Origin of the sequence: Mesorhizobium sp. M0491 (genome assembly GCF_040321265.1) — a bacterium.
Classification (GTDB): Bacteria; Pseudomonadota; Alphaproteobacteria; order Rhizobiales; family Rhizobiaceae; genus Mesorhizobium.
Genome location: NZ_JAMYRE010000007.1, coordinates 224,020 through 270,017 on the forward strand (window position 1 = coordinate 224,020; position 45,998 = coordinate 270,017).

The window sequence follows — 45,998 nt, forward strand, 5'->3', positions numbered from 1 at the left end:
CAGCCACGGCCTGGACCCCTGGGGATCTCACCGTGTTCCCTTTTCACCCCTCGCCTTTCGACTCGGGGACCATCACCGCTTCAGCGTAGATTTCCTCCAATCGCTTCGCAATGGATTTCTCGGACGGAGTGGTGGGCCGGCTAGGGGAAACATGCATTTCACGCTCTCGATATGTAATAACATTACGCATTTAGAGGATGCCGCCTGGCGCTGTCAAGCGAAGCCTGCCGAATTTGGCTCGTCGGCGGCAAGGGGCGCTCGACCGCTGTGCCATATCGGTGTGCGACTGTGACGGGATCGGTTCGATTGCGCGGGATGCGCAATTTCGATCAAACTGGCCGCGCCAGGAAACGGCAGGATGATCTGGCCAATGCGAGGAGCAAAATGAACCCGACCGAGAAAGCGCTGTGGTTCGTCGAAAGTCATCTGCCGGAGGCGATCTCGCTTGACGATATCGCGCAAAGCAGCGGCGTGTCGCGTTTTCATGTGACGCGGGCTTTCGGCGCTGCCACGGGCCGCTCGGTGATGGGCTACATGCGCTCACGCCGGCTCACCGAGGCGGCGCGCAAGCTGGCCGGCGGGGCGCCCGACATTCTCTCCGTCGCGCTCGACGCCGGCTACAACTCGCATGAGGCGTTCACCCGTGCCTTCCGCGATCAGTTCGGCACCACGCCGGAACTGGTGCGCGCGCAAGGCACACTCGACAAGCTCGACCTCGTGGAGCCGATCCTGATGGACCAGTCCTTCCTCACCAATCTCGAACCACCGCGTTTCGAGACCAGCCGGCCGTTCCTGATCGCCGGCCTCGGCGAACGCTACAGCTGCGAAACCAGCGCCGCCATTCCGATGCAATGGCAGCGCTTCGGCCCCTATATCGGCAACATTCCGGGCGAGACCGGCGATGTCGCCTATGGCGTCTGCGTCAACGGCGACGATGCCGGCAATTTCGACTACATCGCCGGCGTCGAAGTGTCTGATTTTTCCGACCTGCCGAGGGAATTCAGCCGGGTGCGGGTGCCGGCGCAGAAATATGCGGTCTTTGCCCACCGCGAACACATCTCGACCATCCGCCGCACGGTCAATACGATCTGGAACAAATGGCTGCCGGCTTCCGGCCACGAGATATCGGATGCGCCGGAATTCGAACGCTACGGCCCTGAGTTCGACCCGCGCAGCGGCAATGGCGGGCTGGAGATCTGGATACCGGTGAAGGCGTAGTCGGTCAGGCCATCGGCAGCGCCGGCCAGCGATCGACTATCCCGCCGCCGGAAAACACAGCGATCGACCCGAACTGCTGCAGCACGGCTTCGCTCTGCGTCGGCCTTAGAAACGCGTAGTCGCCGGGTTTTGCGGTCGCGTCGGCGGGCAAGCCCATGAATTGCTGGTTGGAGGACAGGCCGAGCAGCCCGTTCGCCTTCATGCCTTCGGGGAAGACGGGCTCGGCCATCCACTTGCCGCCATAGAGATAGCAGCCCTTGCGCGGGAAGCGGCCGAGCGCCTGCAGCAGGCGGGTGACGGCCGGCGGGCCAGGCAGCATCGGCTCGACCATTTTCAGGATCGGCGTGGCGATGAAGGCCGCCGGCTGGAAGCCGTCGAGTCCTGGCGTATCGAAGTCGCTGGGCAGCACGAAGGCGGAGCCCATCGAGACCTCGTTGGCCATGCCGCCATGATGAAGCAGCGCGGTCTTGCTGCCGCCGATGTTCAGGATACGGCGCTGGTCGGCGCCGAGACAGGCGACGAACGCCGAGGCCTGCGCCGACGCCTTGGCCAATGCCTTTGCCGGTCCGCCGAAAAGGCCGGGAATGAGCGGCGCATGCGCCTCGTAGGCCATGACGCCTTCGCAATGCAGCCGGGCCGGCAACGCGCTCAACGCCTTCGACAAGGCCTCAGGATTGGCGAACCCGCCGCGATGCAGCCCGACATCGATCTCGAAAGCGATGCGCAGGCCGATGCCGAGTTCGCCAGCGAGGGCGCCATATTCCGCCAGTCTCTCCTCGCTGTCGATCAGCCAGCAGACACGCGACCAGTCGACCGCGCCCCTCGAAAGCACAGCCCTTGCCGCATCGACAGGCATCGGCTTGCCATACAGCAGATCGGCATCCGGAAACGCCTTCAGCACCGCCTCGCTGATCGGCGGATGGAAGGTCATGACATGATTGGTGCCGAGCGCCTTGCCGATATGCGCAAGCAGCGGCAGGCAGGCGAGCGATTTGTCGACCAACCGCACAGCAAGGCCGGGGTCGAGCCTGTCTTTCACCAGGGCAATGTTGCTGTCCAGCCGGTCGCGATCGAGCAGCAGGCAGGGCTGGAAGATGCCGGCTTCCTTCAGCGCATCCGACAGGGTGGAAAAATAGGTGCTCATCATTCGATGCCGAACAGGCCGGCCATGTAGGGTGAGACAAAGCGGTTTTGCGGATCGATGTCGCGGCGCACCGCCATGGCGTCGTCCCAGCGCGGGTAGAGCTTTTTCAGCTCCGCGGCCTTGAGGCTGTGCATCTTGCCCCAATGCGGCCTGCCGCCATATCTGCGGAAGATAGGTTCGGCCGCCCGCATGAATGGCAGCGGATCGTTCGCCGCGTCATGGTGGATGGCGATCGAGCAGGTCGGCCTCCTGTAGAATGGCGACAGCCAGAATTCGTCGGGCGCAACGGTGCGCACCTCCATCGGGAAATAGACCTCGGGAAAACGCTTCTCGGTCAGCTCGATGATCTCGGCCAGCGCCTTCGGCCCTTCCTCGAACGGCAAATGATATTCCATCTCGTTGAACTTGGTCTGCCGGTCGCTGGCATAGACGTTGAGCCAGTCCTGCACGTAGTCCTCGGCCGGCAATTTGGCGATGGCGCCCAGGATCAGACGGCCACGCAGCGATGGCAGCCAGGCAAGTGAAGTGCGCAGCCTGCGCAGTGTCCTCAAACCCGACTCGTCCTCTTCCGGCGGCCGTGCGGTGGGTGCGGCGCCGCTGAGATCGCTGGCGATGAACTGCGCGTAGCCGGAAAACGGAATGTAGTAGAATTCGGCCGAGCGATGCGCGGCCATCATCGTCTCGAACTCCCGCAGCATCTCAGTGATCGGCAGCACCCATTTGCGGCGCCGCAGCCGGTAGGTCGCGATGTTGTTCAGCGTCACTTCGGTGAGCACGCCGAAAGCGCCGAGTGCGACGCCGATGGCATGGATCATGTCCTGATCCCCTGCCCGCTTGAAGTCGCGAACCTTGCCAAGCCCGTCGACGATCCGCACTGTCTCCAGCTGCGTGTGATAGGCGCCGAGCGTCGGTCCCGAGCCGTGCGTGGCGGTGCCCAGCGCGCCGCCGATCGCCTGGCGGTCGATATCGCCCATGTTGGGCAGGCCCTGGCCGATGCCTTGCAGGATGCCCATCAGCGCGCCGAGCCGGGTTCCTGCCCGCACCCGCGCCTGATGTTTTTGCGCATCGTGCGAGACCAGCCCTTCCAGCCTCTCCAGGGACAGGATCGTGCCCCGCGATTTCACCAGCGGCGTGAAGGAATGACCGGCGCCGGCGACGCGCACCGGGCCAGGCGCGGTCCGGACGAGATCACCGAGCTCACCGGCATCGCCGGGGCTGGCGATCAGCTTGGGCTCGGCACTTACAAAGCCCGACCAGTTGCTCCAAATGTTTGACATCCCACCTCCCCGCTCAGGCAACCGCACGACGGCGACGTGACACAAGGACGAACAGACCGAGCAGCGCCACGCTGGCCACCGCGCTGGCGGCGGCGAATTCCGGCACCGGCCGGAAATCCTTGCCATCGATGAGCAGCGACGCCGCGATCGGTCCGATCGCCAGGCCGAAAAGCTGGGCCGCCGGCACCAGCAGCACAGCGGTCCGCGTCTCGTCGGCGGTGATCGCCAGACGTATCTGGTAGGGCACGATGAACAGCAGGATAAAGCCCATAGCCAAGGCAGCGACCCAGAACGTCGTCAGGCCAGGGCTACTGGCAAGAACCAGGGAGCTGACAAGCGCGACGACGCCGATCGCCGCGATGGCAAGGCGATAGTCGATGCGTGCTTCGAACGCCGTCGCCGTCATCGCCCCCAGGACCTGTACGGCGAGGCTGGCCGAGACGATCAGGCCGACGGTGCGGGCATCGATGCCATACTGTGCGCCAAGCGGTTCCAGAAAGGCCCAGACCGCGCCGAAGAACATGAAATAGCAGAAGACCGACAGCAGCGCGGTGAGTGAAGGAACCGTCAGCACATTGGCCAAATTCTCCTCCTTGGGCAGGTCGGCATAGTCACCGGGAACAGTGAAGGCGACCGCCAGAGACGCGATGCAGACGACGGCAAGAACGATGAAGCCCCCTGCCGACCCTGCGGCCGGGATTACATAGAGCGCCAGCAACAGGGCGAGCGCGCATTGCGCCAGCGTCTGCATGGTGACGAAATAGCCGCCGATGCGCTCGGCGCGCCGCGAGCGGGCGATCAGTTCGGTGGCGATGGCGACCAGACCGCCCTCGGCGAGCCCGGCCAGGGCGCGGGCCGCAATCAGCGTGCCGGCGCTCGCGGCATAGGCCGTCCACACATTGGCCAGCGCCAGCAGCAGCAGAAGGACGGCACTTTTCCAGCGCATGTGGTGCGCCGAAAGCAGCATCGCCACGACAGCCGAACCGATGGCAATGGCGATCATCTCGGCGGTGGCGACCAGCGCCAGTTCGTCGCCGCTGACATGACCCTCAGTGTAAAGGGCGCCGAGCAACACGGGCTGCAGCCCGAGGATGAGCAGGCCCACCGAACCGATCCACAGGGCCGAGGCAAGCTGCCAGCCGGTCGGATTGCCGACCAGCCAGTCGCCACTGCCTGCATGGCCGGTGTCTGTCGAAGCCAAAGGCGCCTCCCAACGTCCTTGCCGTGCGGCAAAAAAGCTGACAACCTGTCAGTATTTCAGAAACTGATACTTGATCATATTTCTTGTCAACCGGAATTTGAAAACTGTGCGAAAGATCGGTGCATGACCGAATTGAAAAGAATGGCGACCGAGCCGAGGCGCAGGCCCAAGCAGGAACGCAGCCGCGAGCGCATCGACGCGATCCTGTCGACGACCATGCGGCTGATCGGGGAAAAGGGTATCGACGCCGTCACCATGAAGGAGGTCGGCATGCTGGCGGGCGGGCCGATCGCCACCGTCTACCACTATTTTCCCAACAAATCGGCGATCCTGGCGATGCTCTATGAACGGTTTTCAGAGGTCAGCCGGGCACGGCTGACGACGATCATCGCCGAAATCCACGAGGCGAAGGATGTGATCGTGGCCGCTGACCGGCTGCTCGATGATTATCTCAACCGTGTCGCCGGCGATCCGGCCATCCAGGATCTGCAGAACGCCATCCAGGCCGACAAGGCGCTCAAGAACCTCGACATCGCGGAAACCCGGTACCAAGCCAAAATGTTCTGCGACCACGTCATCGCCTTGCTCAAGCCCGAGAGGCGCGAGCAGTTCGAACGCATGGTTCTGCTGATCTTCCAGCTCGCCGGCGGCGTGGTGCGCCTGGCGCTCGCCGAGGGCGAACCGGAAAGCCGCCAGACCATCGAGGATTACCGGTCTATCATTCACACCCAGCTGCGGCTGTTTTTGTAGCCGTGGCGATCGTCAGCAAGCTGCCGCGAATGAGAGGTGTCGGGCATCGCAAGCATCAGAACGCCCGCTATGCGACCTGGCGGACAAGGGCTTCGAAGCCGTCGGCAAGATTGGCATTGCCGGCAGCGAGAAACGCAGAAAGATTGCGGGCGCCACCGGGCGTCTTGTTGGCATCAAGCAGCACCGCCCTGCCCTCATGCATGACGAAATCGAACTTTCCGTAGTCAAAGCCAAGCCGGCGCCTCAACGTGCGAAGCTCGTCGGGAACCGGAACCGGCTCACGTCGGATCGTGTCGTCGCCCTTGACGAGGCTCTGCGGCGAGACATGGCGGGTGCAGCGCTCGCGCTCGCCGCAGAATATCCAGAAGCGGGCTCCAAAGCCGTCCGCCTCCGGCTCGGGAATGAATTTTTCGACGACGAGATCGCTGCGGTCGAAGACCTCCGGCGCAACATCCGAAAGGGATGCATAGACGCGATAACCCTCGATGAGCTCGACGCCGGGAAACGGCTTCGGCTTCCCGGCTCGCAGCGATCGCCGGTTGAGCGCTTGCTCCCGCATCCCGAGATTGTTGAGATTGCTCTTGACGATGACCGGTCCTTGCCAGTCGTCCTCCTTGCCGATCACCGCGCCACTGACGCGTCGCTTGGAGATGTCGGCGGCTCCGATGTTCAGGCAGAAGGGAAAAGCGCGTGCGTATTCGACATATTCGGGGGGCGTCACAGTCGCATCGACGTGCAGCACCGCGATGTCGGCCTCCGGCTTTGCCGACGTTCCGGGGATTATGCGGACGGAATGACCGCGTCGCTTCAGTTCCTCCAGCAAACCGAAAAGCATATAGGAGCTCCGGCGGCGAAACAGCAGGCCACGCCGGCGTTCGAACCTGTCGAACTCATGCGTAATAACCGCGATGCGTGTCATGCGCCCCCCGAGCTTGGCTTCATCAGCGTCCTCCATTATGCCTGCAAATACAATGCCGGCTTGGGGGTGTGGATGACCGACCATTGGAATGCCATTCGAGGGCACTGGCAGTTGCTCGGGCCACCGTTGCGGCCGCCAGCGGAAGCGGTTGAGGCCTATGAGCGTGAGCTCGACCTTTCGAAGGCGCACGTCATTCTGCTCGGCGTGACGCCGGAACTCGCCGGGCTCGGGACGACGATGATGGCCGTCGACGAATCCTCCGACATGATCGCCGGTATCTGGCCAGGCGACACCGCGTTGCGAAAGGCAATCAACGGCGACTGGCTCGACTTGCCGGTGTCGGACGCAAGCATCGATGCGGTGATCGGCGATGGCTGCCTGTCGGCGCTCGGCCTTTCAACCGCGCGCCGGGCGCTGTTTGAGGCGATCGCCGGCGTACTGCGCACCGACGGCCGAGCGGGACTGCGTCTCTTTGCCGGTCCCGAAACACCGGACGATCCGGCGGCGGTGCGGGCGCTTGCACTGTCGGGCGGTGTCTCGACCTTCCACGAACTCAAATGGCGCGTCGCAATGACCGCGACGGGCGATGCGCCCGACCATGCCATTCCGGTCAGGATGATCGCGGAAAGGTTCGATGCACTGTTTCCTGACCGCAAAGAGCTTTCGGCTCGCACGGGCTGGGACCTGCCCACCATCGGCACCATCGATGTCTATCGGAACTCGCCGGCCATCTACACCTTCGCGCCGGCGACTGCATTGGCGAGCGAGGCGGAAGCGTTCTTTGGTGATGTTCGCATCGCTTTGACCGGGAGCTATGGGCTCGCCGAGCGATGCCCGCTGTTGGTGCTGCGGGCGCCAAGACACTGAAGATAGCAGGACGGCGCTCGACCGGGGCAGGCGCAACCCAGGCTTTGTAAAATCGTGCGGCAGCATGAGAAAAATTTCGCTCGCATCGCGGCCTTCGCGCACCTTGACTCTCAAAAGCCGTCAGCCTATTTCAGCGCCACGTTAGCACTCGCCTTTGGTGAGTGCTAACCACATATGTCCGGCGCCGCCGGACGGAGGAACTGTTTCTCACCGTTCTCATCGAGGAAGAAAAAATGGCAAAGTCGAAGTTCCGCCCGCTTCATGACCGCGTGGTCGTTCGCCGGGTCGAATCCGAATCCAAGACCGCTGGCGGGATCATCATCCCCGACACGGCAAAGGAAAAGCCGCAGGAAGGCGAGATCATCGCTGTCGGCTCCGGCGCTCGTGACGAAGCTGGCAAGCTGGTCCCGCTGGACGTCAAGGCCGGCGACCGCATCCTGTTCGGCAAGTGGTCGGGCACCGAAGTCAAGCTCAATGGCGAAGACCTTCTGATCATGAAGGAATCCGACATCATGGGCATCATCGGCTGATATCAGGCCTTTCCCCGTCAACTGAATTCCCGGGCTCGATCAAAGCCCCTGCCAGGAGCTAAAAATGGCTGCCAAAGACGTAAAATTCTCCCGTGATGCCCGCGAGCGCATGCTGCGCGGCGTCAACATCCTCGCCGACGCGGTGAAAGTCACGCTCGGCCCCAAGGGCCGCAACGTCGTCATCGACAAGTCGTTCGGCGCCCCGCGCATCACCAAGGACGGCGTCACCGTCGCCAAGGAAATCGAGCTTGAAGACAAGTTCGAGAACATGGGCGCGCAGATGGTCCGCGAAGTTGCTTCGAAGACCAACGACATCGCCGGCGACGGCACCACGACCGCGACCGTTCTGGCGCAGTCGATCGTCCAGGAAGGCCACAAGGCGGTAGCCGCCGGCATGAACCCGATGGACCTGAAGCGCGGCATCGATCTGGCCGTCGTCGAAGTCGTCGCGGCGCTCGGCAAGGCTGCCAAGAAGATCAAGACCTCCGAGGAAGTTGCCCAGGTCGGCACGATCTCGGCCAATGGCGACGAGTCGGTCGGCAAGATGATCGCGGAAGCGATGCAGAAGGTCGGCAACGAAGGCGTCATCACGGTTGAGGAAGCCAAGACCGCCGAGACCGAACTCGAAGTCGTCGAAGGCATGCAGTTCGACCGCGGCTATCTCTCGCCCTACTTCGTCACCAACGCCGACAAGATGGTTGCCGAGCTCGAGGACGTCTACATCCTCCTGCACGAGAAGAAGCTGTCCAACCTCCAGGCCATGCTGCCGGTTCTCGAAGCCGTCGTGCAGACCTCGAAGCCGCTGCTCATCATCTCGGAAGACGTCGAAGGCGAGGCTCTGGCCACGCTGGTCGTCAACAAGCTGCGTGGCGGCCTGAAGATCGCCGCCGTCAAGGCGCCGGGCTTCGGTGATCGCCGCAAGGCCATGCTGGAAGACATCGCCATCCTCACCGGTGGCCAGGTCATCTCGGAAGACCTCGGCATCAAGCTCGAGAACGTCGGCCTCAACATGCTCGGCCGCGCCAAGAAGGTGTCGATCTCCAAGGAGAACACCACCATCGTCGACGGCGCCGGCAAGAAGGCCGAGATCCAGGGCCGCGTCGCCCAGATCAAGCAGCAGATCGAAGAGACCACTTCGGACTACGACAAGGAGAAGCTGCAGGAACGTCTGGCGAAGCTCGCCGGCGGCGTTGCGGTGATCCGCGTCGGCGGTGCGACGGAAGTCGAAGTCAAGGAAAAGAAGGACCGCGTCGATGACGCCCTCAACGCGACCCGCGCGGCCGTCGAAGAAGGCATCGTTGCTGGTGGTGGCGTAGCCCTGCTGCGCGCTTCGGCCAACATCAAGGCCACCGGCGTCAACGCCGACCAGGCCGCCGGCATCAACATCGTTCGTCGTGCGCTGCAGGCTCCGGCCCGCCAGATCGCGGCCAACGCCGGTGCGGAAGCATCGATCGTTGCCGGCAAGATCCTTGAGAACAAGGGCTTGACCTTCGGCTACAACGCCCAGACCGGCGAATATGGCGACATGATCGCCATGGGTATCGTCGATCCGGTCAAGGTCGTCCGCACCGCTCTCCAGGACGCGGCCTCGGTCGCCGGCCTGCTGGTCACCACCGAAGCCATGATCGCGGAGGCTCCGAAGAAGGAGTCGGCTGGCGGCGGCGGCATGCCTGGCGGCATGGGCGGCGGCATGGGCGGTATGGGCGGTATGGATTTCTAATCCAGCCCTATCAGCCTTCAGATACGGAAAGGGCGGCAGAGATGCCGCCCTTTTTGTTTTGCGCAGCGGTCGTTGTGGCCTCTCAGACGGCGGCATCCGCGCGTTGCTTTACCTCGCCGGCAAGCACCGCGGCTTCGATCAGCGCCGCCACCTCATCGGCCACGGCCTGTACCGGGGCGCGGTCGCGGGTGGCGCGGGCGATCACCATCAGTCCTTCCAGCGACGATTCGACCAGCAGTGCCAATGCATGCGCGCGGCGCTCGGGCACCCCTGCCCTGACGAAGGCGTCCCGCAGCAGGCCTATCCACTGTTCGAAGGCCGAGCGGCACAACTCCGCCAGTTCCGGCACGTCGGTGGGCGAGTCCAGCACAACAGGCGCGACCGGACAGCCGAGCGAAAACTGGTTGTCTTCCAGCATGCGCCCCACCGACTGGTAGATATGATGGACGGCCACCGCCGGATCCTTTTCGGCAGCCAGCGCTTCGCCCAGCCTCTCCGTCACGTCGGCAACGCTAGCGCGCGTCACCTCGATGACCAGTTGGTCCTTGCCGCCGGGAAAATGAAAATAGAGCGAGCCCCGCGGTGCGCCGCTGGCGCTCAATATGTCGTTGAGCGAGGTGCCGTGATAGCCGCGCTGCCTGAGCAGCAGCCCAGTCGTCTCGAGTATGCGGGTGCGGGTGTCGTTGGCCATGTCAACCTCTGTCAGCAGGAATCATTATAGGCCTTGCGCAGAATATGACAATCGGTCTACATAATATGTAGATCAGTCTATATATTCCTGAGGAACGCCATACGAAGGGAGAACGACAATGACAATTCGTGAAGCCTCGGCCAAATGGCAGGGGACGCTGAAGGAAGGTTCGGGACGGTTGCGGCTCGGCAGCGGCGTCTTCGAAGGCGCCTATTCCTTCCCGTCGCGTTTCGAGAACGGTCCGGGCACCAATCCGGAGGAACTGATCGCCGCAGCGCATGCAGGCTGCTTCTCGATGGCGCTGAGCGCCATACTGGGCAACGCCAATCATGTTCCGACAAGCATCAGCACCGTCGCCAAGGTGCATCTCGGCGCAACCGCTGCCGGTCCGACGATCACCCGCATCGAACTCGAAACCGAGGCAGAGGTCGCGGGACTTGCCGAAGATGAATTCGAGCGCCTTGCACAGTCCGCCAAGGCGGGCTGCCTCGTCTCGCGGGCCCTTGCCGGCGTGTCCCAGATCACCCTCAAGGCAACACTCGTCGAAGCCACCAAATCCCAATGAAGCCAGGAGAAAGAAGATGACACAGGAGCTTGTCATGGACGCAGCCGCGTACGACCTGTCCCAGCAGACGGCCGAGATCATGCGGCGCTACAACGACGTATTCCAACGCCATGATCCTTCGGCACTCGCCGAGCTGGTGGCTGAGGATTGCGTGATCGAGAACACCGTGCCAGCGCCGGACGGCGCCCGTTATGCCGGTCAAGCGGCGTGCGTCGGGCTTTGGGCGGCGATAGCAACCCAGGCCGGCACGCGCTTCGATATCGAGGAAACCTTCGTTGCCGGCGACCGGGCAACGATCCGCTGGCGCTATTTCATGACCGACGGCAATTCGCTGCGCGGCGTCAACCTCATGCGCGTGGCCGACGGGCGGATCGTCGAAGCGATGGGCTATGTGAAGGGGTAGCGTGCCCGAGTAGCGCAACAAAGAGGAGCGGATCAGCGAGACTGAACCGCTCCCCGTGGCGCTACCGATCGGCCAGCGCCAGCTTCGCGCCGAGCATGACGAAGGCGCCGGCGAAGGTCCGGCGCATCCAGGTCAACACCATTGGCCGCGAGACGACGTGGCTGCGGATCGAGGCGGCGAAGATGCCGTAGCCGACGAAAACCACGAAGGTCAAAAGCATGAAGACGGAACTCAGTTCCAGCATCTTCGACAGCGCATTGGGCTCGGTGGTGCTGACGAATTGCGGCAGGAAAGCGAAGAAGAAGATCGACAGTTTCGGATTGAGCACGTTGGCGAGGATCCCGGTGGCAATCACCTTGCCGGCCGAGCGCGGCGTCACATCCTGCTCGACGCTGAGGCCGCCATTTTCCTTCAGCGTGTTCCAGGCCATGTAGAGGAGGTAGGCGACGCCGAGATATTTCAGCGTCTCGAAGGCAAGCGCGCTGGTGTGCAGCAGCGCCGCAAGGCCGGTGATGGCGGCGGCCATGTGTGGGATGATGCCGAGCGTGCAGCCGAAGGCGGCGATGACGCTGGCCCGCGCGCCGCGCGAAAGGCCGGCGCTCAGCGTGTAGAGAACGCCGGTGCCGGGCGAAGCCACGACGATCAGCGACGTCAACAGAAATTCGATGCTCACGATGGTTCCTCCGGCACCCGACCCGGCCAGGAACGTATCGGGCTGCGGGTCGGCGCACAAGCGGAGGTGATCGGAGCTTGGCTACACCGGCAATCCGAGCGCTCGGCGTGCCATCAGACACTCCTCGTCGCCGGGCATGCAGGCGCGACAGACGTCTGGCCGGACGTCGTAGATGCCGCAAGCGGTCGACTTGCCGATCTCGCCGGACAGCGCCGAGCAGCGCACGCCCTCGCAGCGCATGCCTGACAGGTCAGATGCGACATATTTTTCCGGGATACGGTCGAGCTGCGCGTCATCCTCGGTGGAAAAGCGCGGCCACTCGGCCGAATAGGAGCAGCAGGCACCGCAGCTTTGGCAATCGAAGGTGCCCTGTTGCGACGACAAAACGCTCGCCACCAGGGCGGACAGCCCTGGCGCGGCGGGGTTGCGATCGGCGTCTTGCGGCAAGGCGCTATTTCTTCTTAGCCGTCTTGCCCTTCGGCGAATCCGCCGGCGACTTGAACAGATCGGTCGCGGCCTCGATGGCGTCGCCGGCCTTCGGCGCGGCAACCGGCTTAGCCGGTTTTGCCGCGGCACCCGAGGCTGCCGGCTGATCCTTGGAGGAGAATTTTATGGCCATGTCAGTCCTCGTCGGCGAAGCGCGATGATGGGGCGCGCGGATTGCGCAGGCGGCCGATCAGCGCCGAAACGGCCGTGATGTTCATTTCCTCGGGCGACCAGTTTTTCACCGCCTCGATGTGATGGGCCGCCAGCTCGCGATGCGTGCTGCCGCTGTAGGCCGCGTCCTGATAAGTCACCCGCTCATGGGTTTTGGCGTCTTCACGGACATATTCGATCAGGTAATTCGGGCATTCGGCGCGGCCGCGCACGCCGACGCGCACCTGGGCATCGCCGTGGGCACGCTTGCAGCGTTCGAGCTTTTCCAGCACACGCCGTACGAATTCGACCGGCTTGTCGAGGCCTTCGACCATATCGGCAATGGTTGCATCGGCGGCGATCGGTGTTGGCGGTACGCGTTTGGTGGCCATCAGCGTCTTCCGGCCCGCTTCGGCAAAGCGGCTAGCGCGGCGGCGGCGGCCATCTCGTCGGCCTCCTTCTCCAGGCGCAATTCGCGCAGCCGCGCGGTCTTGGCTTCGCGTGCCTCGCTGACGGCGTCGCGCTCGGAATTGATGCGGTTGAGCGACATCGACTGGGTTTGCGTCTTGCTGAACAGGGACACGGCCTGATCGACGGTTGTCTTTGAACTGGTGGTCAAATCTTTCTCCTGTCAGGAGCCTGTGCCGATGGAGCGAGACCGGGTCTTCGGTCAGGATCACGCACAAAGCAATACGCGCGGCGAATTCAAATTGCTGGAGCGTCCCTTAGCACGTCCAGGCCGGCGCGCAGCGCACTTTCGGCGGTAAGGCGCGCAAAATGAAAAAGGCCAGGCACCGCCTGACCTTCCATGAGAGCGTCGCGCAACCAGACGACATCCAAAAGGATGCACCGGGGGTGCACGGGAACGCCCTGCTTATGCACATGATATGCCGTGGAAACTCAGGTCTCCGCGGCCATGCGCCCGAATTCGCCACTCACCGGTGCCAGTACATCCGTGGTCACCGGGAGAGCTGAATTCGTTTTTCAGGCCGCCTTCAACTGGTCGGCGGACATCTTGCCCGACTTGTTGTCGCGGACCATCTCGTAGCCGAGCTTCTGGCCCTCGACGATGTCGCGCATGCCGGCGCGCTCTACGGCCGAGATGTGGACAAAAACGTCGGCCGAGCCGTCGTCAGGCTGAATAAAACCAAAACCTTTGGTGGCGTTGAACCATTTAACTGTGCCGGTGCTCATGACGAACCCTTTCCATGGCAAATATTCGTTCGACGCCATGCGGATGCACAACGTCGTTTGTCCCGATTTTTGATGTGGGAAGTTCGTCAAAGGCGCGCTCGAAAGCGCGGATAACAAAAGTCAGTCAAACAAATATCGACGATTTGCTTATAGGCTTCTTTTGGGGCGCTGTCAAATTTGCATAAAGCCACAGCTGCGGAATTCTCCCAAACCACCTGGCCAAAACACCTGACATGACGGCAAATCGGACCCCAAACAGCGCGCTTGCGCCAACTTGAAAAAAGTTTTCCGGCATCCAGGAACCATCTGCGCAGACGCGCATTTATTCGGTGTCATCAGCAGTTCATGAGAGCAATCGAATAACAGTTGATGGCAAAGACGCCCCCCGCACGATAAAAGGTGCGAGGGGCGTTTTCGTTTGGATCCTATTCGTCCGGGCCGGGTTCCGGCCACGTCTCCCTGGCCGCCTCGGCATACCAGTGGCGCATCGCCGGCGTTGCCAGCACGGCATCGACATAGGCGCGCGTATCCTGCGCCAGCGTGCCGCCATAGGTATCGAAACGGGTGACGACAGGCGCATACATGGCATCAGCCACGGTGAAGTGGCCGAACAGGAACGGGCCGCCCTTGCCGTATTTTTCCCGGCACTCGCGCCACAGCGCCTCGATGCGGGCGCGTTGCGCCTCGCCCTCGGCGTCAAGCGGCTTGTGGCCCTTCGGCCGACGCAAATTCATCGGCCAGCCATAGCGAACCTCGCGAAAGCCGGAATGCATCTCGGTCGCGGCCGAACGCGCCAGCGCACGGGCGTCGATATCGGCGGGCCAGAGCTTTTTCTCGGGAAACAGGTCGGCGAGATATTCAAGGATGGCAAGGGTTTCCCAGACGATCTTGCCGTTGTGATTCAGCACCGGCACCTGACCGGTCGGCGACACTTTTGCCAGATTGGCAAAAGTTTCAGGCGTGCGCAGCCGTACGAAACCTTCCTCGAACGGGATCTCCAGATGCCTCATCGCCACCCATGGCCGCAGCGACCATGAGGAGAAACACTTGTTGCCAATATAGAGCGTAAATTCTGCCATTTTTCTCCCCGCACGCACGGCCTCCAAAATCCCATTGCCAACGCGTGTTCACAGCCTAGCCCACCGACCTTGCCCCAGGCGGCGGCCGCGCGACCTGATCTGCCGTCCGGGCGACGCCTGGAACCTAACCGACATCGGCTCGTTAGCTACCGCAATGAATTCCTTCGAATTCAAAATCCCGGGAGATGCGCAAAAATGGTGAACAAGGATCAGGTCGCGGGCGTGGCCAAGCAGGTCAAGGGCTCGGTCAAGGAAGCCGCCGGCAAGGCAACCGGCAACCGGCAGACCCAGGCCGAAGGCACGGCCGACAGGATCGCCGGCAAGGTGCAGAAGGCCTATGGCGACGTCAAGGACAAGGTCAGGAAGGCGCTCTGATCCGCATCGAGGAACGCGTTGTTATCGAGGGAAAGGCGGTCGCGAAGGCCGCCTTTTTCAGGTGCTCCAGCCCTTGCTGAAAGCATTGGTGAACACGACCTCGCCATTATCGCCGATCGCCTCGCCCAGCACCACGTCCATGCCGTTGCTGGTCACCCTGGCCAGGGCGAAACCGCCCATATAGGCAGCCTTCGGCTTGAACAGGTCGATCCCGTCCCTGCGATAGATCAGCGGCGTTTCGTGCTGGTGGCCATGGAAAATGCCGACGACATTGTAGCCCTTGAGCGCCGCCAGCAGCGCCTGCCGGTCGGCCTCGCTCCACCAATGCGGCGCACCGGTGCCGTCATCATCAAAGTGGCTCCTGGCGGCATCCCAGCGTTCCACCGAGAAAGTGTCCCAGCCATAATGCTGGAACAGGACGACCGGGCGGCCGTCCGCCGCATAGGTCGCCAGGTCCTGCTTCAGCCATGGCAGGCTGCTCTCGGCACCGTGGCCGGTATCGCCGGCGAAACGATGCGTCTGGATCAGATGCAGGCCGCCCCAGTCCCAGGAGTAGCAGTCGGTGTCGACATCATAGTCGGTGGCCGGCACTGGCGGCTTGAAGAACACGCCGGCGCGATGGTTGACCTCGACATAGTCGCGCAGTTCGCGCCGGTACCAGTCGACATGGTGCGGCGGCCCGTTCTGGTCGAGATCATGGTTGCCGAGCCCGACATAAACCGGCATGTGCACGCGATCCGGACCGACGCCTTGGCTGTAGCGCTGGCTGAACTGGAGTAGTTGGGTGCCCTCGCTCGGCTGGGTGATCTGGCCGCCGCCATCGTCGGTGATGTCGCCGCCGACGACAAGGCCGAGCGGCGCGCCTATCTTGCCGGCCGAACGCAGGCCGGTGGCGACGCCATTGATCTCGGCCGGCCAGTCCTTGTCGCCAAGCGCATTCAGCACCGCCACGTTGCGCAGCAGCGCGGCGTCGGTCTTGCCTTCTTGCAGGCAGTTGGGGCTCAAGCCGCTCGCCATGCGGCAGGCATGGACATCGGCGATGAACAGGAAGGTGGCGTCGATCGACTGGACGCGTTGCCCGGTCTGGCCTAAGGCCGGCCGCGGCAAGGCGCCGGCCGCGGCAAATCCTGCAGCCTGTACCAGGAAGTTGCGTCGGGAAAGCGGTCCAGTCGAACGGCGATTCATCATCTGCTGATTCAGCATGGACAGCAGCCGGTCGTCCAGCGCCTCTGCGCCATCATCGACATGACGCCACGGGTCTGGCATGTCTCGCTTGCGCAAGCGCATGCCGCCGGTTGCGTCGATGCCAAGTCCGCCAGGAAGGGTTTCGTTCTGGCGAGACCCGGCATCCAGAGCGAATTTCGGCCCGTGGCCGGCGGGATGATGTCGGTTGCCAACACCTACGAATCGCAATCGCCCCAGACCCAATATCTGTTCGCCGGCCTGATCGAGGTGTTTCGCGACAGCGACACCGGCCGCCAGGCGATGATCCCGTTTTCCGATCTGCGCAAGCTGTTCCCGCTGAAGGCGGGGGCAAAGGCCACGATAGAGTTCGTCGAGCTGTCGCTGAACCAGCCGCCGAAGGGCACCAAGACGCTGAGCCTGATCGTCAAGGGCAAGGAAACATTCCGTCTGGGCGATTGCAAATACAATGTCCTGGCGGTCAAGGAGACCTTCAAGAACGGTGCCGGCGAGACGCTGGATTCATTCACCGCGCTCTATGCTCCCGATCTGCAAGCCGCGCTCGCGCGGCGCTACGATGAAGGCACCAGTTCGGAATCCGTCAACGGCTACGAGACGATCAAGCCGCTGGCCGAGTAGGTAAGAGCCCAGGCTTCTTCGCTTCCCCCTCGTGTCAGCCAGAGCGAAGCCGCAAGGTCGAGAGAAGTGGCTGCGTCGCGATCCTGCACACCCCCCTCTGTCCTCCCGGACATCTCCCCCGCAAGGGGGGAGATTGGCTGTCACACCGGCTTTCGCCAATCTCCACCGGTGAAGGTACGAGCGAGCGCCGATGCTGCAGATCTCCCTCCTTGCGGGGGAGATGGCCGGCAGGCCAGAGGGGGGTGCTGTCCCGCCGACATCAAATAATTCTCGGCCGTGGCAGTATCCTGTTGCGTCGCCTGGCAACCAAGCCGCCCTGCGACGGCGCGCTGCGCTCCAACCCTGCCAGGCAATCCCGCAGCACACCGGCATCCTGCGCCGTCTTGGCCATCGACATCGCCCCGGAATAGGCGGCGACCGTCAGCGCGGCGAAGCGTTCGGGGTCCGTGCCCTCGTCCTTGCCCGCCTGCTGGTCGGCACGCACCTTGTCGGCAATCGCCTGCCGCCACCCGCCAAAGATACCGGCAAGGGCAAGGCGGAAATCGGGATCGGCAAGCGACAGTTCGTGCGCCAGATTGTTGAGCGGGCAGCCGCGCACGAACCCCTGCTGCTCCAGTTCCGCCGCCACGGCCTCGAACACCGAGCGCACGCCCTCGCGCACTGACGCCGCCGCCAGCACCGGCGCGATCCATGTCTCTTCGACCGCTGCCGCCACACGCTCGTCGATCACAGCCAGCGCCAGCGCCTTCTTGGTCGGGAAATGGTGATGCAGCGCTCCGCCGCTGACATCAGCCGCCGCCATCAGATCGCCGATGCTGGAGGCGTGATAGCCGCGCGCCTGGAACGCGTCCTCGGCGACATCGAGCACTTTCTTGCGCATGCCTTCAGGGTCGTTGATGCGTTTTCCCGGGCGCGGTTTTGGCTGGACGGTCATCTCTGCTGACATTGCCGAACTTTAGCATGTTGACAAAACAGGACAACCGGTCTGTTTTACAAAACAGGACGATCACCCTGTTTTGGAGAATGTCGGATGAACCTGCCCCAGAACGTCGCGCCGAAACCCACGGCGCTCGCCTCGCCTGTCGTCGAGTTGCGGCAATACACGCTGAAGCCCGGCCGGCGCGACACGCTCATCGGCATCTTCGACGGCAGGCTGATCGAGGGCCAGGAGGACGCCGGCATGAACGTCATCGGCCAGTTCCGGGACCTCGATCGGCCTGACATGTTCGTCTGGATGCGCGGCTTCGACGGCATGGATGCGCGGAAAAATGCTCTCGCCGCTTTTTATGGCGGGCCGGTCTGGGCGGCGCACAGTGATGCGGCCAATGCGACGATGATCGATTCCGACGATGTGCTGCTGCTCAAGCCGGCGTGGCCGGGCGCAGGCTTCGACCTCGCGGGCGCGCAGCGGCCAAGCCTGGCCGATGACGAAAAACCCATTCAAAACAAACCGCTGACCGGCATCGTTGTCATCGCGATTCATCATTTGCAGCCCGGCACAGAGGCTGATTTCGCCACTCGCTTCGAGACTGAGACGGCGTGCCTGATGACGGCCGACGCACGCCTGCTCGCCGCTTTCGTTACGGAGCATGCCGAAAACAGTTTTCCGCGCCTGCCGGTGCGGGCTGATGAAAACGTCTTCATGTCCGTCACCGGCTTCGACAACGCAGAGGCGCATGCCCGCCACAAAGCCGCTCTCGCCGCCTCGCCGACATGGCAGGCCTTTTGGCAGGCCGCGCAAGCTGGTCTGACCAAACCAACGGAGACATTGCGGCTGTCGCCCACATCGCAATCGTTGGTCGGGCGTTAGACTTCAAATGCCTTGACTATGGCCTTCGCGACCAGGGCCGGATCTTCCCAATGCGGGTTGTGGCCACAGGCCTCGGCGCGGACGAGGAGAGCTTCAGGAAGAGCGGACCGCAACGCCTGCTGGTGCGCCGCGCCGAACAGCGGGTCGCAGGCGCCGGCGATGATCAGCGTCCGGGCCTGCACGGCCCGCGCAGCATCGGTCAGGTCGGCGCGGCGGATTTCCTCGAGAATCGCGCGCCAGCGCGGGATCGGCATCGCCGAGGCCTCTTGCGCCAAGCCGGTGAGAAAGGCTGCGGGCACGTCGGGACGACAGGCATGCCACCAGGCATAGAACGGATCGGTCGGCGATATCGGATCTCGCAGGGCCTCGACGCTCACCACCAGCGGATGACCCGGCGCGAAATCGGGCTTCAACGTGCCGGCCAGGACCACCAGCCCGCCGATCAACTCCTTGTGCCCCGCAGCCAAAGCGACAGCCACCATGGCGCCCAGCGAATGGCCGACGACGACCGGTCGGTCGAGTTGTAAACTCTGGATCAGCCCGGCGATATCCTCGGCAAGATCGGCGATGCCGCAGTTCTTGCCAGCCTGCGAGGCGCCGTGGCCGCGCAGATCCGGCATGATCAGACGGCGGCCGGCCAGATATGGCGCCAGAAGCGAAAAACTGCGGCTGGTGTCGGTGAAGCCGTGCACCAACAGAAGTGCCGGCTCGGCGCCCGATATCTCGACATAGGCGATGTCGAGATCGCCGACAGTGACGAATTGCTTGCGGCTGGCCCAGGCGCCCTGCTCCGCCATCACATCCTGCTTCGGCAAGCCATCGAGCGCGGCCGCTCTCACAGGCCGAGCTTTTCCTTGACCGCGGCGAGGCCCGGCTTGCCGTCAAAAGTGGTGACGCCGGCGAGCCAGGCGTCGAGGCGGCTTTTGTTCGCCATGATTGCCTTCAGCGCACCGTCCTCCGGCTTCATGCCGTCATTGATCAGATAGCCCATGCCGACATTCTCGAAATCGATGTCGAAGACGAGATTCCTGAGGAATTGCGCGACGTTCGGGCACTGCTCAAGATAGCCCTTGCGCACCTGCGTCGTTACCGTCGCGGCACCGAAATTCGGGCCGAAGAACTTGTCGCCGCCGGTCAGATATTTGAAGTCGTACATCGTGTTCATCGGATGCGGCGCCCAGCCCTGAAAGACGATGAACTGCTTTTCCTTGATCTCGTAGCCGACCTCCGACAGCATGCCGGCCTCGCTGGACTCGACCACCTGCCAGCCGTCCAGGCCAAAGGCGGGATCGGCGATGGCGTCCATCATCAACTGGTTGGAGCCGGGCTCGATGCCGTACATTTTCTTGCCGAACTTGTCGGCGAATTTGTGCAGGTCGGAAATGTCCTTGACGCCGGCATCCCAAGCGTAAGTCGGGACGGCGAAGGTGTATTTGGCACCTACGAGATTGACGCGCACATTCTCGACAGAGCCGTCCTTCTTGTAGGGCTCGTAATAGGTGACCATGGCCGGATCCCAGTAGCCCAGGAACAGGTCGAGGTCCCTGTTTTTCATGCCCTCGTAGATGACGTTGATGCCGAGCACCTGGCTTTGCGGCTGATAGCCGAGCGCCTCCAACAGGACGTTGGCGACCCCGGTGGTGAAGGCAAGGTCGTTCCAGCCGGGTTCGGCCATGCGGACCGTCTTGCACTGCTCGGCCTCGGCCGCTTGGGCCGCATGAGAGGCCAACATGAGAGCGGCAAGGCAGACGCCATTTGCAAGGATGCGGAACATTTCGGTTCTCCTCATTGTCATCAAATTGACCAATCGGTCTTTTTATTGTCCCATGGGTCAATTGTTGATCTGATCGGACGAAAATGTCAACGTGGATTCGAAATGGACCGATCCCGTGAAACTCAAGCGTCTCAGTGATATCCGCCGCAAGGAGCTGCGGCAGGCGGCCTTCGCGGTGTTGGAGCGCGAAGGCATTGCCGGCGCGACCCTGGAAAAAGTGGCCGCCCAGGCAGGTGCCTCCAAGGGCATCGTGCTGCACTATTTCCGCAACAAGCAGGAATTGTTCGAGCACGCGATGCGCGAGGCCAATGCCGTCCTGTGCCAGGCGGTGATCGCGCGGCTTCGCCGGGCGCGTACGCCGATGGAGCGCCTGGATGCGGTAATCGAGGGCAATTTCGAGACGCATCTGTTCCAGCCTCCCCTGTGCCATGCCTGGCTGTCGCTCTGTGCCGAGGTGCCGCGCGACGAGAAGATGGCCCGTATCCAGAGAGTGATCCATGCGCGCATGCGCTCGAACCTGTTGTCGGGCCTGCGCGGCCTCGCCTCGCCTGGAGATGCCGACGACATCGCGCTTGGCGTCACCGCGCTGATCGACGGGCTTTGGCTGCGGCTCGGCCTGCAGCCGGGCAGCGTCTCACGCGAACAGGCGGTCCGCCAGGTCAAGAATTATGTCGCGGGCCGGCTGGCCCTGCGGGAGCTTGCGACCGCCGGCGCGTAACCGGCCTCGGCTGGCCTGCCGGCCGGCGGGCGTCGAAGTTCATACCCGGGGATAGGCCGACGGCTTGACCACGGCCGCCACAATACGGTGCTCTCGACGAGGCAGAAATCTCGGAGCGTCGAATGAGACTTCACAACAAGCGCGCGCTGGTCACCGGTGGCTCGGACGGCATCGGCCTGGCGATCGCCGAGGCCTTTTCGCGCGAGGGCGCGGACGTCCTGATCGTCGGCCGCGACACCAAGAAGCTCGACGCTGCCCGCGAGCAACTCGGCGGCACTATCGAGACGCTGTCGGCCGATCTTGCCACATCGGCCGGCATCGCGGCCGTCGTCGAGCAGGTGAAAAAATCCGGCAGGCCGCTTGATATCCTCGTCAACAATGCCGGAGTGGCTTTCCTGGTGCCGTTCGAAACCGTCAGCGAGGCGCAGTTCCAGCAATCCTTCGCGCTCAATGTGACGGCGGTGTTCTTCCTCACGCAGGGCCTGCTGCCGCATCTGGCTGCCGGCGCATCGGTGATCAACATCTCGTCCTACTTCGCCAACAAGATGATCCCGAAGCGGCCGTCGAGCCTCTATTCCCTATCGAAGGGCGCGTTGAACTCGCTGACCAAATCGCTGGCCTTCGAACTCGGCCCGCGCGGCATCCGCGTCAACGCCATCGCGCCCGGCACGGTCGACACAGCCATGCGGCGCAAGACCGTCGACAATTTGCCGGCCGAGGCAAAGGCCGAGCTGAAAGCCTATGTCGAGCGCAGCTATCCGCTCGGCAGAATCGGCCGCCCTGACGATCTGGCCGGTATCGCGGTTTATCTGGCCAGCGAAGAGGCCGCCTGGACCAGCGGCGGCATCTTTTCGATCGATGGTGGCTATACCGCGGGCTGATCCGTCCGGCCACCAGACCAGGCGCCGGCATTTTCTGCGGCGCCGCTTTCCACGAATCCGAGTGCGCCTACCGCCTCCAGGATCTGATCGCGAACCCAGCGATGGGGTGGCTCGTCGTCGTGGCGCGCGTGCCAGTACATCCTGATTTCCGGAACAGCAATGGGAAGTGGCGGTTCAAAGATGACGAGCGGCAGGGTCTTGGCCGCCCAAACCGCGAACTGCCTGGGAACTGCCGCGAGGTGGTTTCCGTTTGCCACTGCCAATGCGACAGCCTGAAAGTGCGGCAGGGCCAGGCTTACACGGCGCGTTCGTCCGATCTTGCGGAGCGCCTCGTCGGTGGAGCCCGACATCGAGCCATCGATAGAACGAAGAACATGGGGCAGTTCGCAGAAGAGCTCGATCGGTAGAAGCTCGCCTTCCATGATCCCCGCCTGCCTGATCGCAGCGTTGTCGCTCGCGGCGATGATGGCGAATGGTGAATGGAACAGAGGCGTGCTTGAGACCCAGTCGGAGACCTCCAGCGGACGCTCGAGCGCTACGTCGATTTCATCGTCCTGGAGCAGCCGCGAGACGTCGCCGCGCGCGCTGTCGAGAAACCTTAGCGACGCGCGCGGCGCGGCACCCGCGATGCGCGCCGCTAAAGTTGGCATCAGCATCATGGAAAAGAAATCCGCACCCATGAACGTGAAGGTTCGCTCCAGTTCCACCGGATCGAACGCCTTGGCCGAGTGGAAGACGCGTTCGATTTCACGAAGCGCCACGCGTAACGGCTCGGCCATGCTCTCGGCGCGTGGCGTCGGCATCATGTCATTGCCCCGTCGCACGAACAGCTGGTCGTTGAGGAGATGCCGCAAGCGATTGAGCGCAGCGCTGACGGCAGGCTGGCTGAGGCCGATCTGCTCGCCGGCACGCGTAACGCTTCTCTCCCGCAGAAGGGCGTCGAACACCCTGATGAGATTGAGGTCGAGCGCGTTCAAATTCATCGCATCAATTCGCCCCATACGATCATTCGATTTCCGTTGTCGGCATATCCCTGGCTAGATCGTCATCGGCCCAGCAGGCACAGGCAACAGGAGGATCAGACGGCCATGACAATGACCCCCGGCACGATCACAGGCAAGGAACTCTTCTGGTTCAACAACACGCTTGTCGCGATCCACGTCTCGTCGGCGGCAGGAGAGGACGGCACCTGCGTCGTCGAGCATCGCATGCCCTATGGCGACTCCCCGCCCCTGCATGTGCATCGCAGGGAGGACGAAGTGTTTCACATCCTGGACGGGAGACTGCGCTTTCAGATCGACGGCCACGAACGCATTGCTGAAGCCGGCGAAACCGTCATTGCGCCGAAAGGCCTGCCGCACACCTACCGGGTCGAATCGCGCGAAGGCGCGCGTACGCTCACCATCACGCGCGGTTCGGATTTCGAGACGATGCTGCGTCAGGCGAGCCGTCCCGCCGAACAGCCGGAGGTGCCGCCGCAGATGCAACCAACACCGGAAATCATCGCGGCACTGGTGCAGCTCTGCGCAGAAAACGGCATCGACATTGTCGGTCCGCCGCTAGGGTGAGAGGCCGAAACCGCGCATTCTTTCCCTTCTCCCCTTGTGGGAGAAGGTGGCCGCGAAGAGGTCGGATGAGGGGTGTTCCAGCTTGGCGCCGACGGCACTCCGTCACCCACCCCTCAACCGTCTCGGCGCTGCGCGCCGATCCACCTTCTCCCACAAGGGGAGAAGGCGAGAAGCGCCGCACCTTCAACCGATTCGCATCCTCGCCGCCCGCAATCTCCGCTTGAAGCCGTTTGTGCAACGCGATACGCCGTTGCCGACTTCGACAAGGAGAGACCCGTGACCGCTGCAAAGACCAGAACCGAAACCGACACGTTCGGCCCGATCGAAGTCGCCGCCGACCGCTATTGGGGCGCGCAGGCGCAGCGTTCCCTTGGCAATTTCAAGATCGGCTGGGAAAAGCAGCCGGCATCGATCGTGCGCGCGCTGGGCATCGTCAAGCGGGCCGCGGCCGAAGCCAATATGGACCTTCAGCGGCTCGACCCGGCGATCGGCAAGACGATTGTCGAGGCGGCACAAGAGGTCATCGACGGCAAGCTCGACGACCATTTCCCGCTCGTGGTCTGGCAGACCGGCTCGGGCACGCAGTCCAACATGAACGCCAATGAGGTGATCTCCAACCGGGCGATCGAGATGCTGGGCGGCGTCATGGGCTCCAAGAAGCCGGTGCATCCCAACGACCACGTCAATATGAGCCAGTCGTCGAACGACACCTATCCGACGGCCATGCACATCGCCTGCGCCGAACGCATCGTGCACGATCTGTTGCCGGCGCTGAAGCACCTGCACAAGGCGCTCGCCGCCAAGAGCAGAGAGTTCAATCACATCATCAAGATCGGCCGCACGCACACGCAGGATGCCACCCCCCTCACGCTTGGCCAGGAATTTTCGGGCTATGCCGCGCAGGTTGCCTCGTCGATCAAGCGCATCGAGCTGACATTGCCAGGCCTGCAGGAACTGGCGCAAGGCGGCACCGCCGTCGGCACCGGCCTCAACGCGCCGGTCGGCTTCGCCGAAAGGGTGGCGGATCGCATCGCCACCATCACCGGCATCGCCTTCGTTACCGCACCGAACAAGTTCGAGGCGCTGGCGGCCCATGATTCCATGGTGTTTTCGCACGGCGCCATCAATGCGGCTGCCGCAGCACTCTTCAAGATCGCCAACGACATCCGCTTCCTCGGCTCCGGCCCGCGTTCGGGCCTCGGCGAACTGTCGCTGCCCGAAAACGAGCCGGGCTCGTCGATCATGCCGGGCAAGGTCAACCCGACCCAGTGCGAGGCGCTGACGCAGGTCTGCGTGCAGGTGTTCGGCAACAATGCGGCGCTCACCTTCGCCGGCAGCCAAGGCCATTTCGAGCTCAACGTCTACAACCCGCTGATGGCCTACAACTTCCTGCAGTCGGTGCAGTTGCTCTCCGACGCCTCGGTCTCCTTCACCGACAATTGCGTCGTCGGCATCGAGGCGCGCGAAGACAACATCAAGGCGGCACTCGACCGCTCGCTGATGCTAGTGACGGCACTGGCGCCGACCATCGGCTACGACAATGCCGCCAAGATCGCCAAGACCGCGCACAAGAAGGGCACCACGCTGCGCGAGGAAGCGCTCGCCACCGGACTGGTCAGCGAGGCCGATTACGACCGGCTGGTGCGGCCGGAGGACATGACGCATCCGGGGTAAGCAATTCCAGGAAAAATGTCTTGCGGTTTTCCGTCCGGAATTGCATCAGCCAGAAGCCCAGTGTTCGTGATGGGAGAATTTACTCCCGTCACGACCTGACCCGAAGCGAATTTTGCGCGGGCCGCCCGATCACGGAAACGTAAGTACTGTGAACAATGTGTCGCCAGTCTGGTGGCTTTGGTGAACAGTCGGCTTGCTCTATCTCCCCGGTATCAACCCATCCCGGAGAGCCACCATGTCCATCAACACTTCAGTCGCCGGTTCCGGCGCATCCAATGCCTCGACCACCATCCTCATCGGCCGCGTCCTGCTTGCGGTCATCTTCCTGCTTTCAGGTTTCGGCAAGCTGACCGCCATCACCGGCACGGCCGGCTATTTCGGCAGCCTCGGCCTGCCCTTGCCGACCGTAACGGCCATTGTCGTAGGCCTGATCGAGCTTCTCGGCGGCCTCGCCATCCTCGTCGGCTTCAAGACCCGGATTGTCGGCTGGGTGCTGGCGGTCTTCACGGTCGCTACCGGCTTGGTCGCCCACACCGGTTGGGCCGACCAGATGCAGATGATCCAGTTTCTCAAGAACCTCGCCATCGCTGGCGGCTTCCTCGTGCTGGCTTCCTCGGGCGCCGGTGCCTATTCGATCGACGCCAAGCGCGGCTGAGCCAAAATCTGGCGATAGCCGAACGAAAGAGCGGCGCGGAATTTTCCGCGCCGCTTTTCGTTGTTGGTACATGCCCGCCGATCTGTCGGCCGGAGTTTTCTGCTAGAGCAGTTCACCGTTTCACGGAAACGGCCAACCGCTCTAACTCCTTGATTTGACGCCATTCCGGACGGAAAACCGTTTCACACTTTTCCTGGAATTGCTCTAGGATCGGGGCATCGGACGAGGCCGGCCGGCGGCCGATAACGGAGGTGAACATGCCCCGCAACGCGCTGCTCCTGCTCTCCCGGCTGCTGCTCGCCGCCCTGTTCGCGCCCTCCGGTTTCCAAGCTTTGAGCGATATTGCCGGCACGACAGGCTATTTCGCCGGCCTCGGCCTGTCGCTGCCGACGCTTGCCGCCTGGGGCACGGGACTGTTCGAACTGATCGCCGGGCTGCTCATCCTGGTCGGTTTCCAGACCCGGATCGCGGCGCTGCTGCTCGCCGCCTTCTGCATTGCCGCCGGTTTCATCGGCCATTACGGCCAGGGCGGCGGCGACGCGATGCTCGCCTTCCTGCACCAGCAGATGCTGATGAAGGACATTGCGATATCAGGCGGGTTCGTTGCGTTGGCGATGGCCGGTGCGGGAGCCTGGTCGGTCGACGGACGTGGTTTGGCCTGACGGACTGGGTTGGAAACGTCAACGGGACAGCACCCCCCTCTGTCCTGCCGGACATCTCCCCCGCAACGAGGGAGATCGGATGTCATCCAGGCTTTCGCCAATCTTCAATGTTGCAAGAAAAAAGCACCGACGACGAAGCAGCCAATCTCCCCCCTTGCGGGGGAGATGTCCGGCAGGACAGAGAGGGGTGTGAAGAAACTCGACCGAGCAGGTTCTAATCCGCTCTGCTCCGACTCTACTTCACCGACCCACTGGGCCCACCTTCGACGGCCAGCACCAGCCGGCGGTTGGTGATCCTGGCCAGTTGCGCCAGGCGCCCGGCCGGCCGCTCGCCATAGAGATCGGCCAGCGATGCCGGCAGGACCAGCGCCAGCACGCCGTTGGCGCGTTGTTCCCATTTCAGCCTGGGCATGATGCCGGGCATCGACGCCGTCAGCAGGTAGACGACGCGCATCATCGCGGCGAGCACGCGGGCGCGCTCCAGATAACGCGGCGGCGCCAGCGCCTTGATCTCGGGGGCGATGGCTTCGTTGAAGATGCCGTCGTGACGATAGGCGTTGGCCATGGCCAGGAAAGCACGGCCGGGATGGTCGACGCCGAAGAAGGAGGCGTGCGCAATGATGTTGAGCGATTGCTTGCCGCGATATTCGGGATGCGCGCGCCAACCGATATCGGCCAGCAATGCGGCCGCGTGGCGGTAGCGCGCCTCGTCTTCGGTCTCCTCGATGCCGAAAGCGGCAAAGGTTTTGGCGGTCCAGTCGACGAGTTCATGCGCATGGGCGACGGAGCGTGAGCGCAGGCGGGCGAGTTCCTCCGAGGCCGAAATCAGCGGATCGGCCTTCTGCTCCGCCTTATCGAGCAGCGAATAGAGAAAGCCTTCGCGTACACCCAGAGCCGAAACGATGATCTTCGACGGCTGCATCGCCGCCATGATCTCCTGCAGCACGACGGCGCCATAAGGCAGCAGCGAACGGCGGTTCTTGGAAACGCCTTCGATGCCCTTGACCTTCTCGATCTCGGCCTTGGCCACCTGCTTGAGGAAATTCGCCGCGCTTTCGGCCGAGATCTCGTAATGGTGCATGACACCAAGCGGATAGTTGGTCATTTCCATGTGCAGCCGGGCAAGATTTCGCCAGGTGCCGCCGACGGCGTAGAAGGGCCTGCCCTGCCCGCCTTTCAACAGCTTGGCCTTCGCCAGTTCGTCACGCGTGATCTTGGCCGCCTGAGCCAGCGAGTTCTTCGCCATGTCCTGCAGGCGCAGACCGCCCAGCGGCAGCGTGATGCCGTCGCCGATCGCTTCGCCGGCGACGTCGACCAGTTCGAGGCTGCCGCCGCCCAGATCGCCGGCGATGCCGTCGGCCGGATGGAAGCCGGAAATGACGCCGAGCGCCGAATAATACGCTTCCTGACGGCCGCTGATGACACGGATCTCGGTCTTCAGCACCTCCTCGGCGCGGTGAATGAAATCAGGGCCGTTGACCGCCTCGCGGGCCGCGGCGGTGGCCAGCACATACATATGCTCGGCGCCGGCCTGGTCGGAAAGCGCGCGAAAGCGGCGGAACTCTTCCATCGAGCGCGTCACCGCCTCGGGGTCGAGCTTGCCGGTCGAAACGATGCCGCGGCCGAGACCGGCCAGCATCTTTTCGTTGAACAGCATGGTCGGCGAGCGCGCCAGTCCCTCATAGACGACGAGACGGATCGAGTTCGATCCGATGTCGATGATGGACAGCGGTCGGCGGTCCTGCAGCCGGCCCTGGGAATCAGACAGCATCAGCCGGACGCTGCGGCGTTCTTCTTGCGGCGCTTGAACTGCGCGATGCGCTTGGGCGCATGCGACTTCAGCGCGTCACCCCGTCCCGACAGGCTCGGATTGGTCATGAAATATTCCTGCGCGTTGAACGGTTCCTCGCCCTCCTCCAGCACGACGCGCCGGGAGGTTCCATCAGCCAATACGTCGAAACTTTGTTGATTGTCCATGATGTTGCCCAGCATGATCTGGCCAAGGATCTGTTCATGCACAGTTGGATTGGTGATCGGCACCATGGTTTCGACGCGGCGGTCGAGATTGCGCGGCATCAGGTCGGCCGAAGAGATGTAGACGATCGCCTCGTCCGACGGCAGGCCGTACCCATTGCCGAAACAGTAAATGCGGCTGTGTTCGAGAAAACGGCCGACGATCGATTTTACGCGGATGTTTTCCGACAGGCCCGGAACCTGAGGCCGCAGGCAGCAGATGCCGCGCACGACAAGATCGATCTCGACGCCGGCGCGGCTGGCATCGTAGAGCGCGTCGATGATGATCGGATCGACGAGTGCGTTCATCTTCATCCAGATGCGCGCCGGTTTCCCCTGCACCGCGTAGGCAATCTCGTCGGCAATGTGCTTCAGGATGCGGCTTCTCAGCGTGAACGGCGAGATCGCCAGCCGCATTTCGTCCGTCGGCTCGGCATAGCCGGTGATGAAATTGAACAGCTGGGCGACATCGCGGGCAATCGTCGGATCGGTGGTGAAGAAGGACAGGTCGGTGTAGATGCGCGCCGTTACCGGATGGTAGTTGCCGGTGCCGAGGTGCACGTAGTTGCGCAGCTTGCCGTCCTCGCGCCGCACCACCAGCGACATTTTCGAATGGGTTTTCAGCTCGAGAAAGCCGAACACGACCTGCACGCCGGCACGCTCCAGGTCGCGCGCCCAGCGAATGTTGGCTTCTTCGTCGAAGCGCGCCTTGAGCTCGACCAGCGCGGTGACCGACTTGCCGGCCTCGGCCGCGTCGACCAGCGCACGCACGATCGGGCTGTCATTGGAGGTGCGGTAAAGCGTCTGCTTGATCGCCACCACTTCCGGATCGGCCATCGCCTGGCGCAGGAACTGCACCACGACGTCAAACGATTCGTAGGGGTGATGGACGACGATGTCCTTCTCGCGGATGGCGGCGAAACAATCGCCGCCATGCTCGCGGATACGCTCGGGAAAACGCGGATTGTAGGGCATGAATTTCAGGTCGTCGCGAGGGACGGCGACGATCTCGGAAATCTGGCTGAGCGCCAGCGGCCCGGTGAGCACGCTGATGCGGCTCGACGACACGCCAAGCTCGCCGGCGACGAAGTCGCGCAATTCGCCAGGCATCAGCCTGTCGAATTCGATGCGGATCACCGAACCGCGCCGCCGCCGCTTCAGCGCCGTTTCGAACAGGCGAACCAGATCCTCGGACTCCTCCTCGACCTCGATATCGCTGTCGCGAATGATGCGGAACGTGCCGGAGCCCTTGACCTCGTAGCCGGGGAAGAGCTTGCCGATATAGAGGCCGACCGCCTCTTCCAGCGGGATGAAGCGGACATGATGCTTGCGGTCCGGCAGACGGATGAAGCGCTTCAGCGCCACCGGCAGGCGCAGCAGCGCGCTCATCTCCTCGCCATTCTTGCGATGGCGCAATTGCAGCGCCATCGAGAAGCCGAGATTGGGAATGAACGGGAACGGGTGCGCCGGATCGATCGACAGCGGGGTGAGCACCGGGAAAACCTGTTCCTGGAAATGGTCTTCCAGCCAGATTTTCTCGTCCTTGGTCAGCGCATCGCGGGTGATGCTCTCGATGCCTTCCTTGTTGAGCAGCACGGTCAGCGCCGAAAGGCTCTTCTGCTGGTCTTCCTGCAGCCGCTCGACCTCGCGGAGCAGTTGTTCGAGCTGCTGTTCGGGGGTGCGCCCGTCAGGGCTCTTCAGCGTGATGCCCTCGCGCACCTGGCCGGCAAGACCGGCGACGCGGACCATGAAGAACTCGTCGAGATTGGCGGCCGAGATCGACAGGAAGCGAACGCGCTCCAGCAGCGGATGATTGAGGTTCAGCGATTCCTCGAGAACGCGCCGGTTGAACTGCAGCCAGGAAAACTCGCGGTTGACAAACCGGTCCGGGTTGCCGCCCTCCGGGCGAGCCACCTCGACGTTCACGAATTCACTCTGCACCGGCTTCAGTTCGTTCATGATTCCCGCTCTTCCCGTACCGTCAGCCGGTTAGCCGTCTTTATAGCGACCCATGGTCCCCCCGGAAACCGAACTCGGTTTTCGGTTCATGGGTTAACCGGCTTAACTTATCCTCTGACAGGCTTTTGCGACAGTTTCATTTCATCGAACTTGCAAAGAGGCCTGATATGATCCAGATGCAGACGAGACTGCGTTAAGGAGACGACGATGGCAGGCGGTTCCATTCCCCATTTTCAGAACGATGCGGGCTTTCAGGCAATCGACATCGGCGTGAAGGAATTCATGTGCACGGGCGCCAATCCGCCTTTCGACCACCCGCATGTGTTTCTGGACATGGGCGACGACAACGAAAAAGTCTGCCCCTATTGCTCGACGCTCTACCGTTATTCGCCGAAGCTGAAGGCGACCGAGACGTTGCCGGCCGGCTGCATCTATATCGACCAGGCCGCCTGAGTCCTTCGCGACAAGCGCGATGACCGACACGCGATCCCGGCAAATTGTCATCGCCGGGGCGGGCGTCGCCGGATTGACCGCAGCCCTTGCGTTCGCCGAACGCGGCTACCCTGTTCGGGTGTTCGAACAGGCGCAGCGCCTGGAAGCTACCGGCGCCGGCATTCAGCTCTCTCCAAACGCGACCCGCATCCTTCGCCAGCTTGGCGTGCTCGACCGGCTGCTGCCGGCGGCGGTGCGGCCGGAAGCCGTGGTGTTGAAGGAGGCCACGACTTTGCGCGAACTGGCGCGCGTGCCGCTGGGGCAAGCCGCCGAAACGCGCTGGCAGGCACCCTATCTCGTCGCGCACAGGGCCGATCTGCAGAGCGCACTGACCGCGCGCGTTGCCGAGATGCCGGATATCCATCTCACCACCGGCGCCCGCATCGGCGACGTTGACACCGGCCCGGATGGCATCACCGCGACGGCCGAGATCGGCGGCAAGACCATCGAGGCGGAGGGTTTCCTGCTGGTTGGGGCCGATGGCGTCTGGTCGTCGGTGCGCGCACTTGTCGATTCGGCCAAGGGGTCGGCTTCGCCAAGGAACCATTTCTCCGGCGAACTGGCCTGGCGCGCCACCGTCGCGGCCGGCAGTGCCGCCGGTCGGAGCTTTGCCGCCATCGGCGCCAGGGACTGCGTCACCACCTTCCTGCATCCTGGCTTCCATATGGTCGCCTATCCCGTCAGCAAGGGTGCGGCCTTCAATCTCGCGGCCTTCACCAGGGGCGACCGCATTGCCGAGGGCTGGTCCGGCAACGCCGACGCCGGGATCCTGACCCGAGCCCTGCGCGGCACCGCGGCAGAACTTGCCCGTCTGGTCGAGCAGGCCGGCCCGTGGACCGCATGGCCGATCCACACTGTTGACCCGCAACAGCCCTGGACAACACCGAACGGCATCGCACTGATCGGCGACGCCGCGCATGCGATGACGCCGTTCGCGGCGCAGGGTGCGGCCATGGCGATCGAGGATGCGGCGACGCTTGCCGACATCATCGCCGACTTCCCTGCCGACCCCCTGGCCGCACTTGCCGTCTGGGAGCAGTCACGGCGGCCGCGTGTCGCGCAGGTCGCCCGACGCGGCGCTGTCAACCGGCTGGCCTGGCATGCCTCGGGTCCAGTGGCGATTGCGCGCAATGTGTTTCTGAAGGTGCGCTCGTCGGAAAAACTCGCGGCGGATCTGGACTGGCTCTACGGCTGGCGGGCTCATTAGAATGCTTACATCGGTCGACCTTGACGTAATGGCAATTTGTAGTTACATTTTTGTAGTCAACGAGGCGCAAATTGCGATTTGAATGGGACGCCGAAAAGGCGAAATCCAATTTCCGCAAGCATGGCGTAAGCTTCGACACCGCCGTTCGTGTTTTCGCCGATCCTTTCGCGCTATTGGAGCATGATCGAATTGAAGGGGGCGAATATCGTTGGCAGACAACCGGCTTGGTTGACACCGCATTGATATTGCTGGTTGCACACGCAGATCGAGAGGAAGACGGGATCGAGGTGATCCGCATCATTTCAGCGCGGCGAGCTACGTCCAAAGAGAAAAGGCATTATGCGCAAAATCGTTCGATATGAATTCGACCCGGCCAATCCGCCTCCTCTGACAGAAGCACAGAAAGCGGAGATCGCGGCTTTGAAGGCGCGACCAGAGGATGATGTCGACACGAGCGACATTCCCGAATTGACCGAGGAATTCTGGCAGAACGCCGTCCGAAATCCTTATTTCAAGCCGGTCAAGCAACAACTGACCCTGCGTCTCGATTCTGACCTCGTCGCTTGGTTCAAAAGGCGCGCACCGGATGGTCGCGGCTACCAGAGTGCAATCAACAGAGCGCTTCGAGAATATGTGTCCAAACAGGATCGCAAGGCCGGCTGATCACCGGAATGGCCTTCAATTATACAGCCGCATCGACAGGCCAAGCGATACAGGCAGCGGGTTCCACCAGCCGGTGCGCAGGCCGGCGGTGCGCAAGGCCGCCGCCGTCCAGGTGTTGCAGCCGACCAGTGCGTTGAAATGGCCATTGGCTTCGTAGAAGGCGTCGAACCTGGAATAGGCAGCGTCCGGAACGAGGATCGGGCCTTTCGGTCCCCGCTGGAAACTCGCATCGATGAAATCGAGCAACGCCGCGAACCGGTCCTCACCGATGTCGAATCCCACGACATCGGGGCGCGGTTCGACGATGTCACCGGCGACGTCGACATGCATGACCGACGCGTCGAGGGTCAGTGCCTTCATCACCGGCACCGCCTTCAGCTCGGACCATGTCGGCGTCTCCAGGTAGAAGGCGCGGCCGCCCCAGCCGAAGACGATGTAGCGGACCTCCGGCCTGTCGGCCGGTATGCCGGCGTCGACCAGGAAGTGGAAACGTCGGCGCACGGCGTCGTCGACCGGGATGGCGATATCGGTGTGGATCGGATTGTTCAGCACCAGGATGTGGCGCGTCGCGGCGGGCATGGCGGCGGCCGCCGGCCACAGCGGCCGCGGCACGAAGGTGCCCGTCGCCACGGCGAGTACGACGACAACCAACAGAAGACCTAGAAAACGTCCCAGTCTTTTCATGCAAGGCGGCCCTGCAAACGCGCTCGGCGCGACACGAACGCCCGCCTGTTATCCCATACGCAAAAGAGCCCGGCAGTGTTTCAGCCGGGCTCTTCGTGGCCGTCGAGGCCTAGTGCAGGATCTGCGACAGGAACAGCTTCGTGCGCTCGTGGCGCGGGTGGTCGAAGAACTCGGCCGGCGTGTTCTGCTCGACGATCTGGCCCTGGTCCATGAAGATCACCCGGTTGGCGACCTTGCGGGCGAAGCCCATCTCGTGGGTGACGCACAGCATGGTCATGCCTTCTTCGGCAAGGCCAACCATGGTCTCCAGCACTTCCTTGATCATCTCCGGATCGAGCGCCGAGGTCGGCTCGTCGAACAGCATGATGCGCGGGTTCATGCACAGCGAGCGGGCGATCGCCACGCGCTGCTGCTGGCCGCCGGAAAGCTGGCCGGGATATTTGTTGGCCTGTTCCGGGATCTTGACGCGCTTGAGGAAATGCATGGCGATTTCCTCGGCCTGCTTCTTCGGCGTCTTGCGCACCCAGATCGGCGCCAGCGTGCAGTTCTCCAGGATGGTCAGATGCGGGAACAGGTTGAAGTGCTGGAACACCATGCCGACCTCGCGGCGCACCTCGTCGATCTTCTTGAGATCGTTGGTCAGTTCCTTGCCGTCGACGATGATCTTGCCCTTCTGGTGCTCCTCCAGACGGTTGATGCAGCGGATCATGGTCGATTTGCCGGAGCCGGAGGGGCCGCAGATGACGATACGCTCGCCGCGCATCACTTTCAAATTGATGTCCTTCAGCACATGGAACTCGCCGTACCATTTGTGCATGGCGATGATGTCGATGGCGACATCGGTCGTGGAAATCTGCATCTTGGCGGCGTTGACCTTGATCTCTTCGGCGCTGACGGCATTTTCGGTGGCCATGACAGAATCCCCTTGTTCTTTTGTTTAGCGTTTGTGGCCGGTGTCGAGCCGGCGTTCGGTGTACATTGAATAGCGCGACATGCCGAAGCAGAACAGCCAGAAGACGAAGGCGGCGAAGATCAAGCCTGACCTCGCCGTCTGCGCGGTTGCCCAGTTTGCATCGGAAAAATTCTGTTTGACGATGCCGAGCAGGTCGAACATCGAGATGATGATGACCAGGCTGGTGTCCTTGAACATGCCGATGAAGGTGTTGACGATGCCCGGGATGACCAGTTTCAGCGCCTGCGGCATGACGATGAAATACATCTTCTGCCAATAGCCGAGGCCGAGCGAATCGGCACCTTCATACTGGCCCTTGGGGATCGCCTGCAGGCCGCCGCGCACCACTTCGGCCATATAGGCGGCGGCAAAAAGCGACACGCCGATCAGCGCGCGCAGGAACTTGTCGAAAGAGACACCCTCCGGCAGGAACAGCGGCAGCATGACGCTGGCGAAGAACAGCACGGTGATCAGCGGGATGCCGCGCACCGTCTCGATAAAGACGACGCACAGCGTCTTGATGATCGGCATCTTGGAACGGCGGCCGAGCGCCAGCACGATGCCGAGCGGCAGCGACACGGCAATGCCGACGAAGGACAGGCTGAGCGTCACCAAGAGCCCGCCCCAAAGCGAGGTCTCGACATGCGGCAGGCCGAACATGCCGCCGACCAGCAGGACGAAGGCGACGATCGGCAGCACGAAAAACAGCAGAACCGCATTCAGCCCTTTGCGCGGTACCTTCGGGATCAGCATCGGCACCAGCAGCGCCACGAACAGGATGGCGACCAGAATCGGCCGCCAGCGCTCCTCGATGGGATAGCGTCCGACCATGAACTGGCCGAATTTGGCGTTGACGAAAGCCCAGCAGGCGCCGGTCCAGCCATCCGGCTGGATGCCGCCTTGCGCCACCGTGGCGCATACGGTCCGGTCCGGTCCCGTCCACACGGCGTTGATGAACGCCCAATTGATGATTTGCGGCAGGATCATCGCCACCAGGGCGATGCCGACGATGGTCAAAATGGTGTCGCCGGCAGAAGCGATCAGGTTCTTGCGCACCCATGCGCCGAGGCCGGTGACGCTGGCGGGCGCCGGCTGCGCCAGCACCATTTCGGTGCGCACCCAGGACATATCATGTTCTTGCATGTCCTTACCTCACCTCTCCACCAGCGCCATCTTGGCGTTGAACCAGTTCATCACCAGCGAGGTCAGGAGACTGATGGCGAGATAGATCACCATCATGATCACCACGCCCTCGACGGCCTGGCCGGTCTGGTTCAGCACCGTCCCGGCGGTCGCCGTCAGGTCCGGATAGCCGATGGCGATAGCCAGCGACGAGTTCTTGGTCAGGTTGAGATACTGGCTGGTCAGCGGCGGAATAACGATGCGCATGGCCTGCGGCACGACGACCAGCCGCAGGATCGATCCGGACCGCAACCCCAACGCACCGGCAGCTTCCGTCTGGCCCGCGCTGACACCCCTGATGCCGGCGCGCACGATCTCGGCGATGAAGGCGGCGGTATAGCAGGACAGCGCCAGATAAAGCGACAGGAACTCCGGCCGGACCTGGAAGCCGCCGGTCAGGTTGAAAGTCGACTGCTTCGGGTAGTCGAAACTCAGGGGAAAGCCGCTCAGCGCATAGGCGAGCAGCGGCAGCCCGACGATCAGCGCCGCGGACGTCCAAAACACCGGAAATTGCTGGCCGGTCGCCATCTGCCGTTGCCGCGCCTTGCGCGCGACGAACCACGCCATGGCGATGCCGACGAGCAGGGCGACGAAGATCAGCCATGAGCCGTCGCCCCATACGGCGCGTGGGAAATAGAAACCGCGCTGGTTGAGGAAGGAGCCGAACGGCAAACCGATGCTGTCGCGTGGTGCCGGCAGCACGGCCAGCACGCCGGAATACCAGAAGAAGATGACCAGTAGCGGCGGGATGTTGCGGAAGACCTCGACATAGACCGTGCAGATCTTCCTGATCAGCCAGTTCTGCGAGAGCCGGCCGATGCCGATGACGAAGCCGATGATCGTTGCGGTGATGATGCCGACGATGGCGACGATCAAGGTATTGATGAGGCCGACCAGAATGGCGCGGCCATAGGTCGAATCCGACGAATAGGCGATCGCGCTCTCGCTGATGTCGAAGCCGGCGCGGCCCTTGAGGAAGCCGAAGCCCGAAGCGATGCGCAGCCGCGTCAGGTTGTCGATGACATTGTGGGCAATCCACCAGACGCCCGCCACCAGCAGCACGACGACCAGCACCTGGAAGAATATGCCCCGGATTTTCGGATCGTTGATGAAGGAACCGCGGCTGGGCTCCTCGCGAAGTACGTCCTGCGATGCCATTCGACCGTCCCCTGGAAAGAGAAACCGGGAGGCAGGTGATCTGCCTCCCGGATCACATTTCGATCAGCGGATCGGCGGCGCGTATTGCAGGCCGCCCTTGGTCCACAGCGCGTTGATGCCGCGCGCGATCTTCAGCGGGCTGCCCGAGCCGACATTGCGCTCGAACATCTCGCCATAATTGCCGACGGCCTTGACGATGTTGACCACCCAGTCATTGGAGACGCCGAGATCGGTACCGATCTTGGTATCGGCTTCCTGGCCGAGCACGCGCTTGATCTCGGGGCTGGCCGAGTTCTTCATCTCATCGACATTGGCCTTGGTGATGCCGAGCTCTTCAGCCTGCAGCAGCGCGAAATAGGTCCACTTGACGATGTGGTACCACTGGTCGTCGCCCTGGCGAACGGCCGGTCCGAGCGGCTCCTTGGAGATGATCTCGGGCAGCACGACATGGTCGGCCGGCGCTCCCAGCGTCAGGCGGATGCCATAGAGGCCCGACTGATCGGTGGTGTAGACGTCGCAGCGGCCGGCATCATAGGCGGCGTTGACCTCTTCCAGCTTTTCGAAGACGACGGGATTGTACTCCATCTTGTTGGCCTTGAAGTAGTCGGCGAGGTTCAGCTCGGTGGTGGTGCCGCTCTGCACGCAGACGGCGGCGCCCGAAAGCTGCAATGCCGAATTGACGCCCGGCAGCTTCTTGGCGTTGATCATGAAACCCTGGCCGTCATAGTAGGTGACGCCGATGAAATTCAGGCCAAGCGCCGTATCGCGGTTGATGGTCCAGGTGGTGTTGCGCGACAGGATGTCGATCTCGCCCGACTGCAGCGCGGTGAACCGCTCCTTGGCGCTGAGCGGCGTGAACTTGACCTTGGAGCCGTCACCAAAGACGGCGGCCGCGACAGCGCGGCAGAAATCCGCATCGATGCCTTGCCAGTCACCCTTGTCGTCCGGCGCCGAAAAGCCGGCCAGGCCGGTGGAGACGCCGCACTGGATGAAGCCCTTCGCCTTGACGGTGTCGAGCGTGGCCGCCGACGCGGCGGACGCCATCAATCCAAGCGTGGCGGCGCCTAGAATGCCGATAGCAATATGTTTCATGACCCACAGACCCTTTTCTCTGTTTTTCAGGAGTAAATCCTGATTTTTTTCTCCCGTGTGAACGCGGCTCCCATCCCGGCCCATCCCGGAACCCCGCATCGTAACCGACGCGCCGCCTCCCGTTCACAAATGTCATCGAAGGCGATAATTCCTGTGAGGTCAAGGAAAATGACCGAAACCCAAAGAGTTTGAAAACCGATTGCCGCAAATGCCCGATTTACAGACAAACACGCCCGCGATTTAGCCAGCAGGGCTAATAAAGGCGGCAAATCTCATGCAACGCCAACGCCGGCCAATACGGGCCGCGGCAGCGAAATCCATCCCGGGCAATACCTCGTCGTTGTTGACCTCCCCGTGCGACGAACTACCAGGTTCCAAGATTGTCATCTGACGATTTACTGACGGCTGCATACCAATACAGACCGCCGACGAAGACTGCTCTCAAAAGGCTTGAAAGACGATCCAGGTCCCGACGGCGGCCATCAACGCGCCTGAAACGCGCGGAATCAGCTGCCCGGTCGGCACCGTCTTCTCCAGCAGAACAAGGATGGCGATGCCGGCGATCCACAGCACGTTCATGACGCCACCGACGAACAACAGAGCCATCAGCGCCCAGCAACACCCCAAGCAATAAGCGCCGTGATCCATGCCGAGCCGAAGCGCGCCGAGCGGAGCGGAACGGAATCCGCCATGGCTGGCCAGGAACGCGATCGGTGCCTGACATTGGCGCAGGCAGACGCCCTTCATCGGCGTCCATTGATAGAGGCCGGCGGCGATCAGAACGAGGCCGCCGAGGATCGCGCTGACGGTCGCCATCGAGGGATCGAGCAAGGCTAGACGGGCGAGAAGCCATTGCGCACCGGTCGCCAGGAGGCTGAAGGCGACCCAGACGGCGAGATAGCCGGCAAAAAACCATCCCGTCGAAGCGATGGGCCGGCCATCCGCCCGCGCCTTGCGGCCGACACCGGCATAGAGTAGCAGCATCGGCGCGACCGAAGGCGTCATCATGCCAACCATCATCACCGCCCACATCGTGAAGGTGAAGGCGAAATCGCCCAATGCCCAGGGCCGGAAGCCGGGCGCCATGGCGGCGCCCATATCCATGCCGCCCATATCCATGCCGGCCATGTCGCCGCCTCCGCCGTCCGGCAAAGGGGAGCCGGGCATGACCATGGTGGCGGCGAGCCACAGCACATAGGCCCAGGCGAGCACGGCGAGCACGGCGAGCACGGCGAGCACGGCGAGCACGGCGAGCACGGCGAGCACGACGAGCGCGGCCGTCACGACCGCGCGATCGCGCCTCAGCACCGCCTCGAGGGCCGTATCGCCCATTGGATCAGGTCAATGCACGATGCCGCTCTGCGTGAGATGCAGATTGGCGAAATGGCTGTGCGTATCGGCCAGCTCGAACTTGATCGGGCCCGTCGCCTTGGTCCAGCCGCGCCCGACCTCGGCGATCGCGTATTCGAAGCCGTGCGGCAAGTCGATGCGCGCCTGGTGCGCGGCGCCGGTGACCGGATTCCGGATCGGCTCGCCGCGACCGTCGGTTATACCCTCGACATGCAGCCGACTGGTTCGCGCGTCGACGTCGATCTTGAATTCGATCGGCGCAAAGATCGGGTCGTGGAATTTCTCCAGCGTGGTCGAAAAGACCTGAAATATCGTTGCACCTGGCTCGGTGTCCAGACCGCCCAATATGCGAAGCAGCGCGCCACGTTGGGCTTCCGTCGCCCTCTCGTCGATGACCACCGCGGCTTCACCCCCGCCCTGGTGTATGGCGCCGGGCCAGCTGAAAATCCCGACGAACCGCAACCCGTCGAGCTTGGTGTCGCCGTGATGGCCGCTCTCGATTTCCAGGCCGGCGACCGCCTGGCAGAATCCGTATGTCGGCATGGCGTTGAACTGGCACGGGCAGCCATAGGCGCAGTTGCAGTTGATGAATTCGCTCGCCTTCATGGCCCATTTGACGTCCGGCATGGCATTCCTCCCTTGCCGCGCTCACGCTTCGTGAGCGCGATCCGGATCGTGGAGGACCAGAAGTCAACCGGCAGCAACCATCCGGCAGCATCTGATCGAAGCAATCCGGCGATTAACATTAGCCGACGATCATATACCATTCACCGCCGCCCACAATAGACCGATCGGCTGGGACAAGGGCTCCGAACGCAGGTCAACAAAAGACCTGACGACAACAGGTCGGCGGCGGCGGCAGCAGCTTTTTGTGCCGGTAGCTTTTGTGCCTGTCGCTTTTCTTGATAGGAATTTTTTCTTGACTCCCTGCCCTCAGCTATGGTACATATTCGTCCATGGTGCTGATTTGCGCCGATAGCCCGCCGCACAGGCGGGTTTTTCGTTTAATACTCCGTCCCCGCATCGCTGTTTTTGCCGCGACGAATTGGCATATTCGAAGTCCGCCTCCTGGCGGGCGGTGGCTGTTGCACGGTCCATAGCGCCGCACTATGGCTAGCGGCTTATCAAACAAGGCGACGCAGATGGCGAAAGACGGCAGCGAGCACGGCGGGATGGGCATCAACACGCGGCTTGCCCATTCGGGCAACAATCCGCACGACTATTTCGGCTTCGTCAATCCGCCGGTGGTGCATGCTTCGACCGTGCTTTTCCGCGACGCGGCTTCGATGGCGGCGCGAACCCAGAAATACACTTACGGCACGCGCGGCACACCGACGACCGATGCGCTTGCCCATGCCATAGACGCGCTGGAAGGCTCGGCAGGCACGATCCTGGTGCCGTCGGGCCTTGCGGCGGTGACGGTGCCGCTGCTCGCCTTCGTCTCGGCCGGCGACCATCTGCTGATCGTCGATACCGTCTATCATCCAACCCGCAATTTCGCCGACACGATGCTGAAGCGGCTGGGCGTCGAGGTCGAGTATTACGCCCCCGATGTCGGCGCCGGCATCGCGGCGTTGATCAAGCCCAACACCAAGGTGGTGTTCACGGAATCGCCGGCCTCCAACACGTTCGAGGTGCAGGACATCCCGGCCATCGTCAAGGCGGCGCACGCCGCGGGCGCCATCGTCATGATGGACAACACCTGGGCGACGCCACTCTATTTCCGCCCGCTCGACCACGGTGTCGACATATCTATCCATGCGGCGACCAAATACCCGGCCGGCCATTCCGACGTGCTGCTTGGCACGGTGTCGGCCAATGAGAGTTGCTGGACGCACCTCTACGAAAGCTTCTGCACGCTTGGCTGTTGCGCCGGGCCCGACGACGTCTACCAGGTGCTGCGTGGCCTGCGCAGCATGGGCGTGCGCCTCGAACACCATCAGCGCAGTACGCTTGCGATCGCCTCCTGGCTCGAGGGCCAGAAGGGCGTGGCGCGCGTGCTCCACCCGGCCCTGCCCAGCCATCCGGATCACGCTCTGTGGAAGCGCGACTTTTCCGGCTCGAGCGGCATCTTTTCCATCGTTCTTGCCGGTGGCGGCCAGAAGCAGCAGCACGCCTTCCTCGACGCGCTACGGATCTTCGGCCTCGGCTATTCCTGGGGCGGCTATGAGAGCCTTGCCGTACCGGTCTGGCTCGGCGACCGCGTTGTTGCAAAAGCCCCCTATGAGGGTCCGTTGATCCGCCTGCAGATCGGCCTCGAGGATGTCGACGACCTGAAAGCCGATATTTCGCGCGGCCTGACCGCCGCAGCGGCGGCCTAAAGCGTGTCGCGCCTGAAGATTTTCAGGCGACCCGCTTCAGGTTTTGTTTTTGTGCATGTTGTTCTCCCAAAACCGAGGTCACTTTTGGGCGACATGCACTAGCGGAATTCTATTCCCTAAAATTGCGATTTCGCGGATCAGTTTGGCTTTCAAATTCAACGATGCCGCGTCATTGCGGTGAAATCAGCACATTTTCGACTTCCCCTGGAATACCGGCAGAGTTTTCGACCCCATGGCTTTCCGCCTTTTTGTTCCCATTCTTGCCGGCGCGACGCTGCGCGAGCGTCTCGTCGCCTGTATCGGCGCGACGATCGGCATTGCACTCACCGGTGTGATCGCCAGCCTTGTGCTCGGTAACGGCCCGCACGTGCCGCTGCTGGTGGCGCCGATGGGGGCGTCGGCGGTGCTCCTGTTCGCCGTGCCCGCCAGTCCGCTGGCACAGCCATGGTCGATCATCGGCGGCAACACGATATCGGCGCTGGTCGGCGTGATCGTGGCGCATTTCATCCACGAAACCGCCCTTGCCAGCGGCATCGCGGTGGCACTGGCCATCGCCGCCATGTCGTTCACGCGCTGCCTGCATCCGCCGGGCGGAGCGGCCGCGCTGACCGCGGTGCTGGGAGGGCCTGCCGTCATCAGCGCCGGCTTCCTGTTTCCATTCGTGCCGGTGGCGCTGAACTCGATCCTGCTGGTGGCGCTCGGCTACGGCTTCCACAGGCTGGCCCGGCGCAATTATCCGCATGTACCGGTTGCAGCGCCGGCGAACAGCCACGGCACCGGCGATCCGCCGGCGCAGCTGCGCGTGGGCTTCCGGTCCGAAGACATCGATGCCGCGCTTGGCGCACTCGACGAGACGTTCGATATCGATCGCAACGATCTCGACCGGCTGCTGCGGCAGGTCGAATTGCAGGCGATGGTGCGCGCGCACAAGACGCTTCTGTGCGAGGACATCATGTCGCGCGATGTGATCTCGGTCGATACTCACACCTCCACCGAGGCAGCGCGCCAATTGCTGCTTGACCACAACATCCGGACCCTGCCGGTCGTCAATGCGGAAGCCAGGCTGGCAGGCACCGTGGGGTTGCGCGAACTCACCCAGGCCTCCGGGACAGTCGGATCCGTCATATCACCCGCGGCAACAGCCGCCGCAGGTTTTGCCGCCATGGGTCTGCTGCCGGTGCTCACCGACGGCCGCAGCCATGCGGTCATCATCGTCGACGACGACAAACGGATTCTCGGGCTGATCACCCAGACCGATCTGTTGGCGGCCACGGCGCGCCTGCAGGCTGCCTGACAAGCCTTCACTCGCGCGGTAGGGTACCGCCGCCAGGCCCCGCGAAAAGTCTTCGGGAACCTTTTGCCGGCGACAGCGTCCAATCTCTCAATCGAGTCCGGTCCGGAGATTGGGTTGAGGAAACTGGCCATGCCTGCTGTCTTGACGGCCGTGCCTTCTGCTGTGCCAGGCGAGATGCAGCTTGTGCGCCGCGCCTTGGCGCGCGACGGCGATGCCTTCCGCACCATCATCAAGACACACAATCAGCGGCTCTACCGGATCGCGCGCGGCGTCGTGCGCAATGACAGCGAGGCCGAGGACATCGTGCAGGAGGCCTACGTCAAGGCTTTCGCCCATCTCGATGCGTTTCGCGGCGACTCCTCGCTCGCCACATGGCTGTCGCGCATCGTCATCAACGAGGCGCTTGGCCGCCTGCGCAACAGGCGCAGAACGGTGGCACTGCCGGAAAATCCGCAAGCCGAGATCATCCGGTTCCCTCTCAACCCCAGCGACGATCCGGAACGGACGATGGCGCAAAGGCAGATCCTCCAACTGGTCGAACAGGCCACCGACAGCCTTCCCGACGTCTACCGGACGGTGTTCGTGGCGCGGGTGATCGAGGGGCTGAGCATCGAGGAGACCGCCGATCTCCTCGGCGTGCGGCCGCAAACCGTCAAGACGAGGCTGCACCGCGCGCGCGCCCTCGTGCGCAAGGCGCTGGACGACCAGATCGGACCGGTGCTGCTCGATGCCTTCCCCTTCGCCGGCCGGCGTTGCGAACGACTGACCAGCGCCGTGATGCGGCGGCTCGGGCTGGAAAGCTGACCCTCACCGGATTTCAGTTCATTTCAGCGGGAACGTTTGCCGCTGACCAGCATCCAATGAACGTCAACCGAAAAACACAGTCCGGCGCGATTTCAGCGTCCGGACGAAGGAGATGCCATGTCTATCCGACACACTGCCGCGCTCGCCGCCCTGTTGCTGCTTGGCACTGCCCCATTCGCACAAGCCGCCGACAAGCCAACCGATCCGCAGATCGCCCACATCGCCTACACGGCCGGGGTCATCGACGTCGAAGCGGCCAAGCTGGCGATCGAGAAATCGAAGAACAAGGAGGTTGTCGATTTCGCCAAGGACATGGTCCGGGATCACGAGGCTGTAAATGTTCAGGCGCTCGACCTGGTGAAGAAGCTCAAGGTCACGCCGCAAGACAACGCCACCAGCCAGGCGCTGACCAAAGCTGCGGCGGAGGAGCGGGCCAAGCTTGCCAAACTCGACGGCGCTGCCTTCGACAAAGCCTATGTCGACAATGAGGTCGCCTACCACAAGCAGGTCAACGGCGCGCTCGAAACCCTTTTGATCCCGTCGGCGCAGAATGCCGAACTGAAGAGCCTGCTGGAAACCGGCCTGAAGATTTTCCAGGGCCATGAGCAGCACGCCGAGCACGTCGCCGGCATGCTCAAGTAAGGGCCCGGAGCATGCCGAAACGCCATCTGTGGATTGCGTTGGCGCTGGCCGTCGGTACCGTTCCGGCGCGAGCAGAAACCATCCAGGTCATCATCGACAGGCTGGTGTTCTCGCCAGCCACCGTCGAGGCCAAGGTCGGCGACACGATCGAGTGGGTGAACAAGGATGTGTTCGCCCACACGGCCACCGTGAAAGGCGGCTGGGAAGTGATGATCCCGCCGAAGAAATCCGCAAGCCTGACATTGAAGGCCGCGGGACCGGTCGACTATTTCTGCCGCTTTCACCCCAACATGAAAGGCCGTCTCGACGTGACGCCATGATGGTTTGGAACCGGCGGCGAAGCGATCGCTTTGCCGCCGGTTGTTCCAAGCGTCAGTCCCGGATCGCTCAGCCCTGTGCAAGCAGCCACTCGATCATCTGCGCTGCCTGGGCGGGCGGGCGGTCCGGCGCCAGGATAGAGAGGCTGAGGCCGGTCGGAACGCGCTGCGGGAACGGCGCCACGAGCGAACCCGCGGCGATAGCGCGCGCGACCAGAGCCTCATGCCCCATCAGAACGCCGGCGCCGTCGACGGCCGCCTGCAGCGCCATGCTGTAGAGCGAGAATTCGGAACCGGACTCGATCGACGGACCTTTCACCCCGGCAGCCTCGAACCACAGGCTCCAGTCGCCGGTCCAGGTCGTGTCCCAAAGCAGAAGCTGCGATGACAGATCAGCCGGCGTTTTCAGCTGCCTGGCGAGCGCCGGCGCGCAGACCGGAAAGATCACGTCGTCGCAGAGCTTGAACGCGCGGCTGCCCCCTGGTGCGTGCCTGGTCAAGAAGATTGCGAGGTCAAAGGGTTCACGCCTGAAATCCGGCGGCTCCTCCAGCGCATGGATGGACGGGCGAAGGGCGGGAAGCGCAGCGCGAAGCGCCGGCAGACACGGAGCCAGCCACAGCTGGGCAATCGACGGCAGCGCGGCAATGCTCACCTGCGGCCTTGGCGCCCAGATGCGCAGTTCCTGGACGGCAAGGCCCATGGAGTCGAACGCCGTGGAGAAGGCCGGCAGCGCCGCGCGCCCAGCCTCGGTCAGATGCAGCCCCTGGGCATGGCGCACGAACAGCGACGAGCCCAGCCACGCCTCCAGCGCCTTGACCTGATGCGATACGGCCGCCGGGGTAACGCCAAGTTCATCGGCGGCCTTGGCAAAGCTCTCCTGGCGAGCGGCAGCTTCAAAGGCGCGCAAGGTGTTGAGAGGCGGCATTCGAGGTCGCGGCGGATTTACGGCCATCGTCCGACGTTTCCGGATGGCGTCGGGGGGGGGGGGGGCGCGGGCCCGCCGGGGGGGGTTGATTGGGGTTTTTAATAAAACCACCCCCCCCCCCCCCCCGAGGGCCGGGGG

The 45,998-nt window shown here is 63.1% G+C and carries 52 protein-coding genes and 1 riboswitch (1 of these 53 running past the window's edge); of the genes, 25 read left to right on the forward strand and 27 right to left on the reverse strand.

What is annotated here, in order from left to right:
- A riboswitch (cobalamin riboswitch) is annotated at window positions 1-89 on the reverse strand; it reaches 118 nt to the left of the window's first position.
- 295 nt (window positions 90-384) lie between these two features.
- A complete protein-coding gene (locus NKI69_RS11510; RefSeq protein ID WP_023813513.1) occupies window positions 385-1,218 on the forward strand; it encodes an AraC family transcriptional regulator in 834 nt (277 codons plus the stop codon).
- Window positions 1,219-1,222: 4 nt separating this feature from the next.
- On the opposite strand, the gene NKI69_RS11515 is transcribed toward NKI69_RS11510, so the two are convergent.
- From NKI69_RS11515 to NKI69_RS11525, 3 genes are read right to left on the reverse strand one after another with little or no spacing between them, the layout of a single operon-like run.
- Entirely contained in the window at window positions 1,223-2,362 is a 1,140-nt protein-coding gene (locus NKI69_RS11515; RefSeq protein ID WP_023813512.1) for a DSD1 family PLP-dependent enzyme, read from the reverse strand.
- Window positions 2,362-3,639 (reverse strand): D-arabinono-1,4-lactone oxidase, encoded by a 1,278-nt coding sequence (locus tag NKI69_RS11520; RefSeq protein ID WP_023813511.1) that lies wholly within the window; start codon window positions 3,637-3,639, stop codon window positions 2,362-2,364. The genes NKI69_RS11515 and NKI69_RS11520 overlap by 1 nt, the downstream gene beginning before the upstream one ends.
- A gap of 13 nt (window positions 3,640-3,652) precedes the next feature.
- Window positions 3,653-4,840 carry an MFS transporter gene (locus NKI69_RS11525; protein WP_023813510.1) on the reverse strand — a complete coding sequence of 396 codons (1,188 nt, stop codon included), beginning with the start codon at window positions 4,838-4,840 and terminating at the stop codon, window positions 3,653-3,655.
- A 123-nt stretch (window positions 4,841-4,963) separates the two neighbouring features.
- Between NKI69_RS11525 and NKI69_RS11530 the strand changes: the two genes are divergently transcribed.
- The gene (locus tag NKI69_RS11530; RefSeq protein WP_023813509.1) at window positions 4,964-5,590 is read left to right on the forward strand and encodes a TetR/AcrR family transcriptional regulator; all 627 of its coding nucleotides are present in this window, start codon (window positions 4,964-4,966) and stop codon (window positions 5,588-5,590) included.
- Between the two features lie 67 nt (window positions 5,591-5,657).
- Here the strand turns inward: NKI69_RS11530 and NKI69_RS11535 are convergent, their stop codons facing one another.
- Entirely contained in the window at window positions 5,658-6,509 is an 852-nt protein-coding gene (locus NKI69_RS11535; RefSeq protein WP_023813508.1) for an ATP-grasp domain-containing protein, read from the reverse strand.
- A 72-nt stretch (window positions 6,510-6,581) separates the two neighbouring features.
- On the opposite strand from NKI69_RS11535, the gene NKI69_RS11540 reads away from it, so the two are divergent.
- The 3 genes from NKI69_RS11540 (at window position 6,582) to groL (ending at window position 9,626) form a co-directional block, all read left to right on the forward strand.
- A complete protein-coding gene (locus tag NKI69_RS11540; protein ID WP_023813507.1) occupies window positions 6,582-7,376 on the forward strand; it encodes a class I SAM-dependent methyltransferase in 795 nt (264 codons plus the stop codon).
- Window positions 7,377-7,609: 233 nt separating this feature from the next.
- Entirely contained in the window at window positions 7,610-7,906 is a 297-nt protein-coding gene (groES, locus tag NKI69_RS11545) for a co-chaperone GroES (RefSeq protein ID WP_006203049.1), read from the forward strand.
- A gap of 64 nt (window positions 7,907-7,970) precedes the next feature.
- Window positions 7,971-9,626, forward strand: coding sequence for a chaperonin GroEL (gene groL, locus NKI69_RS11550; protein ID WP_352553866.1), 1,656 nt, complete (start codon window positions 7,971-7,973; stop codon window positions 9,624-9,626).
- A gap of 82 nt (window positions 9,627-9,708) precedes the next feature.
- On the opposite strand, the gene NKI69_RS11555 is transcribed toward groL, so the two are convergent.
- Complete coding sequence (locus tag NKI69_RS11555) at window positions 9,709-10,317, reverse strand: TetR/AcrR family transcriptional regulator (RefSeq protein WP_023814150.1); 609 nt, start codon at window positions 10,315-10,317, stop codon at window positions 9,709-9,711.
- 118 nt (window positions 10,318-10,435) lie between these two features.
- On the opposite strand from NKI69_RS11555, the gene NKI69_RS11560 reads away from it, so the two are divergent.
- Window positions 10,436-10,882, forward strand: a complete 447-nt coding sequence (locus NKI69_RS11560) for an OsmC family protein (RefSeq protein WP_023814149.1) — start codon at window positions 10,436-10,438, stop codon at window positions 10,880-10,882.
- Window positions 10,883-10,898: 16 nt separating this feature from the next.
- Window positions 10,899-11,285, forward strand: coding sequence for a nuclear transport factor 2 family protein (locus NKI69_RS11565; protein ID WP_023814148.1), 387 nt, complete (start codon window positions 10,899-10,901; stop codon window positions 11,283-11,285).
- A gap of 61 nt (window positions 11,286-11,346) precedes the next feature.
- Here the strand turns inward: NKI69_RS11565 and NKI69_RS11570 are convergent, their stop codons facing one another.
- From NKI69_RS11570 to NKI69_RS11600, 7 genes are all read right to left on the reverse strand, one after another.
- Entirely contained in the window at window positions 11,347-11,958 is a 612-nt protein-coding gene (locus NKI69_RS11570; RefSeq protein WP_031213900.1) for a LysE family translocator, read from the reverse strand.
- A gap of 81 nt (window positions 11,959-12,039) precedes the next feature.
- Window positions 12,040-12,405 (reverse strand): YkgJ family cysteine cluster protein, encoded by a 366-nt coding sequence (locus tag NKI69_RS11575; RefSeq protein WP_023814146.1) that lies wholly within the window; start codon window positions 12,403-12,405, stop codon window positions 12,040-12,042.
- Window positions 12,406-12,409: 4 nt separating this feature from the next.
- Window positions 12,410-12,577, reverse strand: coding sequence for a hypothetical protein (locus tag NKI69_RS11580; protein ID WP_023814145.1), 168 nt, complete (start codon window positions 12,575-12,577; stop codon window positions 12,410-12,412).
- A gap of 1 nt (window position 12,578) precedes the next feature.
- Window positions 12,579-12,986, reverse strand: coding sequence for a hypothetical protein (locus tag NKI69_RS11585; RefSeq protein ID WP_013532398.1), 408 nt, complete (start codon window positions 12,984-12,986; stop codon window positions 12,579-12,581).
- A complete protein-coding gene (locus tag NKI69_RS11590) occupies window positions 12,986-13,213 on the reverse strand; it encodes a hypothetical protein (RefSeq protein ID WP_013532399.1) in 228 nt (75 codons plus the stop codon). Before NKI69_RS11590 ends, NKI69_RS11585 begins: the two co-directional genes overlap by 1 nt.
- Window positions 13,214-13,578: 365 nt before the next feature.
- Entirely contained in the window at window positions 13,579-13,788 is a 210-nt protein-coding gene (locus NKI69_RS11595) for a cold-shock protein (RefSeq protein WP_010915421.1), read from the reverse strand.
- 425 nt (window positions 13,789-14,213) lie between these two features.
- Window positions 14,214-14,867, reverse strand: a complete 654-nt coding sequence (locus tag NKI69_RS11600; protein WP_023814142.1) for a glutathione S-transferase family protein — start codon at window positions 14,865-14,867, stop codon at window positions 14,214-14,216.
- Between the two features lie 195 nt (window positions 14,868-15,062).
- On the opposite strand from NKI69_RS11600, the gene NKI69_RS11605 reads away from it, so the two are divergent.
- The gene (locus NKI69_RS11605) at window positions 15,063-15,242 is read left to right on the forward strand and encodes a CsbD family protein (protein WP_023814141.1); all 180 of its coding nucleotides are present in this window, start codon (window positions 15,063-15,065) and stop codon (window positions 15,240-15,242) included.
- 57 nt (window positions 15,243-15,299) lie between these two features.
- Here the strand turns inward: NKI69_RS11605 and NKI69_RS11610 are convergent, their stop codons facing one another.
- The gene (locus NKI69_RS11610; RefSeq protein WP_031213899.1) at window positions 15,300-16,430 is read right to left on the reverse strand and encodes a metallophosphoesterase; all 1,131 of its coding nucleotides are present in this window, start codon (window positions 16,428-16,430) and stop codon (window positions 15,300-15,302) included.
- A 57-nt stretch (window positions 16,431-16,487) separates the two neighbouring features.
- On the opposite strand from NKI69_RS11610, the gene NKI69_RS11615 reads away from it, so the two are divergent.
- Window positions 16,488-17,063: a hypothetical protein gene (locus tag NKI69_RS11615; RefSeq protein WP_031213898.1), complete on the forward strand. Its 576-nt coding sequence runs from the start codon at window positions 16,488-16,490 to the stop codon at window positions 17,061-17,063.
- Window positions 17,064-17,322: 259 nt separating this feature from the next.
- Here NKI69_RS11615 and NKI69_RS11620 read toward each other — a convergent pair whose 3' ends face one another.
- On the reverse strand, window positions 17,323-17,997 hold the full coding sequence (locus tag NKI69_RS11620; RefSeq protein WP_023814138.1) for a TetR/AcrR family transcriptional regulator: 675 nt from the start codon (window positions 17,995-17,997) through the stop codon (window positions 17,323-17,325).
- A gap of 156 nt (window positions 17,998-18,153) precedes the next feature.
- On the opposite strand from NKI69_RS11620, the gene NKI69_RS11625 reads away from it, so the two are divergent.
- Window positions 18,154-18,873: an NIPSNAP family protein gene (locus tag NKI69_RS11625; protein ID WP_245273314.1), complete on the forward strand. Its 720-nt coding sequence runs from the start codon at window positions 18,154-18,156 to the stop codon at window positions 18,871-18,873.
- Here the strand turns inward: NKI69_RS11625 and NKI69_RS11630 are convergent.
- Together NKI69_RS11630 and choX are read right to left on the reverse strand one after the other, a co-directional pair.
- Window positions 18,870-19,712: an alpha/beta fold hydrolase gene (locus tag NKI69_RS11630; RefSeq protein ID WP_023814136.1), complete on the reverse strand. Its 843-nt coding sequence runs from the start codon at window positions 19,710-19,712 to the stop codon at window positions 18,870-18,872. The two genes, NKI69_RS11625 and NKI69_RS11630, sit on opposite strands and share 4 nt — an antisense overlap.
- Window positions 19,709-20,647 (reverse strand): choline ABC transporter substrate-binding protein, encoded by a 939-nt coding sequence (gene choX, locus NKI69_RS11635; RefSeq protein WP_023814135.1) that lies wholly within the window; start codon window positions 20,645-20,647, stop codon window positions 19,709-19,711. Before choX ends, NKI69_RS11630 begins: the two co-directional genes overlap by 4 nt.
- 115 nt (window positions 20,648-20,762) lie before the next feature.
- Between choX and betI the strand changes: the two genes are divergently transcribed.
- Both betI and NKI69_RS11645 read left to right on the forward strand, forming a co-directional pair.
- Entirely contained in the window at window positions 20,763-21,365 is a 603-nt protein-coding gene (betI, locus tag NKI69_RS11640) for a choline-binding transcriptional repressor BetI (RefSeq protein ID WP_031213897.1), read from the forward strand.
- 122 nt (window positions 21,366-21,487) lie between these two features.
- Window positions 21,488-22,246, forward strand: coding sequence for an SDR family NAD(P)-dependent oxidoreductase (locus tag NKI69_RS11645; protein ID WP_128306039.1), 759 nt, complete (start codon window positions 21,488-21,490; stop codon window positions 22,244-22,246).
- On the opposite strand, the gene NKI69_RS11650 is transcribed toward NKI69_RS11645, so the two are convergent.
- Entirely contained in the window at window positions 22,231-23,229 is a 999-nt protein-coding gene (locus NKI69_RS11650) for a LysR family transcriptional regulator (RefSeq protein ID WP_128306040.1), read from the reverse strand. The genes NKI69_RS11645 and NKI69_RS11650 overlap by 16 nt on opposite strands.
- Window positions 23,230-23,340: 111 nt before the next feature.
- Here NKI69_RS11650 and NKI69_RS11655 point away from each other — a divergent pair, with 111 nt between their 5' ends.
- The 4 genes from NKI69_RS11655 (at window position 23,341) to NKI69_RS11670 (ending at window position 26,805) form a co-directional block, all read left to right on the forward strand.
- Window positions 23,341-23,814 (forward strand): cupin domain-containing protein, encoded by a 474-nt coding sequence (locus NKI69_RS11655; protein WP_023814131.1) that lies wholly within the window; start codon window positions 23,341-23,343, stop codon window positions 23,812-23,814.
- A gap of 276 nt (window positions 23,815-24,090) precedes the next feature.
- Window positions 24,091-25,488 (forward strand): class II fumarate hydratase, encoded by a 1,398-nt coding sequence (gene fumC / locus NKI69_RS11660; RefSeq protein ID WP_352721347.1) that lies wholly within the window; start codon window positions 24,091-24,093, stop codon window positions 25,486-25,488.
- A 235-nt stretch (window positions 25,489-25,723) separates the two neighbouring features.
- Window positions 25,724-26,143, forward strand: a complete 420-nt coding sequence (locus NKI69_RS11665) for a DoxX family protein (protein WP_023814129.1) — start codon at window positions 25,724-25,726, stop codon at window positions 26,141-26,143.
- Window positions 26,144-26,400: 257 nt separating this feature from the next.
- The gene (locus NKI69_RS11670; RefSeq protein ID WP_352721349.1) at window positions 26,401-26,805 is read left to right on the forward strand and encodes a DoxX family protein; all 405 of its coding nucleotides are present in this window, start codon (window positions 26,401-26,403) and stop codon (window positions 26,803-26,805) included.
- Window positions 26,806-27,040: 235 nt separating this feature from the next.
- On the opposite strand, the gene ppx is transcribed toward NKI69_RS11670, so the two are convergent.
- Complete coding sequence (gene ppx / locus NKI69_RS11675; RefSeq protein ID WP_352721351.1) at window positions 27,041-28,576, reverse strand: exopolyphosphatase; 1,536 nt, start codon at window positions 28,574-28,576, stop codon at window positions 27,041-27,043.
- Window positions 28,576-30,777 carry an RNA degradosome polyphosphate kinase gene (locus tag NKI69_RS11680; protein ID WP_352555377.1) on the reverse strand — a complete coding sequence of 734 codons (2,202 nt, stop codon included), beginning with the start codon at window positions 30,775-30,777 and terminating at the stop codon, window positions 28,576-28,578. The genes ppx and NKI69_RS11680 overlap by 1 nt, the downstream gene beginning before the upstream one ends.
- Window positions 30,778-30,984: 207 nt before the next feature.
- Between NKI69_RS11680 and NKI69_RS11685 the strand changes: the two genes are divergently transcribed.
- The 4 genes from NKI69_RS11685 (at window position 30,985) to NKI69_RS11700 (ending at window position 33,139) form a co-directional block, all read left to right on the forward strand.
- Complete coding sequence (locus NKI69_RS11685; protein WP_224696089.1) at window positions 30,985-31,230, forward strand: zinc-finger domain-containing protein; 246 nt, start codon at window positions 30,985-30,987, stop codon at window positions 31,228-31,230.
- 19 nt (window positions 31,231-31,249) lie between these two features.
- Window positions 31,250-32,476 carry an FAD-dependent monooxygenase gene (locus NKI69_RS11690; RefSeq protein ID WP_352721354.1) on the forward strand — a complete coding sequence of 409 codons (1,227 nt, stop codon included), beginning with the start codon at window positions 31,250-31,252 and terminating at the stop codon, window positions 32,474-32,476.
- Between the two features lie 71 nt (window positions 32,477-32,547).
- Window positions 32,548-32,838, forward strand: a complete 291-nt coding sequence (locus NKI69_RS11695; RefSeq protein WP_127810806.1) for a BrnT family toxin — start codon at window positions 32,548-32,550, stop codon at window positions 32,836-32,838.
- On the forward strand, window positions 32,816-33,139 hold the full coding sequence (locus NKI69_RS11700; protein ID WP_027037847.1) for a BrnA antitoxin family protein: 324 nt from the start codon (window positions 32,816-32,818) through the stop codon (window positions 33,137-33,139). The genes NKI69_RS11695 and NKI69_RS11700 overlap by 23 nt, the downstream gene beginning before the upstream one ends.
- Before the next feature lie 15 nt (window positions 33,140-33,154).
- On the opposite strand, the gene NKI69_RS11705 is transcribed toward NKI69_RS11700, so the two are convergent.
- The 7 genes from NKI69_RS11705 to NKI69_RS11735 form a co-directional block, all read right to left on the reverse strand.
- On the reverse strand, window positions 33,155-33,823 hold the full coding sequence (locus NKI69_RS11705) for a TIGR02117 family protein (RefSeq protein WP_352721357.1): 669 nt from the start codon (window positions 33,821-33,823) through the stop codon (window positions 33,155-33,157).
- Between the two features lie 109 nt (window positions 33,824-33,932).
- Entirely contained in the window at window positions 33,933-34,682 is a 750-nt protein-coding gene (locus tag NKI69_RS11710; protein WP_031213892.1) for an amino acid ABC transporter ATP-binding protein, read from the reverse strand.
- Window positions 34,683-34,760: 78 nt separating this feature from the next.
- Window positions 34,761-35,918: an amino acid ABC transporter permease gene (locus tag NKI69_RS11715; RefSeq protein WP_352721359.1), complete on the reverse strand. Its 1,158-nt coding sequence runs from the start codon at window positions 35,916-35,918 to the stop codon at window positions 34,761-34,763.
- Between the two features lie 9 nt (window positions 35,919-35,927).
- Complete coding sequence (locus NKI69_RS11720) at window positions 35,928-37,115, reverse strand: amino acid ABC transporter permease (protein ID WP_352721361.1); 1,188 nt, start codon at window positions 37,113-37,115, stop codon at window positions 35,928-35,930.
- Window positions 37,116-37,178: 63 nt separating this feature from the next.
- On the reverse strand, window positions 37,179-38,207 hold the full coding sequence (locus NKI69_RS11725) for an amino acid ABC transporter substrate-binding protein (RefSeq protein ID WP_023814120.1): 1,029 nt from the start codon (window positions 38,205-38,207) through the stop codon (window positions 37,179-37,181).
- A 441-nt stretch (window positions 38,208-38,648) separates the two neighbouring features.
- Window positions 38,649-39,539 (reverse strand): DUF2182 domain-containing protein, encoded by an 891-nt coding sequence (locus tag NKI69_RS11730; RefSeq protein WP_352721363.1) that lies wholly within the window; start codon window positions 39,537-39,539, stop codon window positions 38,649-38,651.
- A gap of 9 nt (window positions 39,540-39,548) precedes the next feature.
- Window positions 39,549-40,184, reverse strand: coding sequence for a DUF1326 domain-containing protein (locus NKI69_RS11735; RefSeq protein WP_352721365.1), 636 nt, complete (start codon window positions 40,182-40,184; stop codon window positions 39,549-39,551).
- A 515-nt stretch (window positions 40,185-40,699) separates the two neighbouring features.
- Here NKI69_RS11735 and NKI69_RS11740 point away from each other — a divergent pair.
- The 5 genes from NKI69_RS11740 (at window position 40,700) to NKI69_RS11760 (ending at window position 44,938) form a co-directional block, all read left to right on the forward strand.
- A complete protein-coding gene (locus tag NKI69_RS11740; protein ID WP_023814116.1) occupies window positions 40,700-41,878 on the forward strand; it encodes a cystathionine beta-lyase in 1,179 nt (392 codons plus the stop codon).
- 232 nt (window positions 41,879-42,110) lie between these two features.
- Entirely contained in the window at window positions 42,111-43,172 is a 1,062-nt protein-coding gene (locus NKI69_RS11745) for an HPP family protein (RefSeq protein WP_023814115.1), read from the forward strand.
- 129 nt (window positions 43,173-43,301) lie between these two features.
- Window positions 43,302-43,976 carry an RNA polymerase sigma factor gene (locus tag NKI69_RS11750; protein WP_023814114.1) on the forward strand — a complete coding sequence of 225 codons (675 nt, stop codon included), beginning with the start codon at window positions 43,302-43,304 and terminating at the stop codon, window positions 43,974-43,976.
- A 117-nt stretch (window positions 43,977-44,093) separates the two neighbouring features.
- The gene (locus tag NKI69_RS11755) at window positions 44,094-44,618 is read left to right on the forward strand and encodes a DUF4142 domain-containing protein (protein ID WP_352721368.1); all 525 of its coding nucleotides are present in this window, start codon (window positions 44,094-44,096) and stop codon (window positions 44,616-44,618) included.
- A gap of 11 nt (window positions 44,619-44,629) precedes the next feature.
- The gene (locus NKI69_RS11760) at window positions 44,630-44,938 is read left to right on the forward strand and encodes a cupredoxin domain-containing protein (protein ID WP_023814112.1); all 309 of its coding nucleotides are present in this window, start codon (window positions 44,630-44,632) and stop codon (window positions 44,936-44,938) included.
- A gap of 67 nt (window positions 44,939-45,005) precedes the next feature.
- Here NKI69_RS11760 and NKI69_RS11765 read toward each other — a convergent pair whose 3' ends face one another.
- Window positions 45,006-45,860: a LysR substrate-binding domain-containing protein gene (locus tag NKI69_RS11765; protein ID WP_352721370.1), complete on the reverse strand. Its 855-nt coding sequence runs from the start codon at window positions 45,858-45,860 to the stop codon at window positions 45,006-45,008.
- Window positions 45,861-45,998: the final 138 nt, after the last annotated feature.

What these genes read in the sequence shown, in the direction of transcription:
- NKI69_RS11510 (WP_023813513.1), top strand. Translation starts at nt 385, where the DNA reads ATGAACCCGACCGAGAAAGCGCTGTGGTTCGTCGAAAGTCATCTGCCG.
- NKI69_RS11515 (WP_023813512.1), bottom strand. Translation starts at nt 2,362, where the DNA reads ATGAGCACCTATTTTTCCACCCTGTCGGATGCGCTGAAGGAAGCCGGC.
- NKI69_RS11520 (WP_023813511.1), bottom strand. Translation starts at nt 3,639, where the DNA reads ATGTCAAACATTTGGAGCAACTGGTCGGGCTTTGTAAGTGCCGAGCCC.
- NKI69_RS11530 (WP_023813509.1), top strand. Translation starts at nt 4,964, where the DNA reads ATGACCGAATTGAAAAGAATGGCGACCGAGCCGAGGCGCAGGCCCAAG.
- NKI69_RS11535 (WP_023813508.1), bottom strand. Translation starts at nt 6,509, where the DNA reads ATGACACGCATCGCGGTTATTACGCATGAGTTCGACAGGTTCGAACGC.
- NKI69_RS11540 (WP_023813507.1), top strand. Translation starts at nt 6,582, where the DNA reads ATGACCGACCATTGGAATGCCATTCGAGGGCACTGGCAGTTGCTCGGG.
- groES (WP_006203049.1), top strand. Translation starts at nt 7,610, where the DNA reads ATGGCAAAGTCGAAGTTCCGCCCGCTTCATGACCGCGTGGTCGTTCGC.
- groL (WP_352553866.1), top strand. Translation starts at nt 7,971, where the DNA reads ATGGCTGCCAAAGACGTAAAATTCTCCCGTGATGCCCGCGAGCGCATG.
- NKI69_RS11555 (WP_023814150.1), bottom strand. Translation starts at nt 10,317, where the DNA reads ATGGCCAACGACACCCGCACCCGCATACTCGAGACGACTGGGCTGCTG.
- NKI69_RS11560 (WP_023814149.1), top strand. Translation starts at nt 10,436, where the DNA reads ATGACAATTCGTGAAGCCTCGGCCAAATGGCAGGGGACGCTGAAGGAA.
- NKI69_RS11565 (WP_023814148.1), top strand. Translation starts at nt 10,899, where the DNA reads ATGACACAGGAGCTTGTCATGGACGCAGCCGCGTACGACCTGTCCCAG.
- NKI69_RS11580 (WP_023814145.1), bottom strand. Translation starts at nt 12,577, where the DNA reads ATGGCCATAAAATTCTCCTCCAAGGATCAGCCGGCAGCCTCGGGTGCC.
- NKI69_RS11585 (WP_013532398.1), bottom strand. Translation starts at nt 12,986, where the DNA reads ATGGCCACCAAACGCGTACCGCCAACACCGATCGCCGCCGATGCAACC.
- NKI69_RS11595 (WP_010915421.1), bottom strand. Translation starts at nt 13,788, where the DNA reads ATGAGCACCGGCACAGTTAAATGGTTCAACGCCACCAAAGGTTTTGGT.
- NKI69_RS11600 (WP_023814142.1), bottom strand. Translation starts at nt 14,867, where the DNA reads ATGGCAGAATTTACGCTCTATATTGGCAACAAGTGTTTCTCCTCATGG.
- NKI69_RS11605 (WP_023814141.1), top strand. Translation starts at nt 15,063, where the DNA reads ATGGTGAACAAGGATCAGGTCGCGGGCGTGGCCAAGCAGGTCAAGGGC.
- NKI69_RS11610 (WP_031213899.1), bottom strand. Translation starts at nt 16,430, where the DNA reads ATGATGAATCGCCGTTCGACTGGACCGCTTTCCCGACGCAACTTCCTG.
- NKI69_RS11615 (WP_031213898.1), top strand. Translation starts at nt 16,488, where the DNA reads ATGACGCCACGGGTCTGGCATGTCTCGCTTGCGCAAGCGCATGCCGCC.
- NKI69_RS11620 (WP_023814138.1), bottom strand. Translation starts at nt 17,997, where the DNA reads ATGACCGTCCAGCCAAAACCGCGCCCGGGAAAACGCATCAACGACCCT.
- choX (WP_023814135.1), bottom strand. Translation starts at nt 20,647, where the DNA reads ATGTTCCGCATCCTTGCAAATGGCGTCTGCCTTGCCGCTCTCATGTTG.
- NKI69_RS11645 (WP_128306039.1), top strand. Translation starts at nt 21,488, where the DNA reads ATGAGACTTCACAACAAGCGCGCGCTGGTCACCGGTGGCTCGGACGGC.
- NKI69_RS11650 (WP_128306040.1), bottom strand. Translation starts at nt 23,229, where the DNA reads ATGAATTTGAACGCGCTCGACCTCAATCTCATCAGGGTGTTCGACGCC.
- NKI69_RS11655 (WP_023814131.1), top strand. Translation starts at nt 23,341, where the DNA reads ATGACCCCCGGCACGATCACAGGCAAGGAACTCTTCTGGTTCAACAAC.
- NKI69_RS11665 (WP_023814129.1), top strand. Translation starts at nt 25,724, where the DNA reads ATGTCCATCAACACTTCAGTCGCCGGTTCCGGCGCATCCAATGCCTCG.
- NKI69_RS11670 (WP_352721349.1), top strand. Translation starts at nt 26,401, where the DNA reads ATGCCCCGCAACGCGCTGCTCCTGCTCTCCCGGCTGCTGCTCGCCGCC.
- ppx (WP_352721351.1), bottom strand. Translation starts at nt 28,576, where the DNA reads ATGCTGTCTGATTCCCAGGGCCGGCTGCAGGACCGCCGACCGCTGTCC.
- NKI69_RS11680 (WP_352555377.1), bottom strand. Translation starts at nt 30,777, where the DNA reads ATGAACGAACTGAAGCCGGTGCAGAGTGAATTCGTGAACGTCGAGGTG.
- NKI69_RS11685 (WP_224696089.1), top strand. Translation starts at nt 30,985, where the DNA reads ATGGCAGGCGGTTCCATTCCCCATTTTCAGAACGATGCGGGCTTTCAG.
- NKI69_RS11690 (WP_352721354.1), top strand. Translation starts at nt 31,250, where the DNA reads ATGACCGACACGCGATCCCGGCAAATTGTCATCGCCGGGGCGGGCGTC.
- NKI69_RS11700 (WP_027037847.1), top strand. Translation starts at nt 32,816, where the DNA reads ATGCGCAAAATCGTTCGATATGAATTCGACCCGGCCAATCCGCCTCCT.
- NKI69_RS11705 (WP_352721357.1), bottom strand. Translation starts at nt 33,823, where the DNA reads ATGAAAAGACTGGGACGTTTTCTAGGTCTTCTGTTGGTTGTCGTCGTA.
- NKI69_RS11710 (WP_031213892.1), bottom strand. Translation starts at nt 34,682, where the DNA reads ATGCAGATTTCCACGACCGATGTCGCCATCGACATCATCGCCATGCAC.
- NKI69_RS11715 (WP_352721359.1), bottom strand. Translation starts at nt 35,918, where the DNA reads ATGCAAGAACATGATATGTCCTGGGTGCGCACCGAAATGGTGCTGGCG.
- NKI69_RS11720 (WP_352721361.1), bottom strand. Translation starts at nt 37,115, where the DNA reads ATGGCATCGCAGGACGTACTTCGCGAGGAGCCCAGCCGCGGTTCCTTC.
- NKI69_RS11725 (WP_023814120.1), bottom strand. Translation starts at nt 38,207, where the DNA reads ATGAAACATATTGCTATCGGCATTCTAGGCGCCGCCACGCTTGGATTG.
- NKI69_RS11730 (WP_352721363.1), bottom strand. Translation starts at nt 39,539, where the DNA reads ATGGGCGATACGGCCCTCGAGGCGGTGCTGAGGCGCGATCGCGCGGTC.
- NKI69_RS11735 (WP_352721365.1), bottom strand. Translation starts at nt 40,184, where the DNA reads ATGCCGGACGTCAAATGGGCCATGAAGGCGAGCGAATTCATCAACTGC.
- NKI69_RS11740 (WP_023814116.1), top strand. Translation starts at nt 40,700, where the DNA reads ATGGCGAAAGACGGCAGCGAGCACGGCGGGATGGGCATCAACACGCGG.
- NKI69_RS11745 (WP_023814115.1), top strand. Translation starts at nt 42,111, where the DNA reads ATGGCTTTCCGCCTTTTTGTTCCCATTCTTGCCGGCGCGACGCTGCGC.
- NKI69_RS11750 (WP_023814114.1), top strand. Translation starts at nt 43,302, where the DNA reads ATGCCTGCTGTCTTGACGGCCGTGCCTTCTGCTGTGCCAGGCGAGATG.
- NKI69_RS11755 (WP_352721368.1), top strand. Translation starts at nt 44,094, where the DNA reads ATGTCTATCCGACACACTGCCGCGCTCGCCGCCCTGTTGCTGCTTGGC.
- NKI69_RS11760 (WP_023814112.1), top strand. Translation starts at nt 44,630, where the DNA reads ATGCCGAAACGCCATCTGTGGATTGCGTTGGCGCTGGCCGTCGGTACC.
- NKI69_RS11765 (WP_352721370.1), bottom strand. Translation starts at nt 45,860, where the DNA reads ATGCCGCCTCTCAACACCTTGCGCGCCTTTGAAGCTGCCGCTCGCCAG.